The organism is Caballeronia pedi, assembly GCF_001544915.2.
Classification (GTDB): Bacteria; Pseudomonadota; Gammaproteobacteria; order Burkholderiales; family Burkholderiaceae; genus Caballeronia; species Caballeronia pedi.
Genome location: NZ_FCOE02000030.1, coordinates 57139 through 98833, shown reverse-complemented (window position 1 = coordinate 98833; position 41695 = coordinate 57139). Strand labels below are relative to the sequence as shown.

Below are 41695 nucleotides of genomic sequence, written 5' to 3'. Positions count from 1 at the left end.
GTCGCAGACAAGCCAAGGTCCGCATTCATGCTCAGCGCGGCGAATCCAACGCTCGTTCTGTCGATGTAGTTGAAGATAAAAGCGAGCGTCAGAAGGGGAAGCAACCGCCACGCGGTCTTCGATACGGCTTGCCGCTGAAGCTCCTCTTCGTCTGGCGAAATGAGCGTTGCGGGATTTGCGTGTGCTGCGGAAGTCATGGCTTGTCTCCGGCCAAATACAGAATCAATATTTAGGTTTTAGAACTTGTGTCGGATGCCCACTCTGACGGCAACCTGGTTGTTGGTCGTTGATGGAGTCATACCGGTGATGGTCGCGACGGCGGGCTGATTCAAGGAATCGGTGCCGCTTGCATGCTCGTACACTGCGATGGTGTACACGTCGGTGCGCTTGGAGAGAAAGTAGTCCGCACCGACGCTGGCCAGCTCGTACTTTGCGCCGTCATGCCCGTTGGCGCCCACACCCTTCGTATAGTCAAGGGCGGCACCCAGAAGAAGGGCAGGTGTGACCTGCCATTTGGCGTTTGCTTCCACGTTGTGGAAGTAGGCAGTTCCTCGATAGCCGAATGGGTTGGGGCCTGACGAAGAGCCAAGGTCCTGGAATCGGGTGTTCGAATAAGCCAGTCCAAGCGTCGTCGGTCCGATAGCATAGGACGCAGCTACTGCCGCAATCTGCAGGCTCTTTGCAGATGCGTACCCGGCATAAATGGGGTTGCTCTGCGGAGATGTCGGGGAACCGACGGCCCCCAGATTGTTCGAGGTTGCCGGACCTGCGTTCGGGTTCGACCCATAGAACGACGTGTTGGGGTTGGCCGCGTTCAAATAACCCGCGCCAATCGAAAGCGGGCCGTTCGCATAACCCGCGCCAACCGACCAAATCCGATTGGTGCCGAACGAACCGGCGACTCCGCCAAGGCTGTAAAGGCCTGCCATCGTGAAGCCCGCAATAGTCGGCGAGGTATATTTAATTGAGTTGTTGATACGACGCGTATTGGAGGCGTTGTCAAGGTCGCTCGGGTGCTCAGTCATGTAGCCGCCCCACTGAGGTGCCGCGAGCAACGGTGCATAGAAATCGACGACTTCGTCGTACTGTCGACCCAGTGTGACCTTGCCGTACTTGTCTGCCGAAATTCCCACCCACGCCTGGCGCCCGAACTCTGCACCGCCTTGGCCCAGGGTGCCGTTATTGGCACTGAAGCCGTTCTCGAGAACGAAGATGGCCTTCATTCCGCCACCGAGGTCTTCGGCGCCCTTCAGGCCCCAGCGGCTACCTTGGATCCCGCCTGTCCCGCCGTCCATTACGGCCCACTGATGACCGCCTTTGAAGCCGGTGGCAGTCTTGGCCGTTTGAGCATTGTTCAAGTAATTGATACCAATGTCGATGATGCCGTACAGCGTGACGCTGCTTTGAGCATGAGCCGACAGGCACGGTACCAGCAACGCGGCCGGTGCGAGTTTTTTGAGCATTTGTGTCTCCGGTGATGTGTGCCATTGTTTGCGGATATGAAGTGCCGCTTTAGGCCAGCGACGCTTCCTGCTCAGCGCCTTTTTCGAGCAAGCTATCCAACACGTAGGGAAGAATCCCGCCGTTGCTGAAGTACGTGGCTTCAATCTGCGTATCGATACGCGCAAGCAACTTCACTTCGCGCTTGCTGCCATCGGCACGAGTGATAACGAGCGTGACGTCCTGAAGCGGTTTCACGCCGTCTTCGAGACCAATAAGGTCAAACGTCTCGGTTCCGTCGAGGTCGAGCGATTGAACGCTGTCCTCGCCGATGAATTGCAGCGGCAGTACGCCGAGGCCCGCGAGGTTGCTGCGGTGAATACGCTCGTAGCTGCGAGCCACGACCGCCTTGACGCCAAGGAGGCGAGTCCCTTTTGCTGCCCAGTCTCGGCTAGAGCCGGTGCCGTACTCTTCGCCAGCGAAAATGATCGACGGAGTGCCGGCACCGATGTATCGGCGAGAGGCTTCAAAAATCGTCGTACGCTCACCGCTGGGTTGATGAACCGTGTACGGACCTTCGTCAGCGGAGCCGTCTGCCTTGGCAGGCAACATGAAATTCTTAAGTCGAACATTCGCAAAGGTTCCGCGAACCATCACTTCGAAGTGGCCTCGGCGCGCTCCATAGGTGTTGAAATCTTTTTGCACGACGCCGTGCTGGGTAAGCCATTCGCCCGCCGGCGAATTCTTGGCAATCGAGCCGGCCGGGCTGATATGGTCGGTCGTGATTGAGTTGCCGAGGATAGCGAGGGCACGTGCGGCAGCGACGTTGTTGCCCCCGGACTGCGTACCGCTGAAGAAATCCGGCTCAGCAGCGTATGTCGACTCCGGCCAGTCATACACCGCGCCTTCGCTGCTCTCAATTTCATTCCACAGATCGTGACCTGAAGTGAAGTCCGAGTAGAGTTCCTTGTAATGCTCCGAGTTTGCGGCGTAGACGCTCAGCTTTTTGATTTCTTCATTCGTTGGCCAAATATCGGCGAGCATAACCGGCCGACCTTCGCGGTCGACGCCAAGGGGCTCGGTCGTAATGTCGATGCGAGTCGTTCCCGCCAGAGCCAGAGCGACAACCAAGGGGGGGCTCGCCAGAAAGTTGGCTCGCAGGTTGCCGTGGATCCGCGCTTCGAAATTACGGTTGCCCGACAGCACCGCGCTGCAAACCAGGTCTTTGGAGACGACCGTCTCTTCGAGCGCCGAGTCGAGCGGTCCGATGTTGCCGACACAGGCTCCGCATCCATACGCGGCGATTCCAAAGCCAAGCGCCTCGAGCGGTTCGGTCAGTCCTGCGTCCTTGAGATAAGCCGTCACCACACGCGACCCCGGAGTGAAGAGCGTCTTCACCCAAGGCTTCGCTTGAAGCCCGCGCTCGAGCGCCTTCTTGGCGACCAGCCCTGCTGCGATCAACAACTCTGGGTTAGAGGTGTTCGTGCAGGAGGTGATCGCCGCGACCAAAACGTCGCCGTGGCCGACTTCATATTGCGTTTCGGGACCGGGGGCCCCAGCCGGCTTTGTCTTGACGGTGTAGCGTTCCTCGAGTTGCTCTGCGGTTTTTCCGTAACCGCCGCTCTTGGCATCCTGAACCATCACTTCGTCGAAACGTCGACCGAGCCCCGACAAGTCGACCCGGTCTTGCGGACGCTTCGGGCCCGACACGCTCGGCTTGATGGTGCTCAGGTCGATTCGAATGACCTTCGAGTAGTCGATGTCACCCGTCTTCGGCGCGCCGAACAGGCCCTGCGCCGTGAAGTATTGGCGAATGAGTGCAATCTGCTCCTCGGTTCTTCCAGTCTGGCGATAGTACGTGAGGGTGTTTTCGTCAACGGGGAAGAAGCCACTCGTTGCGCCGTATTCCGGCGCCATGTTCGCAATGGTTGCGCGGTCCGTTGCGCTCAAGGAAGCGGCGCCGTCGCCGAAGAATTCGACCAGCTTTCCGACTACTTTGGCGGCACGCAGCGTCTCCGTCACTTGAAGGACCGCGTCGGTAGCAGTTACGCCGGCGGCAAGCGCACCGGTGAGCTCAACACCGACAACATCGGGCATGAGCATGTAAACCGGCTGGCCGAGCATTCCAGCTTCGGCCTCAATGCCGCCGACGCCCCATCCGAGTACGCCGATGCCGTTGATCATCGTCGTGTGTGAATCGGTACCAACGAGCGTATCGGGGAAAGCTACGCCGTCTTTCGTGATAACGCCTTGAGCCAGATACTCAAGGTTAATTTGATGGCAAATGCCGATTCCCGGAGGCACGACCTTGAAGGTGTCAAACGCCTGCATGCCCCACTTCATCAGTTCGTAGCGTTCCCGATTACGACCGAACTCGACTTCCATATTCCGCCGCAACGCGTTCGGAACATTCGAATACTCGGTCTGCACTGAATGGTCGACGACCAGATGCACCGGCACCAGCGGCTCAACTGCCTTCGGGTTGGCGTTGCGTTTCGCGGCCTGACTCCGCATCGCTGCCAAGTCGGTCAACAAAGGGATTCCAGTGAAGTCTTGCAGCAGCACGCGACCGACCACGAAGGGGATTTCTTTCTCGCGGGGGGCGGTCGGCTCCCAAGTCGCCAAGTCGCGGACGTGAGATTCAAGCACCTTCGCGCCGTCGCAATTGCGAAGGACGGATTCCAGCAAGATTCGGATAACCACCGGCAGGCGACCGATCCGATCAAACCCAGATGCGGCGAGTGCGTCCAGTGAGAAATAGCGGTACGAAGAAGCATCTGAGGCGTCGAGGCTACGGACGCATCCAGCGATGTTGAGGTATTGATCGGCTGTCATGGTGTTCTCTTACGGAATGTGGGGCGGGGGGGGGCTTATTGGTCAGAACTTGAAGAGCTTGGCTGGCGTGTCGCACAGGACCGTTTGACGGTCACTCTCGTCGGGGAGCCATTCGGCGACAGCACCTAGCTGCGTGCTGTAGTTCTGCGAGGATTCGTACTGAGTGAAGGGCCAGTCGCTTGCCCACATAAGTCGGTCGGTGCCGAACGCGTTATGCAGGAGCGGGGCTGCGGAGCGAGCGATGTCAAAACTAGTTCGATAGCCGCCGGAGAGCTTTACCCAGACTTGACGACTCTGACCGAATGCGAGCAGCCGCTGAAATCCTTCGTCGGCGATGCCGAGTTGACGATCCGGCATACCAAAATGGTCCACGACCACTTTGACGCCAGCTTTTGTCAGCGGAGTCAACGACTCATGAAGACGTGCTGCACGGTCGTTGATTTCAATGTGCCAATTGCGTTTTACGCATTCCGCTACGGCCTCCGCCCAGGCGCCAGCGCTGAAATCAGGAACAGGCAGATTGCCGGTCAGATTCACGCGAACACCCACGACGCCAGCGGCTTCGTATTCGTCCAAGCGGCTCAAGTCGGTTGCCGGGTCTATAGCCACCACGCCGCGAAGGCGTTCCGGCTGTGCTCGCAGACCTTCCAGAAGATAGCTGTTGTCGTTGCCCAGAATGCTCACAGCGATCAGCACGCCACGGCCGATTCCATTTGCGTCCAGCTGGCTGAGAAACGAGCTCAATGGAGCGTCGTAATTGGGCGTAAAGCGGCGCGACGGGATGAACGGCAGTTCGCGATGAAAAGCATGTGCGTGCGTATCGACGATTAACATTGCTTGGCGTCCGGATCTGTTTGACGATTTGTGCTCTAAAACGCAATCAGATTATTGTCGATGCGGTGTCTTTGTCAACGCGAAAACGCAAAGTGCGGAGCAAGCGGACAAAAAAAAGCCGCCTGGAAGGCGGCGTGGTGGGCTTCTGCGGGGAAATCTATCGTTTACCCTCTAGACCTCCTCTTTGACCCTGACGGAGGTTTCAGCCGTAGCGGGGCCGGTCGAATGAGGCTCTTCCGAACGGTTGAAAACTTCGAGCACAGCCTTTTTGGAACGAGCTGCCTCGATATGGCGCCTCATGAGGCTCGCGGCCTCCAGAAAGTCTCCGCGCTCAATCGCGTTCAAGATGTCGATATGTTCCTGAGCCAGCGCGCGGCGCGGCAACTGCTGCTTGGCCTGTCGGTATTCTGCTAGCCGCCGCATCTGGTCAAGTCGGCGCAAAGTCTGCAGCGCGAGTCTGTTCTGCGACCAGGAGGCAATCGTTTCGTGTAGTCGGGCGTTGGACTCGTACCGTTCTGTCGGAGTCATGGCCTCATGACCGCCGTCGAGAATGGATTGCTGCTCGCGCCGCAGTTCTCTGAGCTCGTCCAAGTTAGGCCGAAACTTGGGGCTCAAGATGCCAGCTGGCTCGATTGCGGCGCGAAGCGAGTACATGTCGTCGTAGGCGTCAAGCGAATCGATCATTGGGAGAAAGCGCCAGCCGTATCCAGCTTCTTTTTCGACCCAGCCTTCGCTCTGCGCCCGAACTAGCACCTTCCTGACGTCGCTCCGCGAAGCATCCAATAAACGGGTCAGGTCGGCCTCCGTCACCGACTCCGGAATTGCCCCACGGAAACGCGCATCCGCCAGACGAAGATAGAGCGGGTCGTCGGCGGAATTAACCTGCTCCAACAATTCGGCAGGAAGTTTGTCGAAGGACGCCTCGACCGAGTAACCCCGGTTCTTGTCATACCGCATCACCCCTGCTTCAACCAAACGGTCGAGGGCCACCCGAACGGGCGATCGCGATGTCCCGATGAGCTTCGCCAGCGTCCACTCGGGCAGATGAGTGCCGGCTGGCACGCGTTCGCGCCTGACGTACGCGATTATTTCGCGCAGCGCTTTCTGTTGGCTTTGAGTGAGGTCGGAAGTCATAGAGGTCAAATCTAGGCGTCTTGAAGAAGAAATTGCAGCGTCTCGCAGATGAATATACCTCCACCCGAGGCGTCCGAGTGAGTTTCGACACGCAATGAGCAAAGCTGCTTGCGTTGATGATGCGTTTGTTGTTAAATAAACGCAATCAGCGGAACCCATGCTCGGGTCCTATTTTCAGGAGATGAAATCGTGGCGCAATCGAAACTTCAGGCCGTCTACATGCGTGGGGGCACCAGCAAAGGCGTTTTTTTCCGAAACGATTGGCTGCCTGAAGACAAGGCTGCGCGCGACCGCATCCTTCTTCGCGTCATCGGTAGTCCCGACCCCTACGGCCAGCAGATTGACGGAATGGGGGGCGCCACTTCGAGTACGAGCAAAGTGGTCATCGTTGGCCGGTCGTCCCGCAGCGATTGCGACGTTGACTATCGCTTCGGGCAGGTCGCAATCGACAAACCCGTCGTCGACTGGTCGGGAAACTGCGGCAACCTCACCTCGGCGGTTGGTCCTTTCGCCATCGCTCAGGGCTTGGTAGACGCGCCGCGCGACGGTATTGCGACGGTGCGAATCTGGCAGGCCAATATCAGCGCGAAGATTATCGCGCACGTGCCGATGCGAGACGGCGCCGTTGTCGAGGAAGGCGACTTCGAGTTGGATGGCGTCACTTTCCCTGCAGCCGAGATCAAGATCGAATTTCTCGACCCGAGCGGCGACGGCGATGAAGAAGGGGGGAGCATGTTCCCTACCGGCAATGCACTTGACGTCCTCGACGTGCCTGGCGTTGGTCCCGTGGAAATGACGATGATTAACGCGGGTAACCCGGCTATTTTCATCGACGCCGCTGCTCTTGGCCTCAAGGGCAATGAACTGCAGCGTGACGTCAATGGCAACGTCGAACTGTTGAGGAAGGCCGAAGCAATCCGCTCTCACGCAGCTGTCCGAATGGGGCTTGCGAAGTCGGCAGAGGAAGCAACCGAACTGCGTCCCCATACGCCCAAACTGGCGTTCGTTGCGAAGCCGCTCGGATATGTTTCGTCAAGTGGCAAGGAAATCGACCCGACCACGCTTGACATCAATGCTCGAATCTTCTCGATGGGCAAGTTGCACCACGCAATGACAGGTACCGGCGCCGTTGCCATCGCTGTCGCCGCTACTATCCCGGGAACTGCCGTCAACCGCCTCGCCCCTGAGTCGAAAGGTTCGGTGCGCTTCGGACACCCCTCGGGCAGTTTGGCAGTCGGCGCGGAGGCTGAGCAAAGAGACGGGACGTGGGCGGTTACGAAGGCGATCATGAGCCGAAGTGCTCGCCGACTGATGGAAGGTTTCGTTCTGGTACCTTCTGCGGCGGTAGAGAAATGAGTTGCCCCGATAGTGTGCTGCGAGATGCGTTTGCGCCGACCGGCGTTCTGAGAGCCTCGATCAACTTCGGCAATCCGATTCTGGCATCCAAGGACGAAAAGGGAGAGCCGCAGGGTATTTCTGTCGATATTGCAAGCGAGCTTGCACAACGTCTCGACCTTTCTTTGGAATTGGTCACCTACGATGCGGCGGGGAAGGCCGTTGCGGGCATCGAAGCCGGAGAAGTCGATGTTGGGTTCTTTGCCATCGATCCGGTTCGGGGCAAGCAAATCGCCTTTACAACCCCGTACGTGCTTATTCAAGGCAGCTACCTCGTTAGATCCGAGTCCCCGATTCAAACGCTTGAAGAAGTGGACCGGAAGGGGACCCGGGTGGCGGTTGGAACGGGCAGCGCTTACGACTTGTTTCTAACGCGCGAGATTAAGCACGCGGAGATTGTCAGAAACTCCACCTCGCCCGAGGTAGTGAACACCTTTCTCCGTGACGGCCTGGATGTCGCCGCAGGCGTTACCCAACAATTGGAAGCCGACGCGAAACGGCTCGGCGGTCTACGGCTACTTGACGGAAACTTCATGGTTATCTGTCAATCGATGGGCATAGCGAAATCACGTGGAGAGGGCGCCGCAGCCTGGTTGGACGTGTTTGTCTCCGAGCTTGTTCGCAGTGGATTCGTCGCGGACGCCGTCTCGCGGTATCGCGTTGATGGGGTGTCCGTACCTCAATCATCATGAGCAATGGGTGCAGAAAATCTTGCCTTTGTTGCTACCCGGTCAACGACAGCGATTTGCACTTTCCGGCCGCCTTCGATTGAAGTCGGCGGATTGTAAAGTGTCTCTGTGGCCCACTGATATGCTAACTGCGCTTCGCTTTCCAATAAAAACGGTCGCTGATTCGAGGAAGCTACCAACGTTCTCACAGCGACCGCGCAATCTTCGCAAGTAGGTTGTTGAAAAAGCGGGTCGATAGATCCGTTCTGAATCGCTGTCGAAAAAAATCCTGACCAGGCTACAGAACTTCATTGTCCGATGTAGGTCGGAGGAAGGATGGCAGCGGGCAAGGCCATCGACGCCGTCGCACTGCGCGATTCTGCGCGTCCGCTCAAATCCTTCCGAAACACACGGCGCCCGCGCGCGCCGTCTTCTCTCACAAGGCACATCAGAACTTGTGCCGGATCCCCAACTGAACGAAAGTCTGCCGGTTCGTCGATGACGCCGTGAGCGCATTGAGCGTCGCGCGCGCCGCGCGTCCCGTGGAATCCGTGCCGCTCGCGAATTGCGTGCTGCCTAGGATGTAGACATCGGTACGCTTGGACAGGTAGTAATCGAGCGACAACGATAAGTTGTTGTACTCGGAACTGCCGATATTTCCCGCGCCCGAACCGTGCGTATAGCTATAGACGAACTCGCTGGCGAGGAACGGCGTCCAGAAGTACGTCAAGTTGAATTCGCCGGTATCGAACTTCGCGGTGCCCGAGAGCCCGAGCGGATTCGAGCCGGAAGACGTATCGCCGAGATTCTTGAATTGCACGTTGCTGTAGACGAGGCCGAAGGTCGCCGGTCCCACGGTATAACGTCCCGCCGCCGCGACCGCCTGATACGAATGCGCCGATGCGTAGCCGCTATAGATCGGGCTGGCCGTCATATTGTTAAGCGTCGTGCCCGCCACGTTCGTGGGCGTGGCGGTGAAGAACGACTGATTCGGATTGCGAACGTTCATATACGCCGCGCCCGCCGAGAAGCTGCCGAACTCATAGCCCGCGCCGACCGACCAGATCTGATTGCGCGCGAAATCGCCCGCTTGTCCGCCGAAGCCGTACACGCCGCCCACGGTGAAGCCGCCGAACGCCGGACTCATGTACTTCACAGAGTTGTTCACGCGCTTACTGTTGTTGAGGTTGTCGAGATCGCCCGGATGTGCGGTCGTGCCGCCCGCATAGTTCGCGGAGTTCATGCGCGATTCGACGAAAGTCACCAGCGAGTCATACTGGCGTCCCATGGTCACCGTACCGTAGGTCTTGCTGGACAAGCCCACATACGCCTGCCGTCCGAACAGCGCGCCGCCCTGCAATGCCGTGCCCTTGCCGAGATCGAAACCGTTTTCGAGCTGGAAGATCGCGGAGAGACCGCCGCCCAGATCCTCCGTGCCCTTGAAGCCCCAGCGCGAACCCTGCATGATGCCGCTCGCGCCGCCGTACACGCGGCCACCCGCGCTATTGCTCGTGTAGTTCACGCCGTAATCGATAAGCCCGTACAGCGTGACGGAACTAGTATCCGCATGCGCGACACCGCACGCAGCGAGAAAGGCGGCAGCCGAGAGAGTCTTGATCTTCATTTGCATGGCGAAGTAATGAGTTGTGACGATTCAGCGCGTGTGGAGTGCATGCATCGACGACTCCTCATGCAACATTACTTGCATCAAAACATTCGTGTATTCGCAATCTATCAAGCAGGGTTTGCGTTATTCGCAAGGCTTTTCTTGTTGAGCAAAGCCCATGAAAAAAGGCGCGAAACCGCAAGCGGCTGTCGCGCCTTTCCCAGCAACATTCGAGCTTAAATCGGCTTTCCCTCGCTCGATGCCCAGTTGCGCATCAGCGTATTGGTGGGCAGCGTTTCATCGATCATCTTCTTCGCGGTCTGTATGCCCGCGACCGGCAAGCCCGTGGGATCGAGCACACCGATCTGCACCAGCACCGAGGCCTGATCCCAGTAGATATGCTCGTTATAGAGCTTGTCGCCGCGAAAGCACACCACCGCGAGCATGGGCACTTCGAAGTATTTCCCGGTCGGCGTCAAGCCCGGCAGCAGCCAGTCGATCTCGCGATCGTGTGTGGCGCAGAAAACGAATTCATCGACGATACGGTCCGCGCCTATCGTTCGCGAAATGGGTATAAGCCTGGTGTCGTCCGGATTCGAATTGACGAAGTGATAGCGATAGAAACGCTTCAGTTCGTCGTGGCCGACACCGCCGGTCATGGTCGGCACGTGGTTCACGTAAGGCTGTGCGACCATGGTCGGCATGACGGCATCGACGTCGCGCGTGCCGAACTCGTAATAACAGTGGCGCTCCCACAGCGCGTTGAGATCGTGGATCGGACCGAGCGTGCCGCGCAACAGTGCCACGGTGCGAGAGTAGGCCATCGTCGTGGCGGGCTTGTCGAAGTGCGAGCGTTCCGGTGTCGCGAACGCATGATCGCAGCCGGGGTACACGTGCGCTTCGATTTGCTTGTTTTGCGCGAATGCAGCGAGCAGGCGTTCGCGCGTGTCTGCCGGACAGAACGCGTCTTCGCCCGCGAAGTGAAACAGCATCGGGCAGCGGATCAAGGGCACTTCGTCGATATACGCGTCCAATCCGACGCCGTAATAGCTCACCGCGCAGTCGAGGTCGAGCCTCGCGGAGGCGAGCATCGCCAGCTTGCCGCCCAGACAATAGCCGATGGCGCCGACCTTTCCCGCCTGCATCGGCAAGGCGCGCAGGGCCTTGAGTGTCGAGCCGATATCGCCGACCGCAGCATCAAGATCCAGCCGTTCGTTATAGCCCAGCGCTTCCTTGAAATCCGCTTCGCCGTATCCGAGTTCGACACCGGGCTTCAAGCGCCAGAAGAGATCGGGCACCAGCACGACATACCCTTCTTCCGCGAAGCGGTCGGCCATGGCGCGCATATAACCGTTGATGCCGAAGATCTCCTGCAGCAGCACGATGCCCGGCCCCGAGCCTTGCGCGGGCGCTGCCTGATAGGCGCGAAAGCGCTTGCCGTCGTGACTGTCGATATCGATATATGAGCCCATGTCGCCGTCCGTCTCAAGATGTGGAGAGTAGTTGCGCCTGTGTTGCCGCGCGTTCGAGCGCGAGACCGTGTGCAAGTTCCTGCGCCATCGAGCCGATATAGACCTCGTATAGCTCGCCTGTCAAGGCATCGAGCGCGGCATCGGCGGTTGCGGCGGGGTCGAGCTTGGCGCCGTCGAAGCCGCGGCTCATGTCAGTATCGATCGCGCCGGGCAGCGCCGCGAACACACTCACGCCGTGCGGCATCAACTCCGCGCGCAAACATTCGGTGAGCCGCAAGCCCGCCGCCTTCGATGCGCACAGCGAGCCCATCGACGGAAGACTCACGCGCGCGAGGATCGAGAGCACATTGATGATCGCGCCCTTACCCTCGATGAGCGATGGCGCGAATGCGCGCACCATGCGCCACGTGCCGAAGTAGTTCACGTCCATTTCCGCGCGGGCGTCGTCCATCGCATGCTGCGCGAGGATGCCGCTCTGCCGGTTGATGCCCGCGTTGTTGACGAGCAGCGTGGTATCGGCGGCGATGCGCGCGGCGTGCGCCACGCTGTCGTCGTCGGTGATATCGAGCGTGACGGGGATCACGCGCGCATCGTCGAACTCCGTGTGGCCCGTGCGCGATGCCGCATACACACGACCCGCGCCACGTGCGAGCAGGCGCGCGACGAGCTGCGCGCCTAGGCCGCGATTGGCCCCCGAAACGAAAGCGACAGTGTGGCGATCGATCATAAAAGGCCTTTAAACAAGGGAGAAATCGGCGGGCAACGTGACTTCGAGCAGTTCGAGATCGACGCTGCACTGGCTGAACGTATAAGGCAGCATGCCGGGAATGGCGATGCTGTCATCCGCGCGAAGCTGCCAACGCGACTCCCCCTGCGAGATATCCAGACTGCCCGCGAGCACGAAGAAGAAGCAGAACTCCGTGTCGTGCATGCGCGATGCTTCGCGAGCAGCGTCTTGCGGACGCACCACGCGCACACCGGCCAGCCCGTTCGTCGCCGCGCCGATGCCCGTATCCGTCACCACGAAGCCCGGCGATTTCCACGGCTTCCATTCGGAGCGTTTGGCAATGTGCCGCACGAAGCGTTGACCGTTGAAGTCGTGGTTCGCATCGTAGACGGAAGAGGGCAGCGCCATGTCGTGATCCGCCATGGTGATGTGCTCCGCCGGACTGCCCAGTTCGATGACTTCCGCGCCCGCGGAACTCTCCAGCACGCGATGCCGGATCTCGGGCGGCTGCAACACGCAATCACCCGCTTCGAGAATGAACGGATCGCCCTGACCTTCATAGACGAGACGCACCCAGCCCTTGCGGCAAAAGATGGTTTGAAAGCGGATCTTGTGGAAGTGCACATAGTCCGGCACCGGACCGCCTTCGAGTATGCGGATATGCGACGCGATAAACGCGCCGCCATGCCGCTCGGGCAAGAGATCGCGATAGCGCATGCCCGCGCGGCCCACGCTCCAGTGCGCATCGCTTCCTGCGTTCGCGAGCACGAGTTGCTGGCGGGTTGCGGGGAGGACCATCGGCGGATTGGCATGCACGAGCCGCACGGTCACGCCGTTGGGCGCGATCAGTTCGCGCGTTTCGCCGGGGATTTGCGCGGGGTCGTCGCAGAGAACGTGCAATGTGTCGATGCCGTCCTCGATATCGAGCCCGAGCCGCAATGTGAAGCCGTCGCGCGAAAGGATGGCGGTGCGCGGCCCATCGGCGGGAAAGATCGCGTCGAGCCTGAAACCCAGGCGCGCGATAAAGAACTGCATGGTGGCGGGGAGATCGGTGCAGCGCATCGGCATGACGATGCCGCGCACGCCTTCGATCGCTGCGTCAGATTCGGAGAAGGAGGTCATGAGAACTCGCATAAGTGATGAACGGGATGCCGTGTGCGGTGATGTTCACGCACACCGGCGGTCCCGTCAGCACGCAAGCGATTCCCATGCGCCGTGGCGCACGCGAGAAGGCGCGGTCGGCGTTCATCGAGGCAGACATCGCGCAAGACGTTGAATTCCCGCGTGCGTCGTGCAGATGCCCGGCGAGAAACGCAAGGTGCGGCTGCGCGAATCCACGAACAGGCCCGCGTCCTTCAGTTGCACGACGATCTTCGCGGCGTCCAGATGCGCGGGCGTTTCGGCCATGATGCTTGCGCCGCGTTCGTCGTCGGCACGCGGAGAGAGCAGGCGATAGCCTTTGTCGTCGACGAGCGCGATCAGTTCGTGGCACAGCGCGAGATTGTGCGCGCGCACACGGCCTGCGGGCTGCGCGCGCATCCACGTCATGCCGGGCTGCGAGGCGACGAAGGGCAGCACCGAGGGCGTGCCCGTATCGAAGCGGCGAGCATCGGCCGCGTACTCGAATGCATCGATATTCCAGTTGAACGGATTCTCCTGACTGAACCAGCCGCGCACGGCCGGTGTCGCGCCTTGCTTCAATGCATCGGGCGCGATATAGCCGAGACCCGTTCCGGGCGCGCCGCACAGCCACTTCAAGGTGGAGCCGCATACGAAGTCGAAGGGCGTATCGTTCAAATCGAACGGCAGAATGCCTATGCCCTGCGTCACGTCCAGCGCCGCGAGGCTGCCGCGACGGCGCGCGTGCCCGCACATCGCCTTCAGATTCACGCGTTTGGAAGTCAGCGACGATACCCACGTGATCAACACGAGCGCGACATCGGCGGTCCACGCTTCGATGAAGTCTTCGTCGCGCACATAGTCTTCGCCATCGCGAACGGGCACGGTGCGCAAGGTGAAGCCGCGCCGGTGCGCGAGTCCGGACAGCAGAAAGTGCAGGCTCGGAAAGCAGTCCGCCGCGACGAGCACGGTGCGGTTGCGCAAGGCATCGTCCGCGAGGCCGTCGAGATAGCGCGCGAAGGCGTCCGTCACGTTCTGCGCGCCGAACACGTTGCTGTCCTGCGCGCCGATCAATGCGGCCCAGTCCGCGAGCAACTTGCCGCGTGCGGTGAGCGCGGTGTCCCAGCGCGTATCGTCGGGCGCGCACCAGTCGGCGGCGAAGTGGGAGAGCGCGCGGGTCATGGCTTCACGATGGCCGGGATACACGCCCACCGAGTGGTACATCAGCCAGCCGTCGAAATTCGGGTCTTGGTCGTTCATGGCTCAGATGTGCTTGTCGATCTTGTAGTGATAGATGGCGATGCAGACGAGGCTCAGCATGGCGCAGGCCATCAGATAGAACGCTGGCGAAAGCGGATCGTGCGTCGCGCCGATCATCGCGGTGACAAGCCAGGGCGTGAAGCCGCCGAATACCATCACGCCGATGTTGTAACTGAAGCCCAGACCCGTGCTGCGCATATGCGTCGGAAAGAGCGAGGACAGCACCGCGGCTAGCGGGCCGAAATAGATCGCCTTCAAGGCGCCTGCCAGCGTCATAATCGTCAAGAGCACGGAGAGGGACGGACTCGCCAGCAGCCACGCAAAGCATGGATAGATGGTGAGCAGGGTGATGATGGCCGACAGCACCATCATGCGGCTGCGTCCGTAGCGGTCCGCGAGGTGGCCCATGAGCGGCGTGAAGAGCATCAGGATGGTGCCGGTGACGACAGTCGCGGCGAAACCCGTCGATGCCGGCAAATGCAGTTGCTTCACTGCATACGTCGGCATGTAGAGGATCATCAGATAGCTCGCGGCGGTGGACACGGCCATGATGCCCGCAGCCAGCAGAATGCGGCCCTTGCTATGCGCGAGCAGATCGCGTACGGGTGTGTTGCTGGAAGCCTTGTGAGCGGCATCGGGCAGCGTATCGTCGATATGCTTGCGGATATAAAGCCCCACCGGCGCCACCAGCAGACCGAAGATGAAGGGCGCGCGCCATCCCCACGACTCGATCTGCTCCGGTGACAGTTGCGTGCTCAGGGCCAGTCCCGCGCACGATGCGAGCACCGTGCTCATGCCCTGACTGGAGAACTGCCAGCTGGCGAGAAACGCCTTGCGCTTGCTCTTCTGCTCGATCATCAATGCGGTGCCGCTGCCAAACTCGCCGCCGGTCGAGAAAGAGATGAGCATGCGCGCCGTCAACAAGCCGATCGGAGCAGCAATGCCGATCTGCGCATACGTGGGAATCACCGCGCAAATCAGGGTGCCGACGGTGGTCAGCGAAAGCGCCATCAACAACGCAGCCTTGCGCCCGCGACGATCCGCATAACGTCCGAGCAGCAGCGCGCCGAGTGGCCGGAATATGTAGGAAAGGCCGAAGGTGCCGAAGGTCATCAGCAGAGAAACGGTCTCGTCATGGGCCGGGAAGAACAGCTTCGAGAGCGTGACGGCAAAGAAGCCGTACGCGGCGAAGTCGAACCATTCGAGCGCGTTACCGATACTGGTCGCGATGATCAGTCGGCGCATCGGTTTCGGGTTGGTTTGCCGCACGTCTTCCTCAATAACAGTCGAATCCATGGTGTGTGTTCCGGGCAAGGGGGCGGGATGGAAACAGAAAGAAGTCAGTGCGATTGCGGCTCGCCGAGGTCCCAGAACACACCGGTCATCAGTTCGAGGGCCTCGCGCATCACCGGTGCGAGCACGTGTTCGTCGGGCGCGTGCTGGCGGCAGCCGGGATAGGAGTGCGGAATCCAGATGGTCGGCAGGCCGAGCGTGTCCGCGAAGCACTCGTTCGGGATCGTGCCGCCCAGGTTCGGAAGCAGGGTGACGGGCTTGCCCGTGGTGATCTCTATCGAACGTTCCGTGAAGGCGACCCAGGTGTTATCGGGATCGAGCCGCGTGGCGCCGCCCGATGCCTCGATGCTCACTTCGATCCCGCCGAACCCTTCATGGGCGAGATGCGCCTCGATGTATTCTTGCGCGCGCTTCCAGTCGGTGCCGACCACGAAGCGCAACTGGCACACCGCTTCCGCCGAGCGCGGAATTGCGCTGACAGGGTTGTCGACATTGCCTGATTGCATGGCGAGCACTTCGAGCGTGTTCCAAGCAAAGACGCGTTCTGCGGGCGTGAGGCCGGGTTCGCCCCAGTTGGGCGAGAGCGGCGGATCGCCTTCGTCTTTGCCAATCTCGAGATGCGCCACGCGTGCGCGCACTTGCGGCGGGATGGTCGGCGGCAGCAGGCCGTTAATGCGGATGCGGCCGTGACCGTCTACGAGACTCGCCAGTGCGTTGGCCATGACGGTAGCGGGATTCGCGAGCACGCCGCCCCAGTTGCCCGAATGCCGCGCACCGAATGCATTCTCCAGCTTCAGGCGGAAATGCAGCGCGCCGCGCGAGCCGAGAAACACCGTGGGAGAGGACGCGCGTTGGCGCGGGCCGTCAGAGGCGATCAGCAAGTCCGCGGCGAGACGCTCGCGCAGCGTCGCGCAAATGGCGTCCAAGCCCGGCGAGCCGACTTCCTCGCCCATTTCGAAGACGATCTTCGCGTTGAAGCCGAGTTCGCCGCGCGTGGCGAACACGGCGGACAGCGCGGCGAGATTGATCGAATGCTGCGCCTTGTTGTCGGCAATGCCCCGTCCATACCAGCGTTCGCCTTCCACCTTCACTTGCCACGGCGAGCGCGCGTTGGTCCAGTTGGATGCGTCGCCGCCGATCACATCGCCGTGGCCGTAGAGCAGCGCGGTCGGCAGATGCGGTGCTTCGATGCGTTCGCCCACCAGAAACGGCGGCATGCCGGACACCGGGTTTGCCACTACTTCACAGGAAAAGCCGAGCGAGACCAAGTGAGTTTCGATCTCTTCGGATAGGTAGCGGCGCAGGACCGGTGCGGCTTCAGCGCGCTGGCTTTCCGTTGCCAGCGCGACGCGGCGGCTCAGGGTATCAAGGAAGGCGCCGCTGTCGAAGTGCGAGAGGATGTGGGCAATTGCGCTTTGTCGGGACATATCGGTTGCGTGGTTTTCGATCGACTGGACTCAGATTAGCCCTGTCGAAGTGTTTTTGTATTCGCAATCAAACAAGGTACATTTGCAAATACGTCAAACCTCAAGTTCTTTGAGATCGCCATGCGCAAGCTCCTCGAGCCGTCGCTTTACTATTTTTCGGTGGTGGCTCAGGCCGGCTCGCTCACGTCCGCAACGGATAAGCTGGGGCTGACTGTATCGGCGCTGAGCCGGCATATTGCCAAGCTCGAAGGCGATATTGGCGTGCCGCTGTTCGAGCGGCATGCGCGCGGCATGGTGCTCTCGCACGCGGGGCGTCTGTTGTTGCGCCATGCGCAGCGCACGCTGTCGGATGCGCAGGCGGTGTTCGACGAGATCCAGGGCGACGAGCGCCGCCGTTCACGCACGATCACTATCGCCTGCACTGAAGGCTTTGCGTTCGATTTTCTGCCGGTATCGCTGGCTGCGTTCTGCCGCGAGTATCCCGACGTCGCGATTCAACTCGAAGTGGTGCCGTCCGAGCGCGCGAGCCAGATGCTTTTGTCGGGCGAGGCATCGATTGCGCTCACCTTCAGCTTCAAGCCGGAGCCGGGTGTCGTGGTGCAGTTTACTCAGCGCGCGCCGGTGATGGCGCTCATGCACGAAGAACATGCGCTGGCAGGCAAGGCGAAGATTTCGTTGAAGGACTTGACCGCCTATCCGGTTTTGCTTCAGGACAAAGGAACGACGAATCGACAGTTGTTCGATATCGCGTGCAATGTGGAGAGCATCGAAATCCAGCCGATGATGACGAGCCGCTATGTGGCCGCGCTCTATCGCTTCGCGCTGGTCGTACCGGATGCGATCATGCCTTCTGGCTATGTGTCGGTGGCGAAGCGCCTGAGCATCGACGGGCTGACGGCCGTGCCGTTCGACAACCCTTTGCTTACGCAGCGGCGCTTGCAGGTGCTGACGCTCGCGGGCGCGCGGCTTGATGAGTTGGCGAGCGAGTGTCTTCGATGGATAATCGAAGATCTGAAGCGAACGTCGAGTGGCAAGTGATTTGATGCGAAGCTCGCTGTGGCAGAGTAAAGCTGACGTGTGTCATCTCAATGGCCGATTGGAAGGCCACTTCACACGGGCGAGCTTCACGCTATTTAACATAAAAGGAATTATCATTTGTGTTTAGGTATCCGGAAGTTCTTGTTATCAATATGGTTGGAGCAGTAGCGCCTGTGGCGCCGTCTTCACCATTCGGGCCGGTAGCCCCTGTCAGACCCTGAAGGCCGTCAGGGCCTTTGGTACCAGTCAAACCGATCAACCAGTTGTTGGCTTTGTCGCCCGTCCCCGTTTGAGCTTGTGACGTTGACGGTGAGCAAGTTGTCGGCATACGCGGTGATCTCGCCACGCAACCAGTTGTTGCCGGCCACTGCCATCACGGACTGGCCAACCAAGAAGCTTTTGCCAGAATCGATCGTGAAAACCCGTTCGCCGGTTCTAATCATGAGTTGGCTCGGCGAAAACGCCACAAAAGCCGTGCCGCGAGCAGCAATCTTCGCCATCGTCGAGACCGGCCCGTTCGTCGTCTGGACGTCTGCGTTGGCGGCCCCATTACCCACTGATCATGGAGAGCGACGTTCGTTGCGAACTTCTGTTCGCTCGTTGCGATATTCATTAAAATTAGTCATACTAACTAGTGAAGAGAAAGCCTCTATGGCTCTGGGGTATATCAGCAATCAAGGCAGGCCACGATGCTGCGTCAGTACGCGCACTGGATCAAGTTCGCCGAGATGGGAACGAGTTCGATCGACCAAGAAAAACGAGACGAGGAATCGCTCGGCGGTATTCTCTACGATCTCTCGGCAGACGACACCATCGCGCGACGCGATCTTGAAAGCGGTGGTTCAGTATCCGTCACGTTGTGAAGCGGAGCAGTAGCGAGCTGCCGGTCGTGCAGCGCTAGCAAGGTCTCGAAGATCGGAATCGCGTCGTCGGCCAGAATCCACTCATCTGTCTCATGCGCGAGCGCAAGTGCTCATTGAGCAAGGACTGGTTGACGCCCCCACGCCGGCAGACCGCCAGTGCAAGATGGCGTCTAAGCGACCGCTCGCGCACCGCTACCGGGCTCATCGGTAGCAACTGTTCCTTAGTTAGACGTATGTGCGATGGCTTGGTGCCCGACCCGCTTAGCTTCGAAACCATTTTGATTCACCGTGACACTCAAATCGAACCCCAGCATTGTAGAGCAGGGTCCGTCGCAGTTAGGGTTGACGGCCGCCCCATGCTAATCTTACTAGGGTCGAGGTTGGAGAGCCGAGGCGATGACTATTGATTTCGCAACAGCCTTTGCGAGCAGAGAGAAAGCCTGGTGGCCAGAGCATCAGACAGGCGAGCGTATTGTTTTTTGGCAGCGGCAAAGCTACGGGAAAAATCGCCAGGCAATCGAAAAGCGCGTGGCCGCAATATTCACCCCGACCGAGATCGCGGACTGTTGGACAAAACTGCGATCCAACGAGGGGGAAGGCAATACAACTCCTAGTGCTCTGCTCTATGAACCTCCTCAGCGATTCCAAATCGACCCAAGACAGTTCATCGCGCGCGCTCGATTGAGCAAACCAGCCGACTTGGAACCGACGGCTTCTGGTTTTGCACAATGGGTCTATTCACTCTACTCGTCTGTGCACGGCGACGTCAGTGATCTAGAGCGTGGCATCGAGACTGAACGTGGCGTGGGTTCAGGGCTGGACGAGTTCTTGGAGGCGGACGCGGATGACCGGATTGAAAAGATCGAGCAACGTGGAGCATACAGAAGAAAAAAGCTTTGCGATCTTGGCGACGAACTTGTGGGCCCACGATTGGCCGACTGGGAGCTTGTGCACAGTGGCTTGCACCTGCAGGGCGAAGTGACGCCATGGTTTAACGTTGCCGATCTCTGTGTCGGCAATGAACCGCTTCGAACATCGCCCGACCTTCTCTTCAAGAATAGCCTCAGCGGCGAGGTCATCGTAGTGGAAATCAAGAGGTCAGTGATGGAAATCCCATCAAACCTTTGGCCGAACATCTGGGCGCAACTTTGGTGCTGTGCGCAGATTCCCTTGGTGCGCGAGGCGAGCCGTGTGACTGTGGTTGGGGAGGTGTGGGGCGAAAAGTGGATACGCGAGTCGAGGCGCGATCCGCCGGCATTTCCGCATCTCTTTATGCGGGCATCGGTGCGTCGCGATCCTCGTGCGCCAAAGTACGATATCTTTTTCCGGAAGCTGTTCACGATATACGCCGGCGGCGACCCCGTGCAGCGGTAAATGAAAAAAACTAGGGACATGAAGCCCGCCCCCGGAGGGGCGGGCTTATGCCGGAGCTCAAACTAAACTCGCTCTTTGCGCAGCAGGCGCTTCAGGAAGGCCCGCCACAAGCAGCAAACAGTACAAGGGTTTACGGACGGTTCGTACTCGATCCCGCCATACCCGCATTTAGCTCGCTCGGGGCGAGGCGTGATATCTCCCGTATCGGCATTTACCCGAATTTCCGTGCAGCCACACAGATTCCACTACAACACTTCTGGCCAGGGAACGGCAGAGCCGCGGAGCCATAGCTGGAGATAATTGACGCCTGCCGACGCACCGGTGTCGACCACAACTCGCCCGAACTCTTGACGCTCGTGTAGTCCGCGCGGGGAAAGCGACGCCGTCGCGGACCAGCGTGCGCAGGCTTTCCATCGCCGGCACCAGCCAGCCCGCAGTCGTGGGTTGAATCGCTCTGCCGTTCGTTTCGAAGAGGTAGTAGTGATCGAACGGCAGCGTCGACGCCTTGAACGCTTCGAAGGGTGGATCGCACTGGACGATCTTTAAGTAGTGTGCCTCCATCACGATCTCGGGGTGCCCGGCTTCTCGATGTCGTCGGCGGGTCGGTCGCCGGAGCCGGCAGGATTCGCGTTGCGTGCGTGCCACTGGTAAGCCGAAGGTCCAGGGCAGGTTGGCCATCTAACCTGAGGAGCTAACGCCTGAAGGGCGCCGTGGCGACAAGCCAGTTGTCGAGCGTCACAAACCAATGATCTTCCGCCCAGCACCCATCGCACGCGACGCTTTCTACCAATATCAAGCGCGCGTTTAGTACATTCGTGACGCATCGGCAGCCTGCGACGCGTACTCGATCGCGCCTGACGTTTCGCCGCATCGCAAGCATTCACATTGGCGATTTGACGAGACTGGCCAGCGTTTATAAGCAATAATATGGGATACCAGTTTTGATTCGTTGAAAGGCTGAAATGTCCGATCTCAAAGTTGACCGAAATGCGAAGACGCTCCGTGAACTGACGCTCGAAAAGCTGCGCGAAGCGATCGTGCAGGGTTATTTCCGGCCGGGTGCGCGACTCGTCGAGCGGACGCTGTGCGACGAATTGGGCGTAAGCCGCACCGTCGTGCGCGAAGTGCTGCGCCACCTCGAAACCGAAGGGCTGGTCGAGATAGTTTCGCGCCAGGGACCGGTTGTGGCGCGGCTCGACCCCACACAGGTCGCGGAAATCTACGAGTTACGCGGTCTTCTGGAAGCCAACGCTGCACGGGCCTGCGCGAAGAACGCGACTCCAGAAATCATCGAAAAATTGCGCGGCATCCGGCGCAAGATTGAGGATGCCTTCACCCGCGACGCTTTTGCTGAAGTCCTAACGCAAACCGAAGCCTTCTACGACGTGCTATTCGAAGGCGCACAGAAGTCGGTCTCTTTGGCGGTCGTGCGATCGCTGAACACGCGTATCAACCGGCTCCGCGCTCTGACGATTTCATCGGCTGGGCGCGGAGAGGAATCAAACCGGGAGATGAACGCGTTGCTCGAAGCGATCGAGCGACGCGACGGTGACGCCGCGTTCGAGGCGTCCGCCGCGCACATCCGGCGCGTCGCGGATCTGGCGCAGCATGCGCTCAGCCAGTCGAGTGGGCCCGAATGACGATATCACCGAATTCAATCTGTCTGACGAAAACCGCCCATGTGGCGGTTTTTTGTTGCCTGCAACGCGTCCGAATATCGTGTCATGGTATTCCATAATATTCTGCGGTGAGTCTCAAGCATAATATGGCATACCATCAGAGAGCGATGAAAACGTTGTGGGGAGAGGCAATGAAATATCGGAACACAAAGGAGCTGGGCGCATGAAGCCGCAAGCAAGCCGCTTAGTCGCGGGTGCGATGGCGGGCGGCACGCGTTACAGCCTGTACGCGTCGTGTGCCGGCCAGAGCGCCGGGACCGTTGCGCTGATTCACGGCGTGGGCATGAATCACAGCGTCTGGGCGCCGCAGATCGACGCCCTCAGCGCTTACTTCGATGTCCTTGCCTACGACATGCCCGGCCACGGCGAGAGCGCCTTGCCGAGCGCCGAACCGACGCTTGCCGAATATGCGATGCAACTCGCCGCGCTGCTCGATGCGCTGAAGATCGAACGCGTGCATGTCGTCGGACACTCGATGGGCGCGCTCGTCGCGCTCGAATTCGCGCTCACATATCCGGCGCGCACGGAGAGCGTCGCGGCCCTGAACGCGGTCTACGATCGCACGCCCGAACAGCGCGCGGCCGTGATGAGTCGCGCCTCGACGCTCGATGCAACCGAAACCGGCGCCGGTGTCGATGCGACCATCGCGCGCTGGTTCGGCGAGCCGGTGCCCGCGCATCTGACGCAATCCGCGCATGACTTGCGCACGTTGTTGCTGAACGTGGACCCGATTGGTTATGCGCGCACGTATCGCCTGTTCGCGAGTTCGGACGGCGCGCATGTCGGACGTCTCAACAGCCTGAACATGCCCGCGCTCTTCCTCACCGGTGAATTCGATCCGAACTCAAGCCCGTCGATGTCGCAATCGATGTCGTCGGCGGTTCGGAATGGCCGCGCCGAGATCATCGGCGGTGCGCGCCACATGATGAACGTCACGGATCCCGAGCGCGTCAACGAGCGGCTCGTCGCCTTTCTGACGCGAGCCGCGGCCGCGCAACCGATCCACACAACACAAACAGGAGCACGTCATGACTGACACGATTCAAAGCCAGGCGCTCGATCTCGTAGAGTTTCGCCGCGCGCTCGGCGCGTTCGTGACCGGCGTGACGGTCGTCACGACCATTCAACCCGACGGCTCGCCGCGCGGCTTCACGGCGAATTCGTTCACGTCGGTGTCGCTCGATCCGCCGCTGATTCTCGTGTGCATCGCCAAGACGGCGTCGAGTCACGCCGTGTTCTCGGCCACCGATCACTTCGCGGTGAGCGTGCTCGCGGAAGGTCAGAAAGCGGTGTCGGGCGTGTTCGCGTCGAAGTCCGCCGACAAGTTCACGCAGGTCGACTGGCATGCGCGCGCGACCGGCGCACCGCTGATGAACGGCGCGGCCGCGAGCTTCGATTGCAGGACGCACGATGTCGTCGATGCGGGCGATCACATCATTCTCATCGGCCGCGTCGTGGACTTCTCGCACACGACTTCGTCGCCGCTCGGCTATTGCCGCGGCGCTTATGTGAACTTCAGCCTGTCGCAGGAAGCGTTGGCCGCGGCCGGCTCGCGCGCCAAAGTCGGCGCGATCCTGGAACTCGATAGCGGCCTCGTTCTGCTTGACACACCGCAAGGGCTGGAGTTGCCGTGCGGAATCAAGCTCGAGCCATCGAGCGACGCAACCAGCTTGCGCGGCGTGCTCGCCAAGCTCGGCCTCGACGCGCATCTGGACTTCCTGTTCGCCGTGTTCGAGGAAAGCAGCGGCCATGCGCCGGGCGTGCACGTGTATTACCGCGGACGCGTGTCGAGCGATGGCCTGGCTCTTCCTTCGGCGCGCGTGCGTGTGGTTCCGCTCGGTGAGATTCCGTGGGATCGCATTCGCGACGACGCCGTTCGTTCGATGCTGCAACGCTATGTACGCGAGCGCAGCGAAGACGCGTTCGGCATCTATGTCGGCGACACCGCAACGGGCAAGGTTCAGTCGCTAGCGACATCGCACTGAACGCCTGAGCAAAAAACTCGCGTACGCGAAGCCGATTTTTACCCCTTCGTCGTGCGCTGAACGGAGAACTCATGTTCTACGAAATCCGGACTTATCGAATCAAAACCGGCGCGGTTCCAGCTTATCTGAAACTCGTCGAGGAAGAGGGCATCGAGTTGCAGAAGAAGTATCTGCAGGACCTCGTCGGCTATTTCTTCTCGGAGATCGGGCCGCTTAACCAGATCGTTCATATCTGGGCTTATCCGTCGCTCGACGAACGCGATCGCAGGCGCGCCGCGCTCGCGAACGATCCTGCATGGCAGGCGTTTGCGCCGAAGATCCAGGCGCTCATGGAAGAGATGGAAAACAAGATAATGCGGCCGACCAACTTCTCGCCGCTGAAATAAGCGACAAACAGGCCGGCGACAACACGGCTTCACTCACACATCAGGCAGGAGACAGAAATGAACACGAGAAAGAGTCTTTTCGCAGCGAGCTTGATCGCCGCCAGCGCGGCATGCGTATTCGGCACGCTCGCGCAAGCGGCTGAACCGATTGTGTTTACGAGCTGGGGCGGCACAACGCAATCGTCGCAGCAGAAGGACTGGGCGCAGCCGTTTGCGCAGGCGAATGGCATCAACGTGCTGATGGACGGGCCGACCGACTACGGCAAGCTCAAGGCGATGGTCGAGAGCGGCAACGTGACTTGGGATGTGGTCGATGTCGAAGGCGACTTCGCTTATGCCGCGCAGCAGGCGGGACTTGTGGAACCGATCGACTACAACGTCGTGAAGAAGGACGAGTTGGACCCGCGTTTCGCGACGCCGTCCGCTGTCGGCAGCTTCTATTACTCGTTCGTGCTCGGCTATAACAAGGCCAAGTTCGCGAGCGCGCAACCGGCCAATTGGGGCGACTTGTTCGACACCAAGAAGTTTCCGGGCAAGCGCACGCTCTACAAGTGGTCCGCGCCGGGCGTGCTCGAAATCGCGCTGCTCGCCGACGGCGTGCCCGCGAACAAGCTCTATCCGCTCGATCTCGATCGCGCGTTCAAGAAGCTCGACACCATCAAGGGCGACATCGTCTGGTGGAGCGGCGGCGCGCAGTCGCAGCAACTGCTCGCCTCCGGCGAAGCGCCGATGGGCGTGTTCTGGAACGGGCGCCTACATGCTCTCGCTCAGACGGGTGTTCCCGTGGGCATCTCATGGAATCAGAACCTGACGGCGGCCGACATGCTCGTGGTTCCCAAAGGCTCGAAGCATAAAGCGGAAGCGATGAAGTTCCTCGCCTACGCGACCAGCGCTCAGGCTCAAGCCAAGTTCGCGACCGATACCAACTACGCGCCGATCAACATCAAGTCGCCGGCGATGATGCCCGCCGATGTCGCGAAGCAGTTGCCGGATCAATACAAGACTTCGCAGATCGATCTCGACATGAAGTACTGGGCGCAGAACCGCGACGCAATCGCGAAGCGCTGGTACGCGTGGCAGTCGAAGTAAATCGTCGCTCATTCGCGGAGATCGCGGGCAACACAGCCTGGATTGGGAGTCACCATGCCGAACGTCCTCAGTACCGTTGCACCTCCCGCCGCGAAAACGCGGCGCAAACCGGATTGGCGCAGCATGCGCCTGCTCGCCCCCGCGCTGCTGTTGCTCGCGATCTTCTTTGTGTTGCCGGTGCTCTCGCTCTTGCTTCGCAGCATTATGGAGCCCACGCCGGGCCTTCAGAACTACGCTGAACTGCTCGGTTCCACCACGTACCTGAAAGTCTTCGGAAACACGTTTCTGGTCGCGACCGTTGTGACGATTGCAACCGTCGTGATCGGATTTCCGACTGCGTGGCTGCTCGCCATCGCGCCGCGCAAGATCAGCTCGTTGCTGTTCTCGATCCTGCTCCTTTCGATGTGGACGAACCTGCTCGCGCGCACCTTCGCGTGGATGGTGCTGCTGCAATCGACCGGGCCGATCAATCGTGTGCTGATGTCCCTGCACATCATCAACGAGCCGCTCGCGCTGGTGAACAACCTCGTTGGCGTGACGGTTGGCATGACCTACATCATGCTGCCGTTTCTCGTGATGCCCTTGCACGCGACGCTGCGCAGCATCGATGCATCGACCTTGCGCGCCGCTGCCGTGTGCGGAGCAGGCCGCTGGCAAGCGTTCTGGCGCGTGCTGGTGCCGCTCGCCACGCCAGGCATCGCATCCGGCGCTTTGATGGTCTTCGTGATGGCCCTCGGCTACTTCGTCACGCCCGCGCTGCTCGGCGGACCGTCGTACATGATGCTCGCCGAACTCATCGCGCAACTCGTGCAAGGGCTGTTGAACTGGGGCCTCGCAGGGGCTGCCGCGTTCGTGCTGCTTGCCGTGACGCTCGGACTCTTCACGCTGCAACTGCGCTTCACGGGCGGTGCGCGTGCAAGCATGGGAGGACGCTGACATGTTGCTCGATTTCGATCGTCTGGGTTCGATGAAGTGGGTATTGATCGCAATCGGTTGCGCGGTCGGACTCTTTCTGCTGCTGCCGATTCTCTTCATCGTCGCGCTTTCTTTCGGCGATTCGCAATGGCTGATCTTCCCCGCGCCGGGCTGGACGCTGGAGTGGTATCGCCAGTTGTTCACCGATTCCGGCTGGGTGGATTCGCTGCTGACGAGTGCCAAGCTCGCAGTGATCGTCACGGTGCTGTCGGTGGTGCTCGGGCTGCTCGCATCTCTGGCGCTCGTGCGTGGCAAGTTTCGCGGACGCAGCGCCGTGCAGGCGTTCTTCCTCACGCCGATGGTGCTGCCCGTGGTCGTGCTCGCGGTCGCGCTGTATGCGTTCAGCTTGCGCGTCGGACTTAATGGCACGACGACGGGCTTCATCATCGGCCATCTGATTATTGCGCTGCCGTTCTCCATCATCTCGATCAGCAATTCGCTCGCGAGCTTCGATACCTCGCTCGAAGATGCGGCGCTCGTGTGCGGTGCATCGCCGCTTGTGGTGAAGCTCCGCGTGACCTTGCCAGCGATTCATCTCGGCATCTTCGCCGCCGCGATCTTTTCGTTCCTTGCGTCGTGGGATGAAGTCGTGGTGTCCATCTTCATGTCGAGTCCAACGCTGCAGACCTTGCCGGTGCGCATCTGGTCGACCTTGCGCCAGGATCTGACGCCCGTCGTCGCCGCGGCTTCTTCGCTGCTCGTCGGGCTGACGACTTTTTTAATGCTGGCGGCCGCAGTGTTGCGCCGTCCCCGTTCCGTGAAGTGAGGTAACGCGCTATGACATTCCTTCAGATCCAGCACCTGCGCAAGACCTACGATGACGTCGTCGCCATCGACAACGTTTCGCTCGACATCAAGAAGGGCGAGTTTATGACCTTCCTCGGGCCTTCAGGCTCGGGCAAGAGCACGACGCTCTATATCGTCGCGGGCTTTCAGGAGCCGACGGAAGGACGCGTGCTGCTCGATGGCAAGCCGCTGCTTTCGGTGGCGCCGAACAAGCGCAACATCGGCATGGTGTTTCAGCGCTACACGCTGTTTCCTCATCTGACTGTGGGCGAGAACGTCGCGTTTCCGCTGCGCGTGCGCCGCCGTCCCGATGCCGAGGTCAGAAAGAAAGTCGAGGAGATGCTCGCGCTCGTGCATCTTTCGGAGTTCCGCGACCGCATGCCCGCACAGATGTCCGGCGGCCAGCAGCAACGCGTGGCGATCGCGCGCGCGCTCGCTTACGACCCGCCCGTGCTTTTGATGGACGAGCCGCTTTCCGCACTCGACAAGAAGCTGCGCGAGGAAATTCAGCTCGAACTGCGCCGCATTCATCAGGAAACGGGTGTGACGATCCTGTATGTGACGCACGATCAGGAAGAGGCGCTCCGGCTGTCGGATCGCATCGCGGTGTTCAACAAGGGGCGCATCGAGCAATGCGGAACGGGCGAGGAACTCTATGCCAACCCCACGTCGAAGTTTGTCGCGAACTTCATCGGCAACTCGAACTTCCTGCCCGTTCGCGTGACGTCGAGCAGCACGGAACAATCGAGCGGTGTGTTCCCCAACGGTCATGCCGTCACCGCTGCCGGCAATGCATCGCTCACGGCGGGCGATGACGGCACGCTGATGGTTCGCCCGGAACAGATCCGCATCCGCGCGCTCGGCGCCTTGAAGGCGTCAGCGGGCTTGCCCGTCACCGTGCGCGACATCACCTATCTGGGCGACGCCATGCACTACGCGGTGGCTACGCCGTGGGAACAGGAGATCTCCATTCGTATGCCAGCGGGCGACCATCGCGACAGCGGTCTCGTGATCGGCACGCAGGCGCTCGTCGACTGGGATGTTCGCGATGTCCGGCTCTTCACGCAGGCCTGATATGGGCGACAGATTGTCTTCGCTGAAGGTCGAACGACCCAACGTCACACTGCGCGAGCTTGCGCTCGAAAAGATGCGCTCGGCAATTCTGGACGCACGCTTCCTTCCCGGCGATCGCCTGGTGGAACGCTCTTTGTGCGAGGAACTCGGCGTGAGCCGCACGGTGGTGCGCGAAGTGTTGCGGCATCTGGAAACAGAGGGGCTGATCGAGTCGCTGCCGAATCAAGGGCAGATCGTCGCCATTCTGGACACGGATACCGCCGCGGAAATCTACGAAATCCGCGCGTTGCTGGAAGGCGAAGCCGCGATGGCGTGCGCGCGCTATGCGGACGACGATGTCGTCGCCGAGCTTGCGAAGTGCATCGAGGCGATCCAGCACGCTTTCGATACGCACGCCCATCATGCGGTGCGCGCTCACACGACGGCGTTCTACGAGCGCATGTTCACCGGCGGACAAAAGAATGTCGCGTGGGAGATCGTGCAGTCGTTGACCGCTCGGATCAATCGACTGAGAGCAATGACGATCGCCTCCGACGGCCGAGGCCAGCAAGCGGTTCAGGAAATGCGCCGGATACTCGCCGCGATCCGCTCACGAAATGTCCTTGACGCACGCGATGCTGCGCGAGCGCATGTCGAACGCGGGTCGGAAATCGCGCGGGATTTGCTGAGTGGAGGACAGACGAACGCGTCCTGCAAGCGCGCCGACGGCAACGTTCGCGACAGCGCGATCGTGCTGCAAAGCGCAATGCCTTACAAGAAGCAACAAGCGCGGTTCATCAAACCATAAGCAGTCAACCGTTCGGAGGAGAAAGAGCATGGCTAAGGGTTTCGTCAAGGCGCACGTCGCATTCGTGCTGGCAGGAAGCGCATTGTTCGCGGCGAATGCGTACGCGCAGTCGTCTGTCACACTTTACGGCGTGATCGACGAGGGCATCGACTATGTCAACAACAGCGGCGGGCATTCGCTCTGGCGCATGCGTGACGGTACTTACGACGGCGTCTACGGCAGCCGCTGGGGACTGAAGGGCAGCGAGGAACTCGGCGGCGGACTCTCCGCCATCTTCAAGCTCGAATCAGGCTTCAGCACCGAAAACGGACAGAGCCGGCAAGGCGGGCGTCTCTTCGGACGTCAGGCGTATGTCGGGCTGTCGGATACGCGCTTCGGCACGGTGACGCTGGGCCGTCAATACGATTCCGTGGTCGATTTCCTTCAGCCGCTGACCGCGCCCGGACAACTCGGCGGTCCCCTCGTCCACGCAGGCGACATCGACAATACCGACAATTCCTTTCGCGTCGACAACTCGGTCAAGTACGCGAGCCCGAAAATCGGCGGCCTGACCTTCGGCGGCCTCTATTCGTTCACGAACACCAATGCGCCGGGACGCGGCACCACGGGCTTGTGGAGCGTAGGGGCGAACTACGCGTTCGGCCCGTTCAATGTCGCGGGCGCGTATCTCTATGCGAAGAACCCGGCGTTACTACTGACCGATGGAAACTTCGTCGCCAACACGACCGGCGCAGCGATCGGCGCGACCGGGCCGTTCAGCTACGTCGGTAATCCGGCCAACGAACAGGTGTTCGGTGCGGCACTCAACTATGCGATCGGCGCCGCGACGCTCGGCATCGACTATACGAACACGAAGTTCAACGACGCGAACGGCACCAATGGCACCGTGCGCTTCGACAACTATGAAGCATGGGGACGCTACAACCTCACGCCCGCATGGTATGTCGGCGCGCAGTACGTCTATACGCACGGCAACATCGGCTACAGCCAGGCCATTCCGATCTATCACCAGGTGGGCCTGACCACGGCCTACGCGCTCTCCAAGCGCACGTCGGTCTATGCGATGGGCGTCTGGCAAAAGGCCGCCGGCGCCGCGACGAATGCGGACATCTTCGAAGGCGCGGTCGCCACGGCTTCATCGAATAATCATCAGCTCATGGGACGGGTGGGCATCTTCCACCTGTTCTGATTCGCTTGGTCACAGGCGTCGTGGCTCGCGCGGGCGGCAGGCCGACGACGCATTTTAAGTAGAGGAATCACTGTGGAACTGAAATCCATGCTGAAGGACGCATCGCTTCTCCGTCACCAGGCTTATATCGACGGTCAGTGGTGCACGGCGGATTCGGACGCGACCTTCGACGTGTTCGATCCGGCGACGGGCCGCTCGCTCGGTAGCGTGCCGAAGATGGGCGCACAGGAAACGCTGCGCGCCATCGACGCCGCCAATGCAGCGTGGCCCGCCTGGCGCGCAAAGACGGCAAAAGAGCGCGCGCTGCTGATGCGCCACTGGTTCGAACTGATGCTGGAAAACACGAACGATCTCGCGCTCATCCTGACTTCGGAGCAAGGCAAGCCGCTCGCGGAAGCGAAGGGCGAGATCGCCTACGCGGCGTCGTTCATCGAATGGTTCGCGGAAGAAGGCAAGCGCGTCGCCGGCGACACGCTCGCCACGCCCGCGGCCGACAAGCGGCTCGTCGTCGTGAAGGAGCCGATCGGCGTATGTGCAGCGATCACGCCGTGGAATTTTCCGGCCGCGATGATTACGCGCAAGGTCGGCCCTGCGCTTGCAGCCGGCTGCCCGATCGTCGTCAAGCCGGCTGAATCGACGCCGTTCTCCGCGCTCGCGATGGCCGTGCTCGCCGAGCGCGCCGGGATTCCGGCGGGCGTGCTCAACATCGTGACGGGCGACCCGAAGGAGATCGGCGGGGCGATCACGAGCAGCCCGGTGGTCCGCAAGCTGTCCTTTACCGGCTCGACGGGCGTGGGTCGATTGCTGATGGCGCAAAGCGCGCCGACGGTGAAGAAGGTCACGCTCGAACTCGGCGGCAACGCGCCGTTCATTGTTTTCGACGACGCCGATCTCGACGCCGCGGTCGACGGTGCGATCGCATCAAAATATCGCAACAACGGTCAGACGTGCGTGTGCACGAACCGCTTCTACGTGCACGATCGTGTGTACGACGCGTTCGCGGAAAAGCTCGTGAAGGCCGTGGGCAAGCTGAAGGTGGGACACGGAACCGAAACCGACGCGACGCTCGGGCCGCTCATCGACGAAGCCGCCGTGAAGAAGGTCGAAGCGCATATCGCCGACGCGGTGGGCAAGGGCGCGAACGTCATCGCAGGCGGCAAGCGTCACGCGTTGGGCCACGGATTCTTCGAGCCGACCGTCCTTGCGAACGCGACCATCGACATGTGCGTGGCGAAGGAAGAGACCTTCGGCCCGCTCTCGCCGCTCTTTCGTTTTTCGAGCGATGAAGAAGTCGTGCGGCTCGCCAACGACACGGAATTCGGACTTGCGGCGTATTTCTACAGCCGCGATATCGGACGCATCTGGCGCGTGGCCGAACAACTCGAATACGGCATGGTCGGAATCAACACGGGCGCCATTTCGAACGAAGTCGCGCCCTTCGGCGGCGTCAAGCAATCCGGACTCGGCCGCGAAGGATCGCACTATGGGATCGACGACTATCTCGTCATCAAATACCTGTGCATGGCCGTTTGAAATCGGGGAACGTGTCGAAATGAACTTGTATCCATCTGACGCCCGCGAGGCGAATCCGAAGTCTTCGAACGGTCACTCGATGGAGCAGGCGAGCGCGGCGGTGAGCATACCGTCGCGCGTGACGATTCGCGTCGTCGCCATCTGCTTGCTGATGATTTTCGCGGAAGGCTACGACGTCGCGATCTACGGCGCCGTGCTACCGATGCTCACGCACGGCACCGACTGGTCTCTGTCGCAGTTGCAGCTCGGCGCCATCGCGAGCTGCTCGCTGGCGGGCATGATGATCGGCGCGATGGGCGCCGGAACGCTGAGCGATGTCATTGGCCGACGTTCGGTGCTGCTTTTCAGCGTGGGCCTGTTTTCCGCGATGATGGCCGCCGCCGCGCTCGCGCCGACGCCGACGTGGTTCGTCATCGCGCGCGTGATCGGCGGGCTCGGACTGGGCGGCGTCGTGCCGACGGCAGCGGCGCTTACCGTCGAATATTCGCCGGAAAATCGGCGCTCGTTCAACTACGCGCTGATCTACACCGGCTATTCGATCGGCGGCATCGTCGTGGCGTTGCTGGCCATTGCCTGGTTGCCGTCGCACGGCTGGAGAGGGCTGTTCTGGCTCGGCGCGGCGCCGCTCGTCGTCATGCCTTTCGTTGCGCGCTTTTTGCCGGAATCGCTCGATTTCCTGCTGTCGAAGGGACGCGTCAGCAAGGCGCAGTCCGTTGCCGACACACTGGGCATCAGATTGACTCGCGGACAAGTCGCCACGCTCGATGCAGGGAAGAAGAGCAAGGCCGCGCCTGTTCGCGCGCTTTTCGGCGGATCATATCTTCGAGCGACGCTAGCGTTCTGGCTGGCGATGTTCATGGGCCTGCTCTTGCTGTACGGCCTGAGCACCTGGTTGCCGCAGTTAATGCGAAAGGCAGGCTTTCCGCTCGGTTCGAGCCTCGGCCTGCTCGTTGCACTCAATTCGACGGCGGCTGTCGGCTCATTGCTCGGCGGAGCGGTTGCCGACCGGCTCGGCTCGAAGCCCGTCGTGAGCACGCTGTATCTGCTCGCTGCGGCGAGTTTGTGCGCGTTGCCGTTCGCGCATGGAACCGTGGAAGTTTATGTGCTCGTGGGACTTGCGGGCATCGGCACGATAGGCAACACGATGCTGCTGGGCGCCTATATCACTCGCTACTACCCGCCGGCCAATCGCGCGACGGGAATCGGCTGGGTGTTGGGTGTCGGGCGGTTCGGCGCCATCACCGGTCCCTTGATCGGCGGTTTGCTGGCGCAGGCAAATGCGCCACTGTCGTGGAATTTCTATGCCTTCGCGGTGGCGGGCGTGGCCGCGGCTGCCGTTCTGGCGATGGTTCCTGCGACCGTCGGCAAAAAAAATTCGTAAGCCATACTATGGCATACCATCATCTTTGTCGTTAAGCGTAGGGGAAGCGCGTTCGGGCAAATTTAGCGCGAACGCGATCCACTCGCTCGGCGCTGTGGCATATGCCTGACAGCCGCCTTCCAGACAAAGACGACCATGAAAAAGATCCAGAACCTGCCGATCGCGGTAAAGATAGGCGTTGCATTCGCCGCAGTCATTTTCACCTTCGCGGTAAGCGCCTTCATATGCATCTTCAGCATCAAGGCAATCGACCATAAACAGAACGAGATTGCCGCATCGGAAAGCACCTTGCTTCTGCTGAAGGACGGCACGGCGGACTATCTGAATATCGTCTGGGCGGTTCTCGCGAACAACCTGAACGGCGAGCCGGGCCACAAGGCGTGGATCGACGGGCACGCCAAAGACTTCCATACGCGGTTGTCCGCCATTCAGGCGGCCGATGCGGCCGGCGAGAACGCGAAGCTCATCGCGAAGACGAGCGATGAATACGATGCGTGGCTTCGCACGGTCGTCAATCCCTTGATCGAGATGCGCAAGAAGGTCGATGCGTTCTCGGCCAGCGTGAGCGATCTTTCGCAGATGACGGAGAGCTTCGGCTCTTACCTCGGCACGGAGAAGCTGATTGCGTCGGTCGACCAGCTTCAAACCTACGAGCAAGGCAAGATCTCGGCGAACCGGCAAGAACTCGACGCGTTGCGCGCCCGCATCTATACGACGATCTTCGTTTCATCGATGGTCGCCGCGATTGCCGCGGTGCTCGCGGGAACTTGGCTCGCACGCATCGTTTCCCGTCCGCTGAAACAAGCCGTGAGCGTCGCCACGCGCGTGGCCGAAGGTGATCTGACGGCGCGCATCGCGGCATCGTCGCTGGACGAAACCGGGCAACTGATGGCGAGCCTCAAGTCAATGAATGAAAGCCTGTCCAGACTCGTCGGCCATGTGAGGATCGGCGCGGACGGCATCGCGACTGCGTCGAGCGAAATCGCCGCCGGCAACCTGGATTTATCCGCGCGCACCGAAGAGCAGGCAAGCTCGCTCGCCGAGACGGCGGCCAGCATGATGCAGCTCACCCATACAGTTAAACAGAACAGCCAGAACGCGCGCCACGCGAATACGCTCGCCACGAGCGCGTCCGACATGGCCGATTCCGGCAACGAAGCGGTTCAGAACATGGTTCGAACCATTCACCAGATCAGCAACAGCTCCAGCAAGATTTCCGATATCACCGGCGTGATCGAGGGTATCGCGTTCCAGACGAACATCCTTGCACTGAACGCGGCAGTCGAAGCGGCGCGCGCCGGCGATCAGGGCCGTGGATTCGCGGTCGTGGCGAGCGAAGTTCGCAGCCTCGCGCAACGTTCGGCAACGGCGGCGAAGGAGATCAAGGAACTGATCCTCACATCGGTCGAAACGGTTCAGAGCGGCGAACGGCAGGCTGCCGAAGTCGGCGACACCATTGCGCAGGTCCGGCTCGCGATCAGACAGGTGTCGGATATCGTCGGTGAAATCGCGGCGGCGTCCGAGTCACAGAGGCAGGGGATCGAAGAGGTGAATCTGGCCGTCACCCAGATGGATCAGGTGACGCAACAGAACGCGGCGCTCGTGGAACAGGCGGCGGCAGCGGCGCATTCGCTCGAAGAACAGACGGCAAATCTCAGAAGTCTGGTTGCGGTGTTCAAGCTCGAAGACCACCGCAATGCCTCGCTGCCTGGTTGAAGCACAATGTCGAAGCGGCTACGCCGGGGCGTAGCCGCAGTTTCGCGTTTAGCTCAGCGCATGACTCAGCGCATGACGAACGGATCGTCGATCGGATCATCCGACGTGCGCAGCCACACGGTTCGCGTTGTCGTGTATTCCAGCGCGGCGCTCATCCCGCCTTCGCGGCCGTGTCCCGACAGGCCGAAGCCGCCGAATGGCGCGAGTGGCGAAACCACGCGATAGGTGTTGATCCACACGATGCCCGACTTGATGCGCTTCGACACACGATGCGCGCGCGTCAGATTCGTCGTGAAGATGCCGGCGGCAAGGCCATAAACCGTGCTGTTCGCCTTCTCGATCGCTTCTTCTTCGGAGGCGAACGTATCGACGGAAAGCACTGGCCCGAACAGCTCCTTCGTGATGCAGTCCGGCCGATCGATTCCGCTGCAATCGAGAATCGTCGGCGCGTAATAGAAGCCGTCGCGATCCAGCGCGCGGCCGCCCGCGAGTACTTTCGCGCCCTGACGCAACGAAGTTTCGACAACCGACTCGATATTCTTGCGCTGACGCTCCGTGCATAGCGGCCCGAACTCCGTGTCCACGTCGTTCGGCGAACCCACGCGAATGCGCTCGACGCGTTCCACCAGCATCGCGAGAAAGCGTTCCTTCACGGATTCCTCGACCAGCAGACGCGAACCGGCCACGCAGCTTTGACCGCTCGCCGCGAAGATGGCCGCAGCTTGCGCATTCACCGCGCTCTGGATGTCGGTATCGGCGAACACGATGAACGGCGACTTGCCGCCCAGTTCGAGCGACACCTTCGCGAGATTGTTCGACGTGTTCGAGACGATGTGCTTCGCCGTTTCCGGCCCGCCGGTGAACGCGACCTTCGATACCTTCGGATGGCTGCTCAATACCGCGCCGCATTCCGGCCCGAAGCCGGTGATGACGTTGACCACGCCTGCGGGAAAGCCCGCTTCGTGGATCAACTTCGCGAATTCGAGCAACGGACCGGGCGCTTCTTCGGAGGCCTTCAGCACCACCGTGCAGCCCGCGGCGAGCGCCGGTCCAACCTTGACGGCGGAAAGAAACAACTGGCTGTTCCACGGCACGATCGCCGCGACCACGCCGACTGGCTCGCGTTCGAGCCAGACCTGCATGTCCGGCTTGTCAACGGGAATGTGACTGCCTTCGAGTTTGTCGGCGATGCCCGCGTAATAGCGATAGTAATCGGCGACGTAAGCGATCTGGCTCGACGTCTCGCGGATGATCTTGCCGGTATCGTTCGTTTCGATTTCCGCCAGACGCGGCGCGGCTTTTTCGACCAGATCGGCGAGCTTGTGAAGCAGCTTGCCGCGCGCCGATGCGCTTAAGCCCGCCCATGCGCGGTCGCTTAGTGCGCGGCTCGCTGCATCGACTGCCCGGTTCACCTGCTCGGTGCGCGCTTCGGGCATGTCCGCCCAGACCGCGCCCGTCGCCGGGTTCACGCTGCCGAAACTCGCGGCGCCAGGTTCGAACTGGCCGTCGATGTAAAGCTGGAATTGGGGATTCATGGACTCGTTACCTCACGCGAAGGCGGGCATCACGTCGCGGATCATGCGTTCGAGCGACGCCTTCTTGCGCTCGAAGCTCACGCCCGTGTCGATCCAGAACGAATACTCGTCGAAGCCGAGCGCTTCATAAGCCTTCAGACGCGCGATGACCTCTTCCGGCGTGCCGATGACATTGTTCTTGCGCATCGCTTCGGGCGTGTAGAACGGATGCGCGGCGATTTCTTCCGGGCTCAGCGTCTTGATCATTCCCCGGCTGACCGGGCGCTCGTTCTTGAACCACGCGCCGAAGTAGTTGTAGAAAACGTTGACTTCGTCGGCTGCAACTTGCGCGTCGTCTTCGCTGCTCGCGACGTAGGTATGTCGGAGGAGCATGATTTGCGGGCGCGGCACGTCACTGAATTTTTCGCAGGCGGCATTGAAGTGGCCGACGAGCTTTTCCACTTCTTCATCGCCCATATGCAGCGGCGTGACTTGCACGTTGCAGCCGTTCGACACGGCGAATTCGTGGCTGTTGGGATCGCGCGCGGCGACCCAGATCGGCGGATTGGGTTGCTGCAACGGCAGCGGCGACGAGGTCGTCGACGGGAAATTCCAGTACTCGCCTTCATGCGCGTAGTCGCCTTCCCACAGCTTCTTCACCGCCGGAATCAGCTCGCGCATGCGCTGGCCCGCGTTCCATGCGTCGAGGCCCGGCATGAGCCGCTCGTATTCAAACGAATACGCGCCGCGCGCGATGCCGAGTTCGAGCCGCCCGTCCGTGATGATGTCGGTCATGGCGGCTTCGCCCGCGAGCTTGATCGGATGCCAGAACGGCGCGATCACCGTGCCCGTGCCAAGCCTCACATTCTTCGTCTTGTTGGCGAGATCGACGAGATTGAGGAATGGATTCGGCGCGATCGTGAAGTCCATGCCGTGGTGCTCGCCGGTCCAGACGGCGTGCATGCCGCCACGATCGGCGATCTGGCACAGCTCGACCATCTCGTCGTAGAGCTGCTTCTGGGTGGTCTTGTCGGAGACGCGCTCCATGTGAACGAAAAGCGAAAAACGCATGGTGCAACCTTTTTCGAGAGTGAAGCGGGCGTACGTGAACGGATTCGCGGTGAAGCCTGCGAGTGTCCGTCGTCACGAGCGGCATTCGCTCGTGACGACGGTCGGCCAGGCCCCGAAAGCGTCGCGAAGCTCGCGGGTGTGTTTGGAACTGTCGCCAGGCGTGATGCTCAGGCTGCCGACGACATCGATGCTTCGCGCGGTTCGCGATCCAGCCACGTGCGCAAGGCGCGATTGACCTGGTCCGGCGCGGTCAGGTTCACCATGTGGCGCTCCTCTTCGATCACCACGGCTGTGCCGTTGCGCGCGGCTTGGGCCATTTGCCGGGTCATGGCGGGCGTCGAGTTCGGATCGTCAGCGCCGGTCAGAACAAGCGCAGGGCAGGCGACCGTCGGCCAGCCGTCGGCATAGGTTTCGTCGCCGTTGGCGAACGCCGTGTAAGCCGCGGCGTAGCCATCGATCCCGACCGATTTCAGCCACGACTCGACCTTGCGGGCGGCCATTTGCTGCGCTTCTTCGTCGTTGAACCAGCGCCGCAACGGTGTTTCCACGTCGATTGTTCCAGACCGAAGCTCGGCCGCGCGTTCGAGCACGGCTTGCCGGGCCTCGGCTGTGCGCCGATACACGCCGTTCAGCACGGCGACGCGCTTCACGAGATCCGGCCGCGTGACAGCGACGCCCGCGACGATCAGCGATCCCATCGAATGTCCGGCCAGATTGACGGGACCGGCGTCGAGCGCTTCGACGAATTCGATCGCCCATTGCACGAACGCTTGCAGCGTGGCGTGGGCGTCGAGCGCGTCGCTGGCGCCGTGACCCGGCATATCGACCGCGATGACGCGGAACTCGCGCGAGAGTTCATCGATTTGCGGATACCACGCCTGCGCCTGCATCCCGACGCCGTGAATCAGAACCAGCGGCTCGCCGGTTCCGTGCTCGAGATAGTGAGCGCTGCGCTTACTTGACAGCTGCAGGATTGTTGACGTCATTGCCGAGTTCAGCGAGGTCTTTATAACGATCACCGATGCGGTGATGCGGACGGCCACCGGTCGCGCCGCCAATGGCGATCACGAGTTCGTCGGCTGCCGGCGCGTCGGGGATGGCGAACTGGAGCGTCAGATAGTGCGAGCGGCGTCCTTCGTCGTTCTTGTCCATCATCGGGATCAGGAGCGGTGAATTCGCCGGCCCGCGCGTGTTGTTGAAGGCGAGATACGACTTCGCGCCGACCGCGCTGCGATACGTGTTACCGAAGTGCAGCGTGTGGATCAGCGCGGACGCGTGTTCCAGTTCACCGTCCACGCCAACGATCGCGCTCTTGCCGAATGCTTCGACGGCTTCGCCGGAACCGGCTTCGTCGAGGATGAGCTTTGTCAGGTACGCGCTCAGTTGCGGCGCGATCTCGCGAATCTCGGGCGAGAGATCCTCGACATAGCCGCGGCCCGCCCACGGATTCTTGATCACGGCGGCGGCGCCGATCATTTTCAGCGGTTTGGCGGCGTCTTTGTCGCCGTCCACGTGAACGGTTTCGATGTGAAGAATCGATTTTCGGATGAGGCTCATGGTGAGGATCCTTCTCTAAAAGTAAGAACGTGATTGATTATGGTATTCCATACTATGGCAGGCCATACGTGTATACCCTCCGCCGATGTAATCGTGCTTCGACTGACCAATCCACGGAGTGCCGTACTATGGAATACCATAATATATCTCGAATCTCGGTCTGCGTACTATTCATCCCATGCTCTTTAACGCCGATGAAAGGCTTTTTCGGAGAACGAGATGAAACTGGAAGTGCGCAAGCTGGTGACGTTTAGCGAGGAAACGCGGATCGAAGGCGAAAAGGCCGCCGACCGCCCCTTGAAGATGTTCGGTGTCGCGGCGGTCCTTCGAAATCCGTGGCGGGGCGGGGGTTCGTCGAAGATCTCACGCCTGAGATTCATGCGCTGGCGTCGCCTCTGGGCGAGATGCTGACGGCGGAAATCATCCGTGCCGCAGGTTCGGGTGACGCCGTCGAAGGCTATGGCAAGGCCGCGATCGTCGGGACGTCCGGCGAAGTCGAACACGCGTCCGCGCTGATCCACACGCTTCGTTTCGGCAATCACTTTCGCAACGCGGTCGGCGCGAAAAGCTATCTGAGCTTCACCAATCTGCGCGGCGGGCCGAACTGCCCGATCACGATTCCGCTCATGCACAAGCATGACGAAGGGATGCGTTCGCACTACCTCACCGTCCAGTTCTCGATCGTCGATGCGCCCGCGCCGGACGAACTCGTCATCGCGCTGGGCGCGTCGATCGGCGGCCGGCCGCACCATCGCATCGGCGATCGCTATCAGGATCACAAGGAGCTGGAATCTTGAAACCGCAAGAGAGCCACCTCGTCTCGGGCGGCAATATCGCCGGCACGTGCTACAGCCTGTACGCCTCGCGCGCGGGTGAATCCAGCGAGACGGTCGTGCTGATTCATGGCGTCGGCATGAATCAGCATGTGTGGGCGCCGCAAATCGACTTTCTGACGCGGCATTTTCAGGTGCTGGCCTTTGACATGCTCGGTCACGGCGGCAGTTCGCTGCCAAGCGAGCAACCTTCGCTCGATGAATATGCGACACAGGTCAAGGCGCTGCTCGACACGCTGAATATTGAAAGCGCGCATATCGTCGGACATTCGATGGGCGCACTGGTCGCACTCGAATTCGCGCTCTCGTATTCGGAGCGCACGCTCAGTGTCGCGGCGCTCAATGCGGTCTATGACCGCTCGCCTGAACAACGCGCTGCAATCGTTGGCCGCGCGGATTCGCTGGATTCGGGCACGGCAATGGCAAGCGTCGATGACACGATTTCGCGCTGGTTTGGCGATCCGGTGCCGGCTTCCCTGAAGCAATCAGCGCATGATCTACGTCACTTGCTTCTGACGGTTCAACCGGTGGGCTATGCGCGCGCATACCGACTATTCGCGAATTCCGACGACGCGCATGTGCATCGTTTGCCTGAGCTGGCGGTTCCGGCGCTTTTCCTCACGGGAGAATGCGATCCCAATTCCAGCCCTGAAATGTCGCGGGCGATGGCGGCCGTGACGCCGGGTGCAAGAGCCGAGATCATCGCGGGTGCGCGACACATGATGTCCGTGACCGATCCCGACAAAGTGAACGAAAGACTGATCCGTTTTCTATTGAATTCGTCGGAAAAAGTCAAAGCCGACACAGAAACTAAAGGAGCGCGTCATGAATGAGACGGTAATTGAAAAGACGCTGGATCCGCTGGAGTTTCGTCGCGCGCTCGGCGCGTTCGTCACCGGCGTGACTGTGGTTACAACGATCCAGGAGGACGGTTCGCCGCGAGGTTTCACGGCTAACTCTTTCAGCTCTGTGTCGCTCGATCCGCCGCTCATTCTCGTTTGCATCGCGAAGACCGCATCGAGTCATGCCGTCTTTTCGAAGACCGACCACTTCGCCGTTAGCGTGCTGGCGGAAGATCAGAAGTCGGTGTCAGGCGTGTTCGCTTCGAAGGCCGCCGACAAGTTCGATCAAGTCGAATGGCACGCGCGAACCACCGGTGCACCGCTGATGACCGGTGCCGCCGCGAGCTTCGATTGCACAACCCATCAGGTCGTCGATGCGGGCGATCACATCATCCTGATCGGTCGCGTGGTGGAGTTCGCGCATACGGCGTCTTCGCCGCTTGGTTACTGTCGCGGCGCGTATGTCAACTTCAGTCTGACGCAGGAAGCACTCACCGCGGCCGGGTCGACCGCGAAAGTCGGTGCGATTCTCGAGCACGACGACCGCATCGCGCTTCTGGAAACCCCTCGAGGACTGGAGTTGCCGACGGGCGTGAAGCTCGAACCTGCCAGCAACACGAATAGCTTGCGCGGCGTGCTTGCAAAGCTCGGACTCGAAGCGAATCTGGATTTCCTTTTCGCCGTTTTCGAAGGACAAAGCGATCAACCGGGCGTGCATGTCTACTATCGCGGACGCGTGCTCGAAAACAGCGGCGTCGCGGCAAACAGCTCACTTCGCATGATTCCCCTGAACGAGATTCCCTGGGATCAAGT

General features: G+C 60.7%; 36 protein-coding genes and 2 pseudogenes (1 of these 38 cut by a window edge). 21 read left to right on the top strand and 17 right to left on the bottom strand.

What is annotated here, in order from left to right:
* From AWB80_RS44665 to AWB80_RS31445, 5 genes and pseudogenes are all read right to left on the bottom strand, one after another.
* Positions 1 to 197, bottom strand: a pseudogene (locus AWB80_RS44665) (MFS transporter); the annotation flags it as partial.
* Positions 198 to 236: 39 nt separating this feature from the next.
* Positions 237 to 1463, bottom strand: a complete 1227-nt coding sequence (locus tag AWB80_RS31460; protein ID WP_061178587.1) for a porin — start codon at positions 1461 to 1463, stop codon at positions 237 to 239.
* 49 nt (positions 1464 to 1512) lie between these two features.
* A complete protein-coding gene (gene acnA / locus AWB80_RS31455) occupies positions 1513 to 4275 on the bottom strand; it encodes an aconitate hydratase AcnA (protein WP_061178586.1) in 2763 nt (920 codons plus the stop codon).
* A gap of 42 nt (positions 4276 to 4317) precedes the next feature.
* Complete coding sequence (locus AWB80_RS31450) at positions 4318 to 5109, bottom strand: amidohydrolase family protein (protein ID WP_061178585.1); 792 nt, start codon at positions 5107 to 5109, stop codon at positions 4318 to 4320.
* A 171-nt stretch (positions 5110 to 5280) separates the two neighbouring features.
* On the bottom strand, positions 5281 to 6243 hold the full coding sequence (locus tag AWB80_RS31445; protein ID WP_061178584.1) for a GntR family transcriptional regulator: 963 nt from the start codon (positions 6241 to 6243) through the stop codon (positions 5281 to 5283).
* Positions 6244 to 6432: 189 nt separating this feature from the next.
* Between AWB80_RS31445 and prpF the strand changes: the two genes are divergently transcribed.
* On the top strand, positions 6433 to 7599 hold the full coding sequence (prpF, locus tag AWB80_RS31440; protein ID WP_061178583.1) for a 2-methylaconitate cis-trans isomerase PrpF: 1167 nt from the start codon (positions 6433 to 6435) through the stop codon (positions 7597 to 7599).
* Positions 7596 to 8330 carry an ABC transporter substrate-binding protein gene (locus tag AWB80_RS31435; protein ID WP_061178582.1) on the top strand — a complete coding sequence of 245 codons (735 nt, stop codon included), beginning with the start codon at positions 7596 to 7598 and terminating at the stop codon, positions 8328 to 8330. The genes prpF and AWB80_RS31435 overlap by 4 nt, the downstream gene beginning before the upstream one ends.
* A gap of 424 nt (positions 8331 to 8754) precedes the next feature.
* Here AWB80_RS31435 and AWB80_RS31430 read toward each other — a convergent pair whose 3' ends face one another.
* From AWB80_RS31430 to AWB80_RS31400, 7 genes are all read right to left on the bottom strand, one after another.
* Complete coding sequence (locus AWB80_RS31430) at positions 8755 to 9930, bottom strand: porin (RefSeq protein WP_061178594.1); 1176 nt, start codon at positions 9928 to 9930, stop codon at positions 8755 to 8757.
* A gap of 218 nt (positions 9931 to 10148) precedes the next feature.
* Entirely contained in the window at positions 10149 to 11384 is a 1236-nt protein-coding gene (locus AWB80_RS31425; RefSeq protein ID WP_061178581.1) for a dienelactone hydrolase family protein, read from the bottom strand.
* 13 nt (positions 11385 to 11397) lie between these two features.
* Positions 11398 to 12111 (bottom strand): SDR family NAD(P)-dependent oxidoreductase, encoded by a 714-nt coding sequence (locus AWB80_RS31420; RefSeq protein WP_061178580.1) that lies wholly within the window; start codon positions 12109 to 12111, stop codon positions 11398 to 11400.
* A gap of 9 nt (positions 12112 to 12120) precedes the next feature.
* Positions 12121 to 13233: a cupin gene (locus tag AWB80_RS31415; RefSeq protein WP_061178579.1), complete on the bottom strand. Its 1113-nt coding sequence runs from the start codon at positions 13231 to 13233 to the stop codon at positions 12121 to 12123.
* Positions 13234 to 13356: 123 nt separating this feature from the next.
* Entirely contained in the window at positions 13357 to 14490 is a 1134-nt protein-coding gene (locus AWB80_RS31410; protein ID WP_061178578.1) for an aminotransferase class V-fold PLP-dependent enzyme, read from the bottom strand.
* A 3-nt stretch (positions 14491 to 14493) separates the two neighbouring features.
* Positions 14494 to 15786: an MFS transporter gene (locus AWB80_RS31405; protein WP_061178577.1), complete on the bottom strand. Its 1293-nt coding sequence runs from the start codon at positions 15784 to 15786 to the stop codon at positions 14494 to 14496.
* A 44-nt stretch (positions 15787 to 15830) separates the two neighbouring features.
* Positions 15831 to 17210 (bottom strand): M20 family metallopeptidase, encoded by a 1380-nt coding sequence (locus AWB80_RS31400; protein ID WP_061178576.1) that lies wholly within the window; start codon positions 17208 to 17210, stop codon positions 15831 to 15833.
* A gap of 120 nt (positions 17211 to 17330) precedes the next feature.
* On the opposite strand from AWB80_RS31400, the gene AWB80_RS31395 reads away from it, so the two are divergent.
* A complete protein-coding gene (locus tag AWB80_RS31395) occupies positions 17331 to 18248 on the top strand; it encodes a LysR family transcriptional regulator (protein ID WP_061178575.1) in 918 nt (305 codons plus the stop codon).
* Between the two features lie 227 nt (positions 18249 to 18475).
* Here the strand turns inward: AWB80_RS31395 and AWB80_RS44135 are convergent, their stop codons facing one another.
* Positions 18476 to 18748, bottom strand: a complete 273-nt coding sequence (locus AWB80_RS44135) for a hypothetical protein (RefSeq protein ID WP_160147492.1) — start codon at positions 18746 to 18748, stop codon at positions 18476 to 18478.
* A 189-nt stretch (positions 18749 to 18937) separates the two neighbouring features.
* Here AWB80_RS44135 and AWB80_RS44130 point away from each other — a divergent pair, with 189 nt between their 5' ends.
* The 15 genes from AWB80_RS44130 to AWB80_RS45355 all read left to right on the top strand — a co-directional run bounded on the left by AWB80_RS44130 (position 18938) and on the right by AWB80_RS45355 (position 35065).
* Entirely contained in the window at positions 18938 to 19111 is a 174-nt protein-coding gene (locus tag AWB80_RS44130) for a hypothetical protein (RefSeq protein WP_160147491.1), read from the top strand.
* A gap of 396 nt (positions 19112 to 19507) precedes the next feature.
* Positions 19508 to 20485 (top strand): hypothetical protein, encoded by a 978-nt coding sequence (locus AWB80_RS31385; RefSeq protein WP_061178573.1) that lies wholly within the window; start codon positions 19508 to 19510, stop codon positions 20483 to 20485.
* 962 nt (positions 20486 to 21447) lie between these two features.
* Positions 21448 to 22125 (top strand): GntR family transcriptional regulator, encoded by a 678-nt coding sequence (locus tag AWB80_RS31380; RefSeq protein WP_061178572.1) that lies wholly within the window; start codon positions 21448 to 21450, stop codon positions 22123 to 22125.
* Between the two features lie 202 nt (positions 22126 to 22327).
* Positions 22328 to 23200, top strand: a complete 873-nt coding sequence (locus AWB80_RS31375; protein ID WP_061178571.1) for an alpha/beta fold hydrolase — start codon at positions 22328 to 22330, stop codon at positions 23198 to 23200.
* Positions 23193 to 24149: a flavin reductase gene (locus tag AWB80_RS31370; RefSeq protein ID WP_061178570.1), complete on the top strand. Its 957-nt coding sequence runs from the start codon at positions 23193 to 23195 to the stop codon at positions 24147 to 24149. The genes AWB80_RS31375 and AWB80_RS31370 overlap by 8 nt, the downstream gene beginning before the upstream one ends.
* Positions 24150 to 24220: 71 nt before the next feature.
* A complete protein-coding gene (locus AWB80_RS31365) occupies positions 24221 to 24535 on the top strand; it encodes an NIPSNAP family protein (RefSeq protein ID WP_061152442.1) in 315 nt (104 codons plus the stop codon).
* A 57-nt stretch (positions 24536 to 24592) separates the two neighbouring features.
* Positions 24593 to 25624 carry an ABC transporter substrate-binding protein gene (locus AWB80_RS31360; RefSeq protein ID WP_061178569.1) on the top strand — a complete coding sequence of 344 codons (1032 nt, stop codon included), beginning with the start codon at positions 24593 to 24595 and terminating at the stop codon, positions 25622 to 25624.
* Between the two features lie 54 nt (positions 25625 to 25678).
* Positions 25679 to 26560, top strand: a complete 882-nt coding sequence (locus AWB80_RS31355; RefSeq protein ID WP_061178568.1) for an ABC transporter permease — start codon at positions 25679 to 25681, stop codon at positions 26558 to 26560.
* A gap of 1 nt (position 26561) precedes the next feature.
* Positions 26562 to 27365, top strand: coding sequence for an ABC transporter permease (locus AWB80_RS31350; protein WP_061178593.1), 804 nt, complete (start codon positions 26562 to 26564; stop codon positions 27363 to 27365).
* A gap of 11 nt (positions 27366 to 27376) precedes the next feature.
* Positions 27377 to 28459 carry an ABC transporter ATP-binding protein gene (locus tag AWB80_RS31345; RefSeq protein WP_061178567.1) on the top strand — a complete coding sequence of 361 codons (1083 nt, stop codon included), beginning with the start codon at positions 27377 to 27379 and terminating at the stop codon, positions 28457 to 28459.
* Between the two features lies 1 nt (position 28460).
* A complete protein-coding gene (locus AWB80_RS31340) occupies positions 28461 to 29246 on the top strand; it encodes a GntR family transcriptional regulator (RefSeq protein ID WP_087131747.1) in 786 nt (261 codons plus the stop codon).
* A 28-nt stretch (positions 29247 to 29274) separates the two neighbouring features.
* The gene (locus AWB80_RS31335; protein ID WP_061178566.1) at positions 29275 to 30435 is read left to right on the top strand and encodes a porin; all 1161 of its coding nucleotides are present in this window, start codon (positions 29275 to 29277) and stop codon (positions 30433 to 30435) included.
* A gap of 87 nt (positions 30436 to 30522) precedes the next feature.
* A complete protein-coding gene (locus AWB80_RS31330; RefSeq protein ID WP_167390485.1) occupies positions 30523 to 31968 on the top strand; it encodes an NAD-dependent succinate-semialdehyde dehydrogenase in 1446 nt (481 codons plus the stop codon).
* A gap of 19 nt (positions 31969 to 31987) precedes the next feature.
* Entirely contained in the window at positions 31988 to 33349 is a 1362-nt protein-coding gene (locus AWB80_RS31325; RefSeq protein ID WP_160147490.1) for an MFS transporter, read from the top strand.
* A 135-nt stretch (positions 33350 to 33484) separates the two neighbouring features.
* The gene (locus AWB80_RS45355) at positions 33485 to 35065 is read left to right on the top strand and encodes a methyl-accepting chemotaxis protein (protein ID WP_061178563.1); all 1581 of its coding nucleotides are present in this window, start codon (positions 33485 to 33487) and stop codon (positions 35063 to 35065) included.
* A 65-nt stretch (positions 35066 to 35130) separates the two neighbouring features.
* Here AWB80_RS45355 and AWB80_RS31315 read toward each other — a convergent pair whose 3' ends face one another.
* The 4 genes from AWB80_RS31315 to AWB80_RS31300 all read right to left on the bottom strand — a co-directional run bounded on the left by AWB80_RS31315 (position 35131) and on the right by AWB80_RS31300 (position 39207).
* Positions 35131 to 36600 (bottom strand): aldehyde dehydrogenase, encoded by a 1470-nt coding sequence (locus AWB80_RS31315; protein WP_061178562.1) that lies wholly within the window; start codon positions 36598 to 36600, stop codon positions 35131 to 35133.
* A 12-nt stretch (positions 36601 to 36612) separates the two neighbouring features.
* Positions 36613 to 37650 (bottom strand): LLM class flavin-dependent oxidoreductase, encoded by a 1038-nt coding sequence (locus tag AWB80_RS31310; RefSeq protein ID WP_061178561.1) that lies wholly within the window; start codon positions 37648 to 37650, stop codon positions 36613 to 36615.
* Positions 37651 to 37817: 167 nt separating this feature from the next.
* Positions 37818 to 38636, bottom strand: coding sequence for an alpha/beta fold hydrolase (locus tag AWB80_RS31305; RefSeq protein ID WP_061178560.1), 819 nt, complete (start codon positions 38634 to 38636; stop codon positions 37818 to 37820).
* Positions 38605 to 39207: an amino acid synthesis family protein gene (locus AWB80_RS31300; protein ID WP_061178559.1), complete on the bottom strand. Its 603-nt coding sequence runs from the start codon at positions 39205 to 39207 to the stop codon at positions 38605 to 38607. Before AWB80_RS31300 ends, AWB80_RS31305 begins: the two co-directional genes overlap by 32 nt.
* 219 nt (positions 39208 to 39426) lie before the next feature.
* On the opposite strand from AWB80_RS31300, the pseudogene AWB80_RS31295 reads away from it, so the two are divergent.
* The 3 genes and pseudogenes from AWB80_RS31295 to AWB80_RS31285 all read left to right on the top strand — a co-directional run.
* Positions 39427 to 40004, top strand: a pseudogene (locus tag AWB80_RS31295) (amino acid synthesis family protein).
* The gene (locus AWB80_RS31290; RefSeq protein ID WP_061178558.1) at positions 40001 to 40873 is read left to right on the top strand and encodes an alpha/beta fold hydrolase; all 873 of its coding nucleotides are present in this window, start codon (positions 40001 to 40003) and stop codon (positions 40871 to 40873) included. Before AWB80_RS31295 ends, AWB80_RS31290 begins: the two are co-directional and overlap by 4 nt.
* A protein-coding gene (locus AWB80_RS31285; protein WP_061178557.1) for a flavin reductase crosses the window boundary here: on the top strand, positions 40866 to 41695 show its 5' portion. It continues 124 nt past the right edge of the window; 830 of the gene's 954 nt are visible here — the first part of the coding sequence; its start codon is at positions 40866 to 40868; the stop codon falls past the right edge of the window. Before AWB80_RS31290 ends, AWB80_RS31285 begins: the two co-directional genes overlap by 8 nt.

Excerpts from the sequence above, each read along its gene's own strand:
- AWB80_RS31460 (WP_061178587.1), bottom strand. The coding sequence starts at position 1,463 with ATGCTCAAAAAACTCGCACCGGCCGCGTTGCTGGTACCGTGCCTGTCG.
- acnA (WP_061178586.1), bottom strand. The coding sequence starts at position 4,275 with ATGACAGCCGATCAATACCTCAACATCGCTGGATGCGTCCGTAGCCTC.
- AWB80_RS31450 (WP_061178585.1), bottom strand. The coding sequence starts at position 5,109 with ATGTTAATCGTCGATACGCACGCACATGCTTTTCATCGCGAACTGCCG.
- AWB80_RS31445 (WP_061178584.1), bottom strand. The coding sequence starts at position 6,243 with ATGACTTCCGACCTCACTCAAAGCCAACAGAAAGCGCTGCGCGAAATA.
- AWB80_RS31435 (WP_061178582.1), top strand. The coding sequence starts at position 7,596 with ATGAGTTGCCCCGATAGTGTGCTGCGAGATGCGTTTGCGCCGACCGGC.
- AWB80_RS31430 (WP_061178594.1), bottom strand. The coding sequence starts at position 9,930 with ATGAAGATCAAGACTCTCTCGGCTGCCGCCTTTCTCGCTGCGTGCGGT.
- AWB80_RS31425 (WP_061178581.1), bottom strand. The coding sequence starts at position 11,384 with ATGGGCTCATATATCGATATCGACAGTCACGACGGCAAGCGCTTTCGC.
- AWB80_RS31420 (WP_061178580.1), bottom strand. The coding sequence starts at position 12,111 with ATGATCGATCGCCACACTGTCGCTTTCGTTTCGGGGGCCAATCGCGGC.
- AWB80_RS31415 (WP_061178579.1), bottom strand. The coding sequence starts at position 13,233 with ATGACCTCCTTCTCCGAATCTGACGCAGCGATCGAAGGCGTGCGCGGC.
- AWB80_RS31410 (WP_061178578.1), bottom strand. The coding sequence starts at position 14,490 with ATGAACGACCAAGACCCGAATTTCGACGGCTGGCTGATGTACCACTCG.
- AWB80_RS31405 (WP_061178577.1), bottom strand. The coding sequence starts at position 15,786 with ATGGATTCGACTGTTATTGAGGAAGACGTGCGGCAAACCAACCCGAAA.
- AWB80_RS31400 (WP_061178576.1), bottom strand. The coding sequence starts at position 17,210 with ATGTCCCGACAAAGCGCAATTGCCCACATCCTCTCGCACTTCGACAGC.
- AWB80_RS31395 (WP_061178575.1), top strand. The coding sequence starts at position 17,331 with ATGCGCAAGCTCCTCGAGCCGTCGCTTTACTATTTTTCGGTGGTGGCT.
- AWB80_RS44135 (WP_160147492.1), bottom strand. The coding sequence starts at position 18,748 with ATGGCGAAGATTGCTGCTCGCGGCACGGCTTTTGTGGCGTTTTCGCCG.
- AWB80_RS44130 (WP_160147491.1), top strand. The coding sequence starts at position 18,938 with ATGCTGCGTCAGTACGCGCACTGGATCAAGTTCGCCGAGATGGGAACG.
- AWB80_RS31385 (WP_061178573.1), top strand. The coding sequence starts at position 19,508 with ATGACTATTGATTTCGCAACAGCCTTTGCGAGCAGAGAGAAAGCCTGG.
- AWB80_RS31380 (WP_061178572.1), top strand. The coding sequence starts at position 21,448 with ATGTCCGATCTCAAAGTTGACCGAAATGCGAAGACGCTCCGTGAACTG.
- AWB80_RS31375 (WP_061178571.1), top strand. The coding sequence starts at position 22,328 with ATGAAGCCGCAAGCAAGCCGCTTAGTCGCGGGTGCGATGGCGGGCGGC.
- AWB80_RS31370 (WP_061178570.1), top strand. The coding sequence starts at position 23,193 with ATGACTGACACGATTCAAAGCCAGGCGCTCGATCTCGTAGAGTTTCGC.
- AWB80_RS31365 (WP_061152442.1), top strand. The coding sequence starts at position 24,221 with ATGTTCTACGAAATCCGGACTTATCGAATCAAAACCGGCGCGGTTCCA.
- AWB80_RS31360 (WP_061178569.1), top strand. The coding sequence starts at position 24,593 with ATGAACACGAGAAAGAGTCTTTTCGCAGCGAGCTTGATCGCCGCCAGC.
- AWB80_RS31355 (WP_061178568.1), top strand. The coding sequence starts at position 25,679 with ATGCCGAACGTCCTCAGTACCGTTGCACCTCCCGCCGCGAAAACGCGG.
- AWB80_RS31350 (WP_061178593.1), top strand. The coding sequence starts at position 26,562 with ATGTTGCTCGATTTCGATCGTCTGGGTTCGATGAAGTGGGTATTGATC.
- AWB80_RS31345 (WP_061178567.1), top strand. The coding sequence starts at position 27,377 with ATGACATTCCTTCAGATCCAGCACCTGCGCAAGACCTACGATGACGTC.
- AWB80_RS31340 (WP_087131747.1), top strand. The coding sequence starts at position 28,461 with ATGGGCGACAGATTGTCTTCGCTGAAGGTCGAACGACCCAACGTCACA.
- AWB80_RS31335 (WP_061178566.1), top strand. The coding sequence starts at position 29,275 with ATGGCTAAGGGTTTCGTCAAGGCGCACGTCGCATTCGTGCTGGCAGGA.
- AWB80_RS31330 (WP_167390485.1), top strand. The coding sequence starts at position 30,523 with ATGCTGAAGGACGCATCGCTTCTCCGTCACCAGGCTTATATCGACGGT.
- AWB80_RS31325 (WP_160147490.1), top strand. The coding sequence starts at position 31,988 with ATGAACTTGTATCCATCTGACGCCCGCGAGGCGAATCCGAAGTCTTCG.
- AWB80_RS45355 (WP_061178563.1), top strand. The coding sequence starts at position 33,485 with ATGAAAAAGATCCAGAACCTGCCGATCGCGGTAAAGATAGGCGTTGCA.
- AWB80_RS31315 (WP_061178562.1), bottom strand. The coding sequence starts at position 36,600 with ATGAATCCCCAATTCCAGCTTTACATCGACGGCCAGTTCGAACCTGGC.
- AWB80_RS31310 (WP_061178561.1), bottom strand. The coding sequence starts at position 37,650 with ATGCGTTTTTCGCTTTTCGTTCACATGGAGCGCGTCTCCGACAAGACC.
- AWB80_RS31305 (WP_061178560.1), bottom strand. The coding sequence starts at position 38,636 with ATGACGTCAACAATCCTGCAGCTGTCAAGTAAGCGCAGCGCTCACTAT.
- AWB80_RS31300 (WP_061178559.1), bottom strand. The coding sequence starts at position 39,207 with ATGAGCCTCATCCGAAAATCGATTCTTCACATCGAAACCGTTCACGTG.